The organism is Streptomyces sp. NPDC091209, assembly GCF_044757755.1.
In the GTDB taxonomy this organism is placed as follows: Bacteria; Actinomycetota; Actinomycetes; order Streptomycetales; family Streptomycetaceae; genus Streptomyces.
The window spans coordinates 1-57277 of record NZ_JBIVVR010000007.1 but is presented as its reverse complement, the minus strand read 5'-3'; the positions used below and the strand labels follow the sequence as shown (position 1 = coordinate 57277).

The window sequence follows — 57277 nt, the reverse complement described above, 5'->3', positions numbered from 1 at the left end:
ATTTCCATTCCGGTCCGCTCCGATTCCGCCACGCGCCGCGGAAGCTGACGCCGCATAAGAAATACACGCTTCGAGCACAGAACCCCCGCACCGGCTCCGCCGGTACCCGGGGTGGCCCCTACCGCGGGTCGGCCGTGATCGACGCCCCCTCCGGACCCGGCCTCTCCAGGGCGCGCGACAACCGGTCCCGGGCCGTCCTGATCGCGTCGACGAGTTCGGCGGGCTCGATGATCTCGAACTCGAATCCCATCAGCATCACGTGAATGACCATGCCGTCGAGGCTCGCCGCCCCGGTGCGCAGAACGCAGCTGTCCTTCCCCGAGGCCTCCAGGGTCCCGGCCGAGGGCGAGATCCGCGCGGCGGCCTCCTCCAGCGGCACCAGCAGCCGGACGACGGCGTTGGTGGCGTAGGCGCGGGTCGAGACGCCCCGGGAGACGTAGTCGGCCAGATTCTCGGCCGGTGGCGTACGGGGTGCGAAGTGCGGTCCGTGCGGCGGCCGGGGCGTGACGCGGTCGGCCCGGAAGGTCCGCCAGTCGTCGCGGTCGACGTCCCAGGCGACCAGGTACCAGCGGTGCTCGGTGCACACCAGGCGGTACGGCTCGACGGTGCGGCGCGTCGAGGAGCCCGCGTGGTCCCGGTACTCGAAACGCAGCCGCTCGCTGTCGCGGCAGGCGTTGGCCAGCTCGGTGAGAACGGTGGGGTCGACCGCCGAGGACTGCGGACCGCGCAGCATCGGCACGGTGAAGGCGTTCAGGGCACCGACCCGGCGTCGCAGCCGGCTCGGCAGGACCTGCTCCAGCTTGGCGAGGGCGCGTACGGAGGACTCGCCGATGCCCTCGATCCCCTGGCCGGCCGCCGTGCGCAGCCCGACGGCCACCGCGACCGCCTCGTCGTCGTCCAGCAGCAGCGGCGGCAGCTCGGCCCCCGCGCCGAGCTGGTAGCCGCCGCCCGTACCCGGACTGGCGTTGACGGGATAGCCCAGCTCGCGCAGCCGGTCCACATCACGGCGGACCGTGCGCGGGGTGACGCCCAGCCGCCCGGCGAGGTCCGCGCCCGACCATTCGCGGTGGGCCTGCAGCAGTGAGAGCAGGCGCAGCAGTCGTGCGGATGTCTCCAACATGGCGCCGAGTCTGCCAGCCCTTGCGGACAGCGACTGTCCGCAAGGGAGCGGGAGCATTCAGCCCCCGCGGCGTTCGAGGAGCAGCGTTCGAGGAGCGGAGTCGGGGGCGCCGAGCCGGGGGCGCCGAGCCGGGGGCGCCGACCTGGGGTGCCGAGTCGGGGCGCCGGCTCCAGGGACGACGGCGCTCGTCACGGGCGGTAGGGGATCTGCGGCACGTCGAAGCAGTTCGTGTTCATGTCCCCCTGGGAGACCCAGCCCTTGCCGTCGCGCCAGCGGGCCACCGAGAGACACGTCCGGCGCGTCTTCGGCGGCTCGGCCGAACGCTCGTAGGTGACGGGGATCAGCAGCCCGCCCGCGGTGTAGGGCTTCCCCCGGTTCATGAACGCGTCGACGCACGCGCGCGTGACGTCCGCCGGGGCGCAGGACCTCGCCGCGTCCGTGAACCACCGTGCCGCCGCCCACCCCTCCAGCTGCCACTGGGAATGCGTCGCCAGTCCGCTGGTCGCGTCACGGAACTCCCGTACGGCCGCGTCGCCGACGTCCTCGTAGTTGCGGCTCGACCCCGTGGCCCACAGCGCGTTGCGGCAGCGCGGCGCGTCCTTGTAGTCCTCGGGCACGGTGGACGTCCAGTTCTGGACGTTGGTGACCTTGGCGAGGACGTGCGCGCCGATGTCGTCCATGGCCTTGCAGAGCTGGGCGTTGCCGTGGGTGTCGAGGGCGTCGAAGACGAGATCGGCGCCCTGGTCCTTCAGGTCGGCCGCGACGGCGCGGAAGTCGGGCAGCGCGAAGTCGACCTGTTCGCCGACGACCCGGTAGCCCTCGGCCTTGAGCCCCTGGGTGACCAGCCGGGCGTAGGCGGCGGACGCGGACTGGTTGTAGGAGACGACGGCGGCCGTACGGGCGCCCTGAACGCGCTTGAAGTAGCGGTAGACCTCGGTACCGCCGTACAGCGTGCCGTCCCAGCCGGGCGTGCCGTCGCGCGGCGCGAGGCTGCCGTAGATCCCGTAGAGGTGCGGATAGGTGTCGTAGGCGGGACCGATGGGCTGGCCGCCGATGTCGGGCACGCGCGCGTGGGACACCTGGGAGGCGCCCGCGTAGTCGAGTGCGGTGGTGGCGACGAGGGCGACGACCTTGTCCTCGTCGACCAGCCGGTGCACACACGTGTTGTTGCCGACGCCGCTGCCGCCGTCGTCGCACAGCCGCACCTCGACCCGCCGCCCGCCGATGCCGCCCCGGGCGTTGAGCCGGTCGAAGTAGGCCTGCGCGCCGTCACGCGGTCCGGTGAAGGCGGAACCGCCCACGGGGCTGGTGGCGCTGCTGATCACCCCGACGCGGATCGGCGCGGTGGCTTCCCGCGGTGCGGGCGTGGCGCGGTTCTCGAAGTCGCTCTCGGGCAGCCGGCTGCCGCAGGCCGTGCCGAGCAGGAGCAGCAGGCCCGCGACGGCGGCGCCGGGCGCTGTGCGCCGCACCGCTGCTCAGCAGCCCGGGGCAGCGCTCGACGACGCGTTGCCGCTGAGCTGGACCAGCGCGCAGAGCGTGTTGACGGAGACCTTCCAGGTGCCGTTCTGCTCGACGGCCGTCCCGGAGGCGTTCGGCAGGGCGGTGGCGCCCTTCAGGGTCAGGGAGTAGGTCACGTCCGCCCCGGTGGGTGAGGTGAACTCGATCTTCTCGACCGTCGCCTTCACCTGCTGACCGCGCTGGTCGCCGTTGAAGCCCTGCAGCACCTGCGCCATCTGGTCGCCGTTCTCCAGGACCGCCTGCTTCTCCTTCGTGGAGACGGCCGGGTCGAAGAACTTCTCCCAGTTCTGCTTGATCTCCTTCTGCGCCGCCGCCGGATCGGCCGGAGCCGTGGGGCTGGGCTGCGCGCCGGTGGACGTCTCCACCGGGGGTGTCGGCGGAGCCGAGCTCGCGCCGCCGCTGCTGTCGCTGCACGCCGTGAGAGCCGCGGCGAGGACGAGGACCGCCGTCACCGCCGCTCCCCGGACACTGCCCCGCCTGAGGTCGCTCCCGAGAACCATCTGGCTCACCACCGGGTGTCGGTCCGGGCCATGTGCGCCCGGTGCTTTCAGGGTCAGCTTCCAGAGGGCATAGTGCAAGCCATTGGCTGACATGGACAGATACACGACGTGTGGGAGTCCGGATGCGGACAGCTCGACTGCGGACCGCGCACCCCGTCCTGTGGGCCGGCTGGGCCGCCCTCGCCGCGGGGGCGGTGCTGTGCGTCATCGGCTGGTACGGCATCTCCGGCGAGCGCTACGCGGAACGTCAGCTTCCTTACCTCGCCTCCTGCACGGTGCCCGGTGCCGCGCTGATCATCGCCGGCGCGGTGCTGCTCACGCACGGCAGGAACGCGCTGGCGGCGTCCCGCGTCGAGGAGCTGTACGGGCTGCTGGTGGCCGCCGCGCCCGACGACGCCGAGGATTCCGGACCGGCGGCGGCCGCGCCCGTGGCCGTCAGCGGCGAGCTCCTCATGGTGCCCGGCGGCACCCTGTACCACCGGGCGGACTGTCCCCTGGTCGCCGGGAAGCCGGAGGCCGTACCCGTCGACTCGCGTGTCCTGGCGAGCGGGGACCTGGGGCCGTGTCCGATCTGCGAACCGGACGCGGACGACGACCCCTCCGCAGGCGAGCTGCCCTCGCCCGCCTCGGGTGGGCCGCCCCTCGCCGAACGCCCGTCCACCCTCGACCTCCCGGACGCTCCCGGCCACCCGGACGCTCCCGACCGCTCGTCAGCCCCCGAGCGTCCGGCCGCCGACCCGGACCACTGATGTCCTCGCTAACGTACGACCTCACCCTGGCCGGTCTCTCGGTCGGCAGTGCCGCCGCGCTCACCGGGATCGGACTGATCGTCACCTACCGCGCCACCGGTGTGCTCAACTTCGCGCACGGCGCGATCGCGATGGTGTGCGCGTACCTGCTGCGCCAGTTCACGGTCGAGTGGGGCTGGCCGCTCGCGCTCGGCGCCTCGGTGACCCTGCTGGTGGTCGCCCCGGCCATCGGCATGGCTCTGGAGCGCTTCGTCTTCCGGCCGCTGGCCCTCCTCGGCGGCGACCCCGCGCAGAACCTGGTCGCGTCCATCGGGGTCTTCGTACTGCTGGTCGGCGGGGCGGCGCTGGTATGGGGCACCGGGGCGCGGGCCGACGCGCCGACGCTGGTGTCGGCGGATCCGTGGGGACAGCTGGGGGTGGCGGTCGCGCTGGCCGTGGGCGTCGGCGCGGTGACGCGCTGGACCCGCTTCGGCACCGAACTGCGGGCCGTCGTCGACGACCGCCCGCTCGCGGTGCTCGGCGGTATCGACGCGGACCGGGTGGCCGCGGCGGGCTGGGCCTTCGGCTCGTTCACGGCGGGCCTGACAGGCGTGCTCCTCGCGCCCTACGTACGGCTCGACCCGTACGGCCTGCCGCTGCTCGTCATGGAGGTGATGGCGGTCGCCGTGGCGGCCCGGATGCGCAGTCTCCCGGTCGCCGTCGTGGTCGCCCTCGGCATCGGGGTCGCCCAGAGCCAGCTCACCCGGCTGCACCCCACCGGCTGGGCGGAACCGCTGCTGCAGGCCGTCGGCGCCAACCTCTTCGTGGTCGCGCTGCTCGTCGCCGCGCTCGTGCTGCCCGGCATCGGCACCCGTGACGCGCTCCCGCGCGCGGCGACGGTCCGCGTGCCGACACCGCCCGCGGCCCGGGCCGTGGCCGTCGTGCTGTTCCTGCTGCCGCTCGGCTTCGCGGGCTCGGACCTGCACACCTCCGTGCAGGTGCCCGCGCTCGGTGTCGTCCTGCTGTCCCTCGTCGTGGTCACCGGCCGCGGCGGCCAGATCTCGCTGGGGCAGGCCGCGTACGCTGGTCTGGGCGCCCTCTTCACGGCGCTGCTGGCCGCGGGCCGCTTCCCGGGTCTGCCAAGGCTGCCCGGTCTTGCCGCGCTGGCGGTGGCCGTGCTCCTGGTGGCCCCGCTCGGCGTGCTGACCGGGTGGCCTGCCATCAAACGGCACGGCCTGGCGCTCGCCGTGGCCACCTTCGCGGTGGGCGTGGGCGTCAGCCGGTTCGTCTTCGCGCAGCCGTACGCGGTGGCCGGTCTGTCCCTGGACCGCCCGGCGGGGTTCGGCGGCGACCGCGCGTACTACGTCCTCGAACTCGTCCTGCTGGCCGTCGCGCTGCTCGCCGCGCACACGCTGCGCCGGGGCCGGACGGGCCGTGCCCTGGCCGCCCTGCGGGACCACGAGGCGGGCGCGTCGGCGGCGGGCGTCCGCGTCCCGGCCCTGAAACTGACCGCGTTCGCCGCGGGGGCCGCGCTGGCCGCGCTGGGCGGCGGCATGCTCGGCATGGGCCTGCGCGCCTTCGACGCGACCGCGTACGACCCCGTGCGCGGTCTGCTCTGGTTCGCGGCGGTCGTGGTGCTCGGGGCCGACAGCGTCCTCGGGGCGCTCGTCGCGGCGGCTCTGCTGGTCGGGCTCGACGCGGGGGCCCGCGGCGGGGTGGCGGCCGCCCTCATCGGTCTGCTCGCCGTCCTCGTCGGCCGCTTCCCCGAGGGCCCGTACCCGGCCCTGCGCGCGGCGGCGTCCCGGCTTCGGCCGCACCGCCGGGCGACCCTGACACCCCTGGGCGCGCGGGTCCGCCGGCATCTGCGCCCGTCGGGCGAGGGGCGGCCCGGGACACGCGGGCCACGGGCCGCCACGCGGGCCGTGGCGGTGGCCGGCGGGGGCCGGAGTGAGCCGGGGGCCGCCGGACGACCGCACCCCGACTCCCCCGCTTCGCCCACGTCGCCCCGCCCGGGCGAGGACGCCCAGCGGCCGGGGAGTCCACCGGACCCAGGGCGCCCGGTGGACGGCGCGCACCCGGCACGGCGGTCACCCCCCGGCCGGCGTCCGCGACCGAGACGCCCGTCCCGAACGGCCCTTCGGTCCCGCCCGTCCCGCCCGGGACCGGCGTCCGCGGCGCCGGACGCCGGTCCTCCTCCCGCGGTACCGGCCGGGCCTCCGGACCGCCCCGCGCGTGCCGAGCTCCCCGCTCCCCCCGTGGCGGCCGGGTCTCCACGCCGACCCGGCACGACGAGGCCGGCGGCGGACGGCGCCCCGTGCCCCGCCCCGGCTCCGCCGCCCTCTCTGACCGCCCGTCGGCTGCACGTCGCCTACGGCGGGTTCACCGCTCTCGACGGGGTCTTCCTCGACATCCCGCCGGGCCGGGTCACCGCGGTCGTGGGGCCCAACGGGGCCGGGAAGAGCACCCTCTTCCACTGTCTCGCCGGGACGCTGCGTCCCTCGGGCGGGCAGGTGCTGTTCGGAGGGCGGGACATCACCCGTCTGGCGGCACACGCGCGGACACGGCTGGGAATCGCGCGGACCTTCCAGCAGTTGGCGGTCTTCCCGTCGCTGACCGTGGCCGAGAACGTGCGGGTCGGCGCCGAGCAGGGGCGGATCGCCGATCCGGGGGCGGTGGAGCGGGCCCTGCGGCTGCTCGGGCTCGACGGGCCGGTGCGGTCGCTGCCCGCGGCGGGCCTGCCGACCGGGACGCTCCGGCGCGTCGAACTGGCCCGGGCGCTCGCCGGGAGCCCCCGGGTGCTGCTGCTCGACGAACCCGCGGCCGGCCTCGACACCGGCGAGGTGACCGCGCTGGCCCGGGTGCTGCGGGCGCTGGCCGCGGACGGCATGGCCCTCCTGGTCGTCGAGCACGATCTCGATCTGGTCGCCGACCTGGCCCACACCGTCCACGTCATGGCGGCCGGACGGATCGTCACCTCGGGGCCCGCCGACCGGGTCCTGGACACGAGGACGGGCGGATGAGCATCGCCCTGCGCGGCGCGCGCGTGCGCTACGGCCCCCTGGAGGCCCTGCACGGCGTGACCCTGGTAGCCCCGGGCCCCGGCCTCACCGTCCTGCTGGGCCGCAACGGCTCCGGCCGTACGACCGCGCTGCGCGCCCTCGCCGGGACCGTGCCGCTGTCCGCCGGTGCCGTCGTCTGGGACGGCGCCGACGTGACGCGCCTGCCCGCGTTCGAGCGGGCCCGGCGCGGGCTGTGCCTCGTCCCGGAACGCCGGGCCGTGTTCGCCTCCCTGACCGTCCGCGAGAACCTGGAGCTCGCCGCCGCCGACCTCGCGGCCGCCCTGGACGCCTACCCGCAGCTCGCGCCGCTCCTGCCCCGCCGCGCGGGCACCCTCTCCGGCGGCGAACAGCGCATGCTCGCCCTGTCCCGCGCCCTGTCGCCCCGCGCGCGCGTGGTGCTCGTCGACGAGCCCGCGCAGGGCATGTCGCCGGCGGTCGCGGCCCGGACGTACGCGTTGCTCGGCGCTCTCGACGCGTGCGTGGTGGTCGCCGAGCAGCGACTGCCGCCGGGACTGCGCGAGCGGGCGGGCCGGACGACGTACGTGCATGAACTGCGCCGTGGCGCGATCGTGTTCAGCGGAGAGGCGGCCGAAGCGGCGGCGCGGAACGGCGGGCCGCAGGGCTCAGGGGCGGGCCGAACAGGGCGGGGGCCGCGGTCCGGGCGGCGCCCGCGGCCTTCGGGATGACGAGCCGGATGCCCTTGGCCAGCCGGTCCGGAGTGCTGCCGATCTTCTTCTTGTTGACGTTGTAGAGCGTCTGCCAGCCGCCTTTGACCCCGTACTTGCGGGCGATGGACGCGAGCGTCTCGCCGGCCTTCACGACATGGAACGGGCCCTGCAGTCCGTACGCCCTGGAACAGTCGGGCCAGGCGCCCCATCCCTGGACGGACAGCACCTTCTCGGCGACCTTGATCTGTTCGGCGCGCGTGGCGAGATCGGCGCGGGGAGCGTAGCCGAGCCCCCCGAACGCGACCCAGGTGGACTGGAAGAACTGAAGCCCCCCGTAGAAGCCGTTCCCGGTGTTCGCGTGCCAGTGCCCACCGCTCTCGCAGTCGGCGAGGCAGGTCCAGGGCCACTCGTCGTCCGCGCAGTCGTAGCCGACCCGGGCCGCCCCGGGGCCGGGAAGCGGGGGCGGCGGTACGGCTCGCGCGTTCTGGGGCACGAGAGCGACAAGCACGGCGGCGACCACGGCCGCGTACCGCGCACGTCCGCTCGATCGCCCGGACGCGGTCCATGTGGTCGGCGGGGTCCGCCTGGTCGGCATGAAGGACATCGGGCCACGCTAAGCAGGCCGTCCCGCTCACCCGCCCAGCCGCGCCCGGCAGGCCCGGGGCCCCACCCGGTCGGACGACCGGGCGGGGCCCCGGGCCCGGGACGAGGGGGGAGCGTTGCTCAGATGTCGAGCCGCTGCCCGGGCACGATCAGGTCGGGATCACCGCCGATGACGGTCTTGTTGGCGGCGTAGATCTTCCGCCAGGTGGTCCCGTGCCGCGCGGCGATGGCACTCAGGGTGTCGCCTTCGCGGACGGTGTAGTCGCCGCGGGACGAGCCGCGGTTGGTGTGGCCCGACGGACGGGCCGGCGCCTTCGCCGGTGCCCGCTTCGGCGGGGCGGACTTGGACGTGGGCGCGGACTTCGGCTCCGAGTTGGTGGTCGCCGATCCCGCGGCCGACCCGGTCCCCGAGGAGCCGGGCGCGCTTCCGTAGGCCCCGGCACGCGCCGAGCAGGTGGGCCAGGCACCCCATCCCTGTGCGCTCTGGACCCTGCTCGCGACGGCTATCTGCCCGCTCCTGGAAGCCTGGTCGGCGGTCGGCGCGTACGCCGTGCCGCCGTAGGCGCGCCAGGTTCCGGCGGAGAACTGGAGCCCCCCGTAGTAGCCGTTGCCGGTGTTGATGTGCCAGTTGCCGCCGCTCTCGCACTGGGCGATGCGGTCCCACACTCCACTGTCGGCCGCGGCGGCGTCACCGGTCGCGGCGAGCAGTCCGAGCGGGGCGAGCAGTGCCGCCCCGGCGAGGACCGCCGTCGTACGTGTCCTGTTCGCCGTACGAACCTTGTGACTGTTCTCGTGAGTGCTGTCGGCACATGCGGACATGTAGTTCCCTCTCGAAACACCCGGGGTCCCCCAGGACGGGACGCGATGGCCTGCGTGTAGGACGCGACCGTCGCGCTCCGACCCGTCCGCCGACGGCCGTGCTGTGATCCGGTGCGGATCGGCCGGCGGACGTACCCGAGCGGTGCTCGTTGCACACAGCGCAGGAACCTATGGACCTGGGCGCCCCGATATCAACCAACTCTTTGTCATTCGAGGCCAGTTAGCCGTTACCGCAGGTATCATCGATTTTCGGCCACCCACTTCATTGGGTGATTTCCTGATTTGTCGACCTGCGCCTCGTGCGAGCTGTGACTCACTTCACCTCATCAACTTCCCTACGACTCCTGAAAGTTGACTCGGAGTAACCAATTCCGGGGGTGTCTTCACCCTGGGCGTCGGATGGTTCGATTCCGTTCGCTCCCGAGCGTGACTCCGGCCACAGATCACCCGTTGACATCTTCATGAGCCGGGAACCCCCGACTCATGGGCCGGGAGCCACCCGGCACCGCCACGCACCGCATCCCGAGGAGCCACCGTGCCGCGCATGCTCGACGTCAGCGACGACGTACGCGCCGAGATCGGCGACGAAGAAGCCGACCGGCTGCTCGCCGGAGAGAACGCCCCCGGCAGTTACGACTGCACGTCGTGCCGCACCCCGGGCGACTCGGAACAGGAGCGCACCAGCACCGTCCTGTTCATCGGCGACGAGACCGCCGTCCTCGCCTTCGCCCACGCCACCTGCCTGCCCTCACAGGTCGTGCAGGTCACCGAGGAACAACTCCAGGGCGCCGTCCGCTCGATCCACCCCGACGGCGCGCCCGCCGACATCGGACCCGAGCAGGCCGTTCTCGGTGTCACCAGCGGACTCGTGCTGATCAACGGCGAGTTGCACCCGGCGCTCGTCGTCGAGCCCACCGGGCCGATCGTGCGGCCCGGCTCGACCGACATCGGCGACGACTTCCTGCCCCTGCTGATCGAGCAGGGCTTCATGCCCGCGACCGAGCTGAACTCGGTGCCGCCGGTCCTGCACGGCTGGTCCGTACTGCTCGCCATGGGCCAGCTCCACGCCGTGCTCCAGCCCGGCACCGGCGGCGGCTCGCCCGTCGCCTGGTGGCAGGCCCACCATGCGCTCCAGGTCACCGAGAGCTGGCGCGCCGCCGCCAACAAGCACCAGCAGGTGCTCCTGTTCGCGGCGCCGGTCGGCTCGATCGGCCGCCAGCCCCGGGAGGACCTGCTGCGCGACGCGCTCGACAAGGCGGCGGCCAACGGCAAACTGGTCGCGGCCGCGATGCCGCTCGCCGGCACGTGACGGCACCGCACGGCACGGCGGGGTCCGCCGGGAACCGCCCGCACGGCGCCGTGCGAAGGCTCGGCGGGGTCCGCCGGGAAGCCGGGGGCGCGGTCATCGCCCCCGGCGTTCGCCGGTGAACCGAGGACACGCCGCCGCTCCGGCATCCGCCGGGGTCCACCGGTGTCCATCGGGGAACTGAAAGCGGGGCGACGCACCGGCGTTCGACGGGACACACCGGGAACCCAGGGCATGGACGCCACTCCGGGATTCGGCGGGGGCCGGGAGCCGAAGGCGGGCGCCGTGCGGGCGTTCGGCGGGCGTTCGGCGGGCAGGAGCGAGGGTGTGCGGCCGGTGCCGGCCGTGGAGGGCTCCTTGTGCGGTTCCCCGCGCGGGGAACCGCACCCTCGCGCCCCCGCGTGCGCCGCTCACTCCGGACGGCCCGCGAAATGACCGTGCCGGCCGCATCTGTTGGGCGGCGAGGTCGTTGGCACGTACGTGCACACCTACGACGTCCCCGGCCACCGGCCCTTCCAGCCGGTCCCTCCCTCGGGCTCCCCCCTCCGTTCGAGCAGAGAGGTGCCGGCGTCGCGACCGGTGCAGGACCCTCATCAGGGCGGTTCATCGGCCACGCCGATCTACGACGCGCTCTACGCGGAGTGGATCAGATCCTTCAGGACCCTGCCGGGCGACCGGCACGGCGAGGAAGATCTGGTTTTCCGGGCTTTCGGGAGTCTCGGGCGCGGATCGAACTCGTTCAGCTCGTCGGGCGCGTACAGCTCGTACAGCGCGGGCGCGCACACCGCGCGGCAGATCACCGCGCAGCACGGACCCACCTCGACGGCGACGGCCGTCTGGCAGCCGGGCGCACGCCAGCACGGCACCGCGATGCACCACATCCCGGCCGCACTGCCGCCCGCACCGCGCAGGGGTCTTTGAAGCGGCAAGGCCCTTGAGCGGTGATGCGTGAGGGGCGGCTCCCCCAGGGAGCCGCCCCTCACGCATCACCCGTGGGCGCTACTTCTTCTTGTTGGCGCCGCGCTTCTCGCGCACCCGCACCGAGATGTGGATCGGCGTGCCGGTGAAGCCGAACTCCTCGCGCAGCCGGCGCTCGATGAAGCGCCGGTAGCCGTGCTCGATGAAGCCGGAGGCGAACAGCACGAACCGCGGCGGCTTGGTGCCCGCCTGCGTACCGAACAGGATGCGGGGCTGCTTGCCGCCGCGGACCGGGTGCGGGTGGGCGGCGACCAGCTCGCCGAGGAAGGCGTTCAGGCGGCCGGTCGGGACGCGGGTCTCCCAGCCGTCCAGGGCCGTCTCGATCGCCGGGACGAGCTTCTCCATGTGGCGGCCGGTACGGGCCGAGACGTTCACCCGGGGCGCCCAGGCCACCTGGGCGAGCTCGGTCTCGATCTCCCGCTCCAGGTAGTAGCGGCGCTCCTCGTCGAGCGTGTCCCACTTGTTGAAGGCGAGGACGATGGCGCGGCCCGCGTCGACGGCCATGGTGACGATGCGCTGGTCCTGCACGGAGATGGTCTCCGACGCGTCGATCAGGATGACCGCGACCTCGGCCTTCTCGACGGCGGCGGCGGTGCGCAGCGAGGCGTAGTAGTCCGCGCCCTGCTGCAGGTGGACGCGCTTGCGGATGCCCGCCGTGTCGACGAACTTCCAGGTGATGCCGCCGAGTTCGATGAGCTCGTCGACCGGGTCACGGGTGGTGCCCGCGACCTCGTTGACGACCACGCGGTCCTCGTTTGCCACCTTGTTCAGCAGGGAGGACTTGCCGACGTTCGGGCGGCCGATGAGGGCGATGCGGCGGGGGCCGCCCACCGCGGTGCCGAAGGTCTGCGCCGGGGCCTCGGGCAGCGCCTCCAGGACGGCGTCGAGCATGTCGCCGGTGCCGCGGCCGTGCAGCGCGGAGACCGGGTGCGGCTCGCCGAGACCGAGGGCCCAGAGGTACGAGGCGTCGGACTCGCCGCTCATGCCGTCGACCTTGTTGGCGCACAGGACGACGGGCTTGCCGGCCTTGCGGAGAAGGCGTACGACCGCCTCGTCGGTGTCGGTCGCGCCGACCTTGGCGTCGACGACGAAGACGACGGCGTCGGCGGCCTCGATCGCGTACTCGGCCTGGGCGGCGACGGACGCGTCGATGCCGAGGACGTCCTGCTCCCAGCCGCCGGTGTCGACGAGCTTGAAGCGGCGGCCCGCCCACTCGGCCTCGTAGGTGACACGGTCGCGGGTGACGCCGGGCTTGTCCTCGACGACGGCCTCGCGGCGGCCGATGATGCGGTTCACCAGGGTCGACTTGCCGACGTTCGGGCGGCCGACGACGGCGAGGACGGGCAGCGGGCCGTGGCCCGCCTCACCGATCGCGCCCTCGACGTCCTCCAGGTCGAAGCCCTCTTCCGCGGCGAGCTCCATGAACTCCGCGTACTCGGCATCGCCAAGCGCCCCGTGCTCGTGTTCCGCCGAGCCGTCGGGCTGGATGTGGTCGTTCATGAAGTCCGTACCTCGTCGTTCATTCGTGGTGATCGGTGGATCACCCGTAAACCGGGTGATCCACTACTAAGTGTCGCCTAACGCCCGAGGGGGCGCCCGGCGTTTTCCGGGCGTCCGGTCAGACGCCTGGCGTGGTCCAGGTGTGCGCTGAGCTGTTTCTGGATGCGGCCGGTGGCCTCGTCCAGCGCCTGGCGCGTGCGTCGGCCGCTGCCGTCGCCCGCTTCGAAAGGGTCGCCGAAGACGACGTCGACCCTGCTGCGCAGCGGGGGCAGCGCCTTGGTCAGCCGGCTGGTCCGCTCGGAGCTTCCCAGCACCGCCACCGGGACGATCGGGGCGCCGCTGCGCACCGCGAAGTACGCGAGCCCGGCCCGCAGCGAGGCGAAGTCGCCCTCGCCCCGGGTGCCCTCCGGGAAGATCCCGAGGACGCCGCCGGACGCCAGGACGCCGAGGGCGTCGGTGATGGCCGTGCGGTCCGCGATCTCGCGGTCCACCTTGAGCTGGCCGATGCCCAGCAGGAACGGGTCGAGCGGGCCGATGAACGCTTCCTTCTTGATCAGGAAGTGCGTGGGCCTGGGCGCGACGCCCATGACCATCGGCCCGTCGATGTTGTGCGAGTGGTTCACGGCCAGGATCGCCGGGCCGGTCGCGGGGACCTTCCAGGCGCCGAGCACGCGCGGCTTCCACAGCCCGTACATCAGGCCGACGCCGATCCGGCGCCCGACGTCGGCGCGTCTCGCGGAGGGTGCGGTCACTTGGCGGCCCGCTTCTCCTCGACGAGGGTGACGACGCACTCGATGACCTGCTGGAGCGTGAGGTCGGAGGTGTCCACCTCGACCGCGTCGTCCGCCTTGGCGAGGGGGGAGGTCTTACGGCTGGAGTCGGCCGCGTCCCGCTTGATCAGCGCCTCGCGGGTCGCGTCGATGTCCGCGCCCTTGAGCTCGGCGCTGCGGCGGGAGGCACGCGCCTCCGGGGAGGCGGTGAGGAAGATCTTCAGGTCGGCATCGGGCAGCACGGTGGTGCCGATGTCCCGGCCCTCGACGACTATGCCGGCCGGCGCGGACCCGGCGAGGGTGCGCTGCAGCTCGGTGATCCGGGCACGCACCTCGGGCACGGCGCTGACCGCGCTCACCTTGGAGGTGACCTCCTGCGTGCGGATCGGGCCCGCGACGTCGGTCCCGTCGACCGTGATGGTCGGCTCGGCCGGGTCCGTACCGGAGATGATCTCCGGCTTCTCGGCCACGGCGGCGATCGCGGAGGAGTCCGTGATGTCGACGCCGTTGCTGACCATCCACCATGTGATGGCGCGGTACTGCGCCCCCGTGTCCAGGTAGCTCAGACCGAGCTTCGCGGCCACGGCCTTCGAGGTGCTCGACTTGCCCGTGCCGGAGGGGCCGTCGATGGCGACAATCACAGCCGGAGCGGTACGGGCGGCGCCGTTGTCCACGGTGGGAACACCTTCCTGGTGCGGGGCGGAGGTCTCTGCGGGACGCGATCGCGCCCCGCACAAGGTTACTGGCTCCACGGACCCCGTATTACTGGCCCGCCCCGGGGCCGCTCACGGAGCCCCGCCGGGGCACGCCCGGCGCCGCGCCGATCGCCGCCGCCGCGCCGGCACCACCGGAGGCCAGGGCGCCTCCCGCCCTTCGCACGGCCGCGCCTCCTCCGGCCCTCGGCACCGTCGACGGCCGTCCCCGAGCCGACCCCGCGACCCGCCGCGAGGCGGACCAGGGCCAGGGCCTCGACCGCCGGGCAGGCGGTCCAAGCCGGACCTCGGCTGCCGGGCAGGCGGCCCTCGGCTGCCGCGAGGCGGTCCCGGGCCGGCCCCGGCCCTGGGGCGTGCTCGGCGCGAGGCTCACGGCGGTGAGTCCGGCGGAGACTACGGTCCGCACGCCCTGCGCCGTCGCGCCTACTGGCGCAGCGCCCAGCCCCGCTCCCGCAGGGCCGCGCCGAGCACCGGCACCGCCTTCGGTTCCACCATGAGCTGGACCAGACCGGCCTGCTGACCGGTCGCGTGTTCGATGCGTACGTCCTCGATGTTGACCCCGGCCATCCCCGCGTCGGCGAAGATGCGGGCGAGCTGACCGGGCTGGTCGTCGATGAGGACGGCCACGACCTCGTAGGCGCGCGGCGCGGAGCCGTGCTTGCCGGGGACGCGGACCTGGCCCGCGTTCCCGCGGCGCAGGACGTCCTCGATGCCGGTGGCGCCCTCGCGGCGCTTGGCCTCGTCGGAGGACTGCAGGGCGCGCAGCGCCTGGACCGTCTCGTCGAGGTCGGCGGAGACGTCCGAGAGGAGGTCGGCGACCGGGCCCGGGTTCGCGGAGAGGATGTCGATCCACATCCGCGGGTCGGAGGCCGCGATCCGGGTCACATCGCGGATGCCCTGCCCGCAGAGCCGTACCGCCGTCTCCTCCGCGTGCTCCAGGCGCGCGGCGACCATGCTGGACACCAGGTGCGGCATGTGCGAGACGAGCGCCACCGCGCGGTCGTGGGCGTCCGCGTCCATGACGACGGGCACCGCACGGCAGTGCGACACCAGTTCCAGGGCGAGGTTCAGGACCTCGGTGTCCGTGTCCCGGGTCGGCGTGAGCACCCAGGGCCGCCCCTCGAAGAGGTCGCCGCTCGCGGCCAGCGGGCCGGACTTCTCACGGCCCGACATGGGGTGCGAGCCGATGTACGGGGTGAGGTCGAGGCCGAGCGCCTCCAGCTCGCGGCGGGGACCTCCCTTGACGCTGGCGACGTCCAGGTAGCCACGGGCGAGACCGCGCCGCATGGCGTCCGCGAGGGTCGCGGCGACGTGCGCGGGCGGTGCGGCGACGATCGCGAGGTCGACCGGTCCCCCGGGGGCCTCGTCCGTGCCGGCGCCCAGCGCGGCGGCCGTACGGGCCTGCTCCGGGTCGTGGTCGGCGAGGTGGACGACGACACCGCGCGCGGCGAGCGCGAGGGCCGCGGACGTGCCGATCAGCCCGGTTCCGATGACGAGCGCGGTCCTCACTGGGCGATGTCCTTGCGGAGCGCGCCCGCGGCGCCGAGGTAGACGTGCACGACGTCGGCGCGCGGCCGGTCGGACTCTATGTGGGCGAGAACACGGACGACCCGGGGCATCGCACCCTCGATGTCCAGTTCCTGCGCGCAGATCAACGGGACGTCGACGATGCCGAGCTTGCGCGCCGCCGCCGCCGGGAAGTCGCTGTGCAGATCGGGCGTCGCCGTGAACCAGATGCTGATCAGGTTGTCCGTGGTGAGCGCGTTGCGCTCCAGGATGGCGGTGAGCAGCTCGCTGACCTGCTCGTCCATGTGGACGGCCTCGTCCCGTTCCAGTTGGACGGCGCCCCGGACCGCTCGTACCGCCACGGTGATGCTCCTCGCTGATCTGTGTACACGTCGTGTCACACCAGCGTAGTCAGGCCCCCGCGCGCGGGTGCGCGGCGCCCGCCTGACGAGACGGGGCCACGCACCGGATCCGGCCGACGGCCCGTGCCGCCGCCCCGGATCCACGGCCGCCGGATGCCGACGGACCGCTGCTTGAGCCGGATCCAGGTGGGCCAGGATGTCGGCTCCTCCGGGGAGGCACCTGACCCGCCGTGGTCCCGCCTTTCGTGCGTGCGGCCGGGCGGAGGTGACCGCCCGGCCTCGGACTCCGCCGATGTCACCCGAATCGCCCTATTCCGCTACTTGTGGCGGGAACGCGCCCGTGCGCCTCTGGACGCGGGCGCGCGAGTCCGCTCTCATGGCAGGAGACTCGCCTCGGGGGAGGCCCGAATGAAGCGTCCAGGACCCCTTCTCACCCTTCTCGCGGGGCTTGTGCTCGGCGTGTTCATGTTGTCGCTCAACGCGATGACGGGGACGAAGGGCGCTTCGAACCCGTACCGGCAGGCGTCGCCGGGCGTCTCGGTGTCGGCCGGCACGTCACCGGCCTCATCCTCGCCGTCACCCGGCACCTCACCGAGCGGTTCGCCCAGCCCCTCGCCGTCCCGCGTTTCCGTGCCCAACGCCGACTACGCGGGCCGCACCGACGACAACTCCTCGGCGGTCGCGATCTCCCTGCGGGGCGGCAAGGCGATCGCGTACTTCTGCGACGGGCACGACAAGGAGTCCTGGCTGAAGGGTGACGTCGAGGACGACGGCACCATGAAGCTCACGGGCGGCAACGGCGACGAGCTGAACGGAGCCCTCCACGGCAAGCGGATCCGCGGCACCGCCTACGTCGGCGGGCAGCGCTACGGCTTCACGGCCGACCGGGCGATCAAGCCCTCCGGCCTGTACCGGGCGACGGCCACCGTGCGCGGCGCGAAGGTCGACGGCGGCTGGATCGTGCTGCCGGGCGGCAAGCAGGTCGGTGTCGTCGAGCGCGACGGCACACCTTCGGCGGCACCGGCGATCGACCCGGAGACCGGCGCCGTGACGATCGACGGACAGAAGATCATCGCGCGTCCTGTCACCCCCTGACCGCCTCTTCCACAGGGAGCCGTTCATGCCCGTGGACCCGAACGCCGCCACCCGGGGCTTCCCCTCTTCGCCGCCTGGCCACGGCAGCCCGAGCCCGGCCCGCTATCTCGTGCCGGCCTTGGTCGCCGCGGCGGTCGCGGTCGGCCTCGGCGTCTACGGCAAGGTCCACGACCCGACGGGAACGGCCTTCAATCTGGCCGGTTTCAGCAGCACGGGCGCCGTGAAGTCCTGGCTGGCGACGACGGCGTTCTTCTTCGCGCTCGTCCAGCTCGTCTCGGCGCTCATGATGTACGGGAAGCTGCCGGGCCCGAGCTGGGCACCGGCGCTGCACCGGTGGTCGGGACGGATCGCGTTCCTGGTGGCGGTGCCGGTCGCGGTGCACTGTCTGTACGCGTTGGGCTATCAGACGTACAGCACGCGCGTCATGTGGCACTCGCTCCTCGGGTGCTTCTTCTTCGGTGCCTTCAGTGCCAAGATGCTGCTGCTCCGCTGGGAGCGCCTGCCCGGCTGGCTGCTGCCCATCATCGGCGGCCTCGTCTTCGCCGTGCTCACGGCCATCTGGCTGACGTCCGCCTTCTGGTTCTTCCGTACGTTCGGAGTGACGACATGACCGACCGCTCGACACGGCGCACGGTGATCCTCGCCACGGGGGCGTCCGCGCTGCTGGCCGGGTGCAGCCAGTACGGAAACGGAAGCGGCGACAGCTCCTCGGACTCGTCCCCGAAGGCGTCCAGCGGCCAGCAGCTCGCCACGACGAGCGACATCCCGGTCGGCGGGGGCACGATCTTCACGGACCAGAAGGTCGTGGTCACCCAGCCGACGAAGGGCGACTTCAAGGCCTTCTCGGCGATCTGCACGCACCTGGGCTGCACGGTGAACAAGGTCGCGAACGGCACCATCGACTGCCCGTGCCACGGAAGCAAGTTCAGCGTCGAGGACGGGGCGGTGAAGGCCGGTCCCGCGCCGCGTCCGCTGCCCGCGGAGAAGATCACCGTGGAAGGAAACTCGATCCGCCTGACGTGAGAGTGCCCGTACGCTCCGGACATGCGTTCCGAGCGTCCCGCACCCCAGACGTCCCCGGCGGCCGAGCCACCCCCGGCGTCCCCGGCACCGGAGGTGTCCCCCGCGTCACCCGCGCCGGCGGCTCCGGCGTCCGGGATCCCGGCCTCCGCGGTCGCGCTGGTGCGGGACCACACGGTCTACTCCTGTGTGATGGGGTCACGTGCCTTCGGACTGGCCACGGACGGCAGTGACACGGACCGCAGGGGCGTCTTCCTCGCCCCGACCGCGCTCTTCTGGCGCTTCGAGAAGCCGCCGACGCATGTCGAGGGCCCGGCGGAGGAGCAGTTCAGCTGGGAGCTGGAGCGGTTCTGCGCGCTCGCGCTGCGCGCCAACCCGAACATCCTGGAGTGTCTGCACTCCCCGCTCGTCGAGCACGTGGACGACACCGGGCGCGAACTCCTCGCCCTGCGGCGGGCGTTCCTCTCCCGCCAGGCGCACGAGACGTTCGCCCGCTACGCGCTGGGCCAGCACAAGAAGCTGGAGGCCGACGTCCGCAAGTACGGCGCCCCGCGCTGGAAGCACGCCATGCATCTGCTGCGCCTGCTGATGAGCTCGCGCGACCTGCTGCGCACCGGGACCTTGACGATCGACGTCAAGGAGCAGCGCGAGCCGCTGCTCGCGGTGAAGCGGGGCGAGGTGTCCTGGAGCGAGTTCGAGCGCTGGATGTCCCGGCTGGCGGCGGAGGCCGACGAGGCGGCCGTCCGCAGCCCCCTCCCGCCCGAGCCGGATCACGCGCGCGTGGAGGACTTCCTGATCCGGGTCCGCCGCGCCTCAGCGCTGCGGGACACCGCCGGGGGCCGGTAGCCCTTCCCTGGCACCCTCCGGACGCCGGGAACCCTCCGGATCCCGGAGACCCGCCTGACCTCGGATGCCGTCCTGACCCCGGACACCGTGCCGGCTCCGGATAGCGTCCCGATCTCCCCCGATGCCGTCGAGGCGGACCCTGACGACGAAGTCGTGCAGGGCGTCGTACGCGGAGGGGGTGTCCGGCAGGGCCGAGGCGTCCTGTGCCTCGTCGAGGAGCGTGTGCAGCCGCTCCACGTCCTGCGCCACGCGTGCGTGGGGAACGTCCGCGGCCCCGTGCTCCCGCTCCGCCTTCGTGGCGATCAGGTCCGGCAGATACGCGGGGGACTCGATCTGCCCGGCGAGCGTGGGCAGATCGGCATCCACCTCGCCGCTGCGCATGAGGTGGATGCCGGTGAGCAGCACACGGAACGTGTAGAGCAGCGGCTTGAGTTCGCCGCCCTTCTCGAAGAGCCGCCACTGCGTGGTCGCGAAACCCCGGTAGTGGTGGGCGTGATGGCGGGTGAGCACTCCGGGGACGAGCGAGATCAGTTCACGGTGTTCGTCGCCGGTGCGCACGACCAGCGGCGAGAGCAGCTGCTCCAGCACATAGCCGTTGCGCCGCAGCATCAGCCGTACGAACTTGCGCAGGTCGTGGGTGACCAGGTCCATCTCGACACCGCTCTCCCACCACATGCGCGACCGGGTCTCCTCCGGTTCACGCAGTCCGACCAGGTCGGCCGCCGGCAGCAGATGCACGCCGCGCAGATCGACGTCGGAGTCACGCGAGGGGAAGCCGTACAGGTGCGCCCCCGAGACGGTGGCGAAGAGCACGGCGTCCGGCTCTTCGCCCACCACGCTCGCGAGGTCGGCGCCGGTACCGAGGACGTCTGTCATCCCTCAAGCATCCCAGAGCGCCCCCAGCGACATGAGGTCGCTCTGGTACTCGATGCGGTCGGCCCAGGCCGTCGGCCAGGCCTCCGAGCCGTGGTAGGCGCCCGCGAACGCCCCGGTCAGGCAGGCGATGGAGTCGGAGTCGCCCGAGGTGCAGGCGGCCCGGCGCAGCGCGGTGACGGGTTCGTCGACGAACATCAGGAAGCACAGCAGACCGGTGGCGAGCGCCTCCTCGGCGATCCAGCCGGCGCCGGTGGCCAGGCAGGGGTCGTCCTCGGGAGAGGCGGTGCGTACGGCGTTCCGGAGGTTGTCCAGGACGGCGATGCACTCGTCCCAGCCGCGGGAGATGTACTGCTCCGGTCCGGCGTCATGGCAGAAGGTCCACAGGTCGCCGAGCCAGCGGGAGTGGTAGCGGTGCCGGTTCTCGTGCGCGTACGAGCGCAGCAGGCCGATCAGGGCCGCCGGCTCGACGCCCTGGCTGAGCAGCCGGACGGCGTGCGCGGTGAGGTCCGAGGCGGCGAGCGCGGTGGGGTGGCCGTGGGTGAGCGCGGCCTGGAGCTGCGCGGCGCCCGCGCGCTGTTCGTCACTGAGCCCGCCGACGAGTCCGACGGGTGCCACGCGCATGTTGGCGCCGCAGCCCTTGGAGCCGGTCTGGCTCGCCTCCTGCCAGCGGAGTCTGTCGTTCTTGAGCAGGTTGCAGGCGACGAGGCAGGTGCGGCCGGGGGCACGGTTGTTCTCGGGCGACTGGTACCAGTCCACGAACTCCTCGCGCACCGGCCGTTCCATCCGCAGCGGGCCGAGCAGACCGCTGTCCATGGCGGTGCGCAGCCCCTTCGCCAGCGCCAGTGTCATCTGGGTGTCGTCGGTGACGATCGCGGGCCTGGGCAGCGCCATCTGCCGCCAGGGGCCGCACTTTTCGAGGATGGCGGGCACGGTGTTGAACTCCGTGGGGAACCCGAGCGCGTCGCCGAGGGCCAGGCCGATGAGGGAACCGGTGGCGGCGCGCTTCGCTAGGGTCGTGCTGGTCATCGGGGCCGTCCTTACGAGGTGGGACGCAGCAGGGGTGGGTGCAGGACTTTCGCGCCGCCCGCGCGGTAGAGGGCGGCGGGTTTGCCGCGGCCGCCGGTCAGGCGCGCGGCACCGGGGACCTGTTCGACGAATCCGGGTGTGGCGAGGACCTTGCGCCGGAAGTTGGGCCGGTCGAGCGCGGTGCCCCACACCGTCTCGTAGACGTGCTGCAGCTCTCCGAGGGTGAACTCGGGCGGGCAGAAGGACGTGGCGAGACAGGAGTACTCCAGCTTGGCGCCCACGCGTTCATGGGCGTCGGCGAGGATCCGGTCGTGGTCGAAGGCGAGCGGGCCGAGCGCGTTGAAGCGCAGCCACTGGGCCTGCGCCGCGTCACCTCCGCCGTGGGGTTCGGGCGGGTCGGGCAGCAGCGCGGCGAACGCGACGGAGACGACCCGCATACGGGGGTCGCGGTCGGGTTCGCTGTAGGTGCGCAGCTGTTCCAGGTGGAGTCCCGAGATGTCCGACAGACCGGTCTCCTCGGCGAGTTCACGCCGGGCGGCCGCCTCGGCCGACTCGCGGGGCAGCACGAAGCCGCCGGGCAGGGCCCAGCGGCGGGCGTACGGTTCCCGGCCCCGCTCGATCAGCAGCACCTGGAGTGCGCCCGCGCGCACCGTCAGGACGGCCAGATCGACGGTGACGGCGAAGGGCTCGAAGGCGTACTTGTCATAGCCCTCGGGTGCCGCGCCCCCCGGCGCACGGCTTTCCCCTGTCGCCACCCCCCACGCCCCCTCTTTATGGTCAGCCTGACCATGGTCAGTACGACTATAAAGGCGCGGGAGGGTGTCAACAAGGCTCTCGGCCAGGGAACTTGGGGGTTCCCGAGGTCGGTACGGACGTCATGACGACCGTGCGGGCGGGGACGGTGGCGGCGGGTCGTCCGAGTCGTCAGACCCGGGCGCGCGACGCCTCCGGCCGCCCGACCTCGGCAGGGTGCGCGTCCGGTCCCTGCGCCCGAGCGCGCGCCGGAGCGAGGGCGGCCACGAGCGCTCCGACGGCCGCGACTCCCGCCGAGACCCACAGGGCCGGTCCACAGCCGTTGACGAAGCCGTCCGCCGAGCCGTAGCCCCCGTACCGCGTGAACACGGCCGCGGCGACGGCGATCCCGAAGACTCCGCCCAGCTCGCGCAGCGCGTTGTTGACGCCGGCGGCGACACCCGCGTCGGCGGGCGGCACCGCGGAGGTCACGGCGTTCGCGACGGTGGGGAAGACCATGGAGATACCGATACCCGCGACGATCAGCGGCAGCACCAGCCGTCCGTAGGCGACTCCGGGCTGCACCTGCCAGGCCAGCAGTCCGAGGCCGACCGCCTGGAGAACGAGTCCGCCGAACATGAAGGGCCGGTTCCCGAACCGGTCGGCGAGCGCGCCCGCGAGCGGCGCCACGAGCAGGGGCATGCCGGTCCACACCAGGATGCGGACACCGGCCTGCAACGGCGAATTCCCCAGGCCGAGTTGGAACAACTGCGTGATCATGAACAGAGAACCGAGCAGGGACATGAACGCCAGGAAGACGACGCCGTTGGCGGTGGAGAAGGCGCGCCTGCGGAAGTACCCGAGGGGCAGCATCGGGTAGCGCGCGCCCGACCGCTCCCAGCCGAGGAAGGCCGCCATGAAGACGACTCCGACGGCCAGCGCCCCCAGCACCTCGGCGCTCCCCCAGCCCGCCTGCGGTGCCCGCACCGGTGCCCAGGCGAGGCCGGTCAGCCCGACGGCGACCAACAGCAGCCCCACGACATCGAGTTGCGGACGCGGGCCGTGGCTCTCGCGCAGTTTCAGGGCGGCCAGCGGCAGCATCGCGAGCCCTGTCGGCACATTGATCCAGAAGATCCACTGCCAGGACAGGCCCTCGGTGACGGCGCCGCCGAGCACGGGTCCGGCCGCGACCCCGAGGCCGGTCACACCGCCCCAGACCCCGATGGCGACGCCCCGCTTCTCGGCCGGGAACGCCTCGCTGATCAGGGTCAGGGTGAGCGGCAGCAGGACGGCCGCGCCGGCACCCTGGAGCACCCGCGCGGCGATGAGCTGGCCCGGTCCCGGGGCCAGCGCCGCGAGGGCCGAGGCCAGCGTGAAGACGGCGAGTCCGACGACGTACATGCGCCGCCGCCCGAAACGGTCGCCGAGTGCCGCACCGGTCAGGGTGAGGCAGGCGAAGACGAGGTTGTACGCGTTGATCGTCCACTCCAGGTCGGACAGGCTCGCCCCGAAGTCGGCCCGCAGGGCGGGCAGCGCGGTGGCCACGACGACCACGTCGAGAGAACAGAGCAGCGCCCCGAGTCCGGCCAGGACCACCGTCCACACCCGGAGTGCGGGCAGGGCGGACGGCTGCTGGACGGGGGCGCGCGCGGTGGTGTCGGTCATGACGGTTCCTTCCGTGAGGATCACTCAGGGAAGGCGGACCGGCCCCGCGCCGAAAAGGAATCGCGGCTGCGGGCGCCTGCCGAGGAACGCGAGGAGCAGGCCGCCGGGCAGGGTCCGCGGCGGTACGTCGACAGGGTCGGCGAAGCGCACGCCGCGGTCGGCGTCCGCGACCACCAGGTGCGCGAGGGGCAGCAGTTCCACGGCGAGCGCGGAGGGGATCGGCCGCGCCCGCCCGCAGGCCCGCGCGACGTCCCAGCCGTGCACCGCGATCTCCAGGGCGCCGACGGCCACCAGCAGCCCCGCGTCCAGGGACCGGTCCCCCACGGCCGGGGCGGGCGGGGCCGCCGAGACCGCCGCCCAGGCGCCGAGGAGGGCGCCGGCCCGCGCGCGGAAGGCGCACACCGGATCGACGGACCGCCGGGCAGGACACAGCCCGACCCGCCCGTCCGCGACGCCTTCGTAGAGGGCTTCCACCGAGTCGTCGAGGTGGTGGAGCAGATCCCCGAGGTCCCACTCGGCGCACGGCGTCGCCCACCGCAGGCCCTCGCGCGGCACGGCGGCCACACTGCCCAGCGTGTACGCGAGCGACCGCTCCAGGAGCTCTCCGGGATTCACGGGAGGATCCGGGGCAGGCCGAAGACGGCGAACAGCCCCGGGTCCAGGAAGACCGTGAGCCGAGCGACACCGCGCTCCTCGACGGTGAGCACCTGCACGGAGTGCGCCCGGAGCACCCCGTCGGCCCCGCGCTCGTAGGCCGCCACCGCGGGCTGCCCGTTGGCCCGCACGGGCACCATGCGGATCCATCCCGCCTCCCGGCCGGAGAGCACCCGTGCCCGCAGGAACCGCAGGACGTCCTTCCTGCCGCTGAACCACTCCAGGTGCGGCGGCATCTCCAGCTCGATCCCGTCCCGCAGCAGCCCGAGCAGCGCGTCCATGTCGGCGTTCTCGAAGGCCTTCATGTAGCGGTCGAGGAGTTCGCGGTCGTCGGCACCGTCGGGCTCGACCGTCAGGTCCTCCTCCGGCGCGACCTCGTCGAGCCGGGCACGCGCGCGCTGGAGGGTGCTCTTGACCGCCGCGGTCGACGTGTCGAGCAGGGCGGCCACCTCGGAGGCCCGCCAGGCCAGCACGTCCCGCAGGATGAGCACGGCCCGCTGCCGCGGGGGCAGGTTCTGCAGCGCGGCGACCAGGGCGAGCCGCAGGCTGCCGCGCGCCGCGACGACCGTCGCCGGGTCGACGAGCGTGTCCGGCAGCGGCTGGAGCCACGGGATGTCCGTAGCGGGGGCCCGCAGGGGCCCCTCGGGCGCGTCTCCCGGCCCGCCGAGCCCGGTGGGCAGCGGACGGCGGCTGCGCCCCTCCAGGGCCGTCAGACACGTGTTGGTGGCGATCCGGTAGAGCCAGGTGCGCAGGGAGGCCCGGCCCTCGTATCCCTCGTAGGACCGCCAGGCCCGCAGATAGGTCTCCTGGACGAGGTCCTCGGCGTCGTGGGCCGAGCCGAGCATGCGGTAGCAGTGGGCGAGCAGCTCCCGCCGGTACGGATCGGTCAGCCGGACGAACTCGTCGCGGTCCGTCGTCGCGGTCATCGCCGCTCCCTTCGCTCGCACGGGGGCGCACCGGCCCACCGGTGGTCCGTTCACCGGTACAGACCGGCGGGGAGGCGAAAACGAATCGGCCGGCCCCGGAGAAGTTCCGGGACCGGCCGTCGTACGCGTGGAGCGTCAGCGGACCGCGGGAGCCGCGAGGGCTCCCGGGTCGGCGGGGGGCCTCGGTCAGAGACCGACCTCGGCCATGAGCATGCCGACCTCGGTGTTCGACAGACGGCGCAGCCAGCCCGACTTCTGGTCGCCCAGGGTGATCGGGCCGAAGGAGACCCGCACCAGCTTGTCGACCGGGAAGCCGGCCTCGGCGAGCATGCGGCGCACGATGTGCTTGCGGCCCTCGTGCAGGGTCACCTCGACGAGGTAGTTCTTGCCGGTCTGCTCGACGACACGGAAGTGGTCCGCCTTGGCGTACCCGTCCTCCAGCTGGATGCCGTCCTTGAGCCGCTTGCCCAGGTCACGCGGGATCGGGCCCACGACGTGCGCGAGGTAGACCTTCTTCACCCCGTACTTCGGGTGGGTCAGCCGGTGCGCCAGCTCGCCGTGGTTGGTGAGCAGGATGACGCCTTCGGTCTCGGTGTCGAGACGGCCCACGTGGAAGAGCCGCGTCTCGCGGTTCGTGACGTAGTCGCCGAGGCACTGGCGGCCCTCGTTGTCCTCCATCGTGGAGACGACACCGGCCGGCTTGTTCAGCGAGAAGAACTGGTACGACTGCGTCGCGACCGTCAGGCCGTCGACCTTGATCTCGTCCTTCTCCGTGTCGACGCGCAGCCCCTGCTCCAGGACGATCTGGCCGTTGACCTCGACCCTGGCCTGATCGACCAGCTCCTCGCAGGCCCGCCGGGAGCCGTAGCCCGCTCGCGCGAGGATCTTCTGCAGGCGCTCGCCCTCCTCCTCGGCACCCGGGAAGGTCTTGGGCAGCTTGATGTCCGGCTTGCCCGCGTACCGGTCGCGGTTGCGCTCCTCGGTCCGGGTCTCGTACTCACGGGAGCGCGCGGGCTCCGTACGGCCGCCGCGCTGCTGGCCCTGCTTGGGGCCACCCTTGGCACCACCGCGCGCCGAGGCGCCGCGCCCGGACTTCGGGCCCTCGTGCGTGCCGCCGGGGCCTACGTCGTAGCGACGCTCCTCGGGACGGGGCTTGCTGGGACGCTTCGGCTGGTCGTCGCGCCCCGCCGCCGCACTCCTCGGCTGGGAGCCACTGCCACCGGCTCCGCGGGATCCACTGCCACCCGCTCCGCGGGATCCGCTCCCGCCGGTTCCGCGGGATCCGCTCCCGCCGGTTCCGCGGGATCCGCTCCCACCGGTTCCGCGCGAGCCGCCGCTGCCCCGCGGGCCGCCGCCCCCGCCGGTCCCCCGGGAGCCGCCGCTTCCTCGCGAACCACCGCTCCCGCCGGTTCCCCGCGGGTTACCGCTCCCGCTGTTCCTGCCACTGCCGCTGCCACTGCTTCGCATCAAAGTTCCGTCGTCGTCGTGTCGTCTGCATCTGCATCCGGTGCATCCGGATCGAACGACGGGACCCCTTCCAGCGTCTCGGCCTCGATCGCGTCCGCCTCGGGGAGGAAGGGCGCGAGCTCCGGGAGCTCGTCCAGACCGCGCAGGCCCATTCGCTCCAGGAAGTAGTTCGTCGTCGTGTACAGGATCGCACCTGTTTCGGGTTCCGTGCCCGCCTCCTCGACCAGACCGCGCTGGAGGAGGGTCCGCATCACGCCGTCACAGTTGACTCCGCGGACCGCCGAGACCCTCGATCTGCTGACCGGCTGGCGGTACGCGACGACCGCGAGCGTCTCCAGGGCCGCCTGGGTGAGACGGGCCTGCTGACCGTCCAGAACGAAGCGTTCGACGGCGCTCGCGTACGCCGGACGCGAGTAGAAGCGCCAGCCGCCCGCGATCAGTCTGAGCTCGAAACCGCGGCCCTGGACGGTGTACTCGTCGGCCAGTGCGCGCAGCGCGTCCGCGATCTGCCGTCTGGGCCGCTCCAGGATCTTGGCGAGGTGTTCCTCGGTGGCCGGCTCGTCCACCACCATCAGGACGGCCTCCAGGGCGGGCCGGAGATCGAGGTCGGCGACGGTACGCGGCCCCGCGGGGGTGTCGGTGGTCTCCTCGCTCACGCCTTCTCCTCCTTGGTGCCGCGCCCGGTCTCTTCCTTCACCGCTTCCGGGGGCCGGTCGAACTCGTCGGTCACCCGCGGCCGGTCGTCGCCCTCGCCGCCCGTCCAGCGCACCATGAGGTCCCCGAGGGCCTCCTCCTGGTCCAGGGCGACGACCTTCTCCCTGTAGAGCTCCAGCAGGGCCAGGAAACGGGCGACCACGGTGAGGGTGTCGTCGGTGTCCTCGACGAGCGAGCGGAAGCTGGCCTCGCCGAGTTCCCGGAGCCGCGCGACCACGATCTGGGCCTGTTCCTGCACGCTGACGAGCGGCGCGTGGATGTGATCGACATAGACCTGGGGCTTGGGCTTCGGCTGCATCGCCTTCACGGCGAGCCTCGCGAACCCCTCCGCCCCGATGCTGATGACGACCTCGGGCAGCAGCTCGGCGTACTGCGCCTCCAGACCGACGGTCCGGGGATAGCGGCGAGCCTCCTCCTCGAGGCGCGCGTTGAAGATGTCCGCGATCTGTTTGTACGCGCGGTACTGGAGCAGCCGCGCGAACAGCAGGTCCCGGGCCTCCAGGAGCGCGAGGTCGGCCTCGTCCTCGACCTCGGCGGTCGGCAGCAGCCGGGCCGCCTTCAGGTCGAGCAGCGTCGCCGCGACGACGAGGAACTCGGTCGTCTGGTCGAGGTCCCAGTCCGGGCCCATCGCCCGGATGTGCGCCATGAACTCGTCGGTGACCTTGGAGAGCGCCACCTCCGTGACGTCGAGCTTGTGCTTGGAGATCAGCTGCAGCAGCAGGTCGAAGGGCCCCTCGAAATTCGAGAGCCGCACCTTGAAGACACCGTCGCCGGAGTCGGCGGGAACGGCCTTGGACCCCTCCGGGGACACCTCGGACCCCGGAGCCGGTCCGGACGCCGTCCCTGGCGCCGCCGACCGCGCGACGGCCGTGTCGGGCGAGGCCGACGGCGCGGACCTGTCCACGGCCACCTCGACAGGCCCCGCGAACACGGTGGACGGTCCGGCGCCCTCGCCTGGCACCCCGGACGGCTCGACCGCCGTCTCGGATCCCTCGACCGGCTCAGGGCGCTCTGTGAGCACGTCCGGCAGCCCCTCCGGCGTCCCGGGCCCCGCGGACGGCTCAGGGCCCCCTCCGGGCGTCTCGGAGGGCTCGGACGGGGGCTCGGGCCCCATGGGGCCCTCGGCGTCCTCCTGGGGCGTCCCCGGCGGCTCGGTGGGCTTCTCCCGCGGCTCGGTGGTCCGCGGGGGTGCCTCGGCGGTCCCGGTCGCCTCGCCGGCCGCCGCTGATCGCTCGACCGGTCCCGCGGGCGGCTCGGTGCCGCCTTCAGGCGTCCGGGACGGCTCGGTGGGTGTCTCGGGGCCTCCGGGCCTCTCGGGGCGCTCTCGGGGCCCGTCGGGCGTCTCGGTGGGGGCCTTCGGCGGTTCGGCGGACGGGCCCGACGGCTCGGACGGCGTCTCGACCGGTGCCGGAGCGGTCCCCGGACCACGCCCCAGCGCACGCCGACGGCCGCCGGAGGCGGCGGACGGGGGCGGGACGTTCGAGGTCATAGCCGTCGAAGGCTACCGCTACCGCCCACGCAGCCGTCGTACGAGAATGCTCGCGTCCCCGCGGGACTCCAGATCGGCGAGGACCACGGCGACCGCCTCGCGGACGATCCGCCCGCGGTCGACGGCGAGCCCGTGTTCACCGCGCAGCACCAGACGCGCGTGTTCGAGGTCCATCAGCTCCTCGGCGGACACGTACACCGTGATCTTCTCGTCGTGCCGCTCCCGCCCGCTGGGCCGGCGGTTCGCGGCGCGCGCCCGCTTGCGGGACGACTGCACGGACGTCGACGGGGCGGCAGAACCTTCCTGCGCCGGCTGACGCCGCCCCGAGCGGTCCGGGGCGCCGCCCCGGCTGCGGGACTCTCCCGCGTCGGACGACTCGGCGCCGGAGGCGACATGTTCGTCGCCCTCGCCGTCACCGCCCTGGACGGGCACCGACTGGGGCGCGTCCTCCCCGGCCGCCGCGTCGCTCTCGCCGGCCGGAGCCGGCACCCGGGCCTCGCCGTTGGTCCGGCGATTGGGGGTGGATGACTGGAGCGCCATGCCCCCGGTGGTACGGAACAGTTCGTCGGCCCCCGGCAGACTCACTCGGCGTGACACCGGGCGAGCACCTCCCTGGCGAGCTGGCGATAGGCGGCGGCACCCACGGAGTTGGAGGCGTACGTGGTGATCGGCTCACCGGCGACCGTGGTCTCCGGGAAGCGGACGGTCCGGCCGATCACGGTGTGGTAGACGTGATCGTCGAAGGCCTCGACGACGCGCGCGAGCACCTCACGGCTGTGCACCGTGCGGGAGTCGTACATCGTGGCGAGGATGCCGTCGAGCTCCAGCTCGGGGTTGAGCCGCTCCTGGACCTTCTCGATGGTCTCGGTGAGCAGCGCCACACCGCGCAGCGCGAAGAACTCGCACTCCAGCGGCACGATCACCTTGTGGGCCGCGGTCAGCGCGTTCACGGTGAGCAGGCCGAGGGAGGGCTGACAGTCGATCACGATGTAGTCGTAGTCGGCCAGCAGCGGCTTCAGGGCGCGCTGGAGCGTGGACTCGCGGGCGACCTCGCTCACCAGTTGCACTTCGGCGGCGGACAGGTCGATGTTGCTGGGCAGCAGGTCCATGTTCGGGACCGCCGTCTTCAGGAGCACCTCGTCGGCCGCCATGCCCCGCTCCATGAGCAGGTTGTAGACGGTGAGGTCGAGCTCCATCGGGTTGACGCCGAGACCCACGGACAGCGCGCCCTGCGGGTCGAAGTCGACGAGCAGCACCCGGCGTCCGTACTCCGCGAGCGCGGCCCCCAGGTTGATGGTCGACGTGGTCTTGCCCACGCCGCCCTTCTGGTTGCACATCGCGATGATCGTCGCGGGGCCGTGACTGGTCAGCGGACCCGGGATCGGGAAGTACGGCAGCGGGCGCCCCGTCGGGCCGATGCGCTCACGGCGCTGACGGGCCGCGTCGGGCGCGAGCGTGGCCGCGTACTCCGGATCGGGCTCGTACTCGGCGTCGGGGTCGTAGAAGTGCCCCTCGGGCAGTTCGTCGTAGTCGGCGAAGTGGGTGTGGTTCTCGCCACTTCCGTTGCCGGCCATGGCGTTCACGTGATGGCCATCCATGCTCGGGTGTGCTGTCTGAGTCATCCGGGGACTCTGATGGGCTGCGAAGGTCCGGACAGCGACGGAGCCGACAGCCTCGAGCCCCGTGGGGCTCTGGCCCCGCGCCGGCATTCCTGGTTGACCACCCCCGGGAGTAAATGTCGACTCATTCACAAGTCGTCTTACCTCCTTGGTGACCAGGAAACTTCTCGATAGGTCAGCGTGGCACCATGCCGACGGTTGGCGACTCTATGGCGTGTCACCGGTCCGCAGCAACACAATCCGCCGGACCCGACCCGATGTGTCGGCAACCGAACACCCCTCTGTCAAGGGCGTAAGGCCGTCGCACGGCAGGTTTCACCGGTGTGCGAATCGGTTGAAGAGTTACGTTCCTGGCGAGTTGAACGAGTGTCGCAAAGTGACCCGACACACACCCGGCCGGACCTTGTCGGGCAAGGTCCGGCCGGGTGCGCGGTGTTGACGACCCGTGTTGACGTATCGCCTTTTGTCGGCCAGGAGTCGGCCGCAATGTCGACTCCTGGAGCCGCCGGGAGACTCAGCCGAGCAGGCTCTCCAGCGAGACGTGCTCCAGCCCGTGCGACTCGGCGACCTCGCGGTAAACAACCTTGCCGTCATGGGTGTTGAGACCCTTGGCCAGCGCGTTGTCGCGGCGCAGGGCCTCGACCCAGCCGCGGTTGGCGAGCTCGACGATGTACGGCAGCGTGGCATTGGTCAGCGCGTACGTCGAGGTGTTGGGCACCGCGCCGGGCATGTTGGCGACGCAGTAGAAGACCGAGTTGTGGACCGGGAAGGTCGGCTCGGCGTGCGTGGTGGGACGCGAGTCCTCGAAGCAGCCGCCCTGGTCGATCGCGATGTCGACAAGAACACTTCCCGCCTTCATCCGGGAGACGAGCTCGTTGGTGACCAGCTTCGGAGCCTTGGCGCCGGGGATCAGCACGGCACCGATGACGAGGTCGGCCTCGAGGCAGGCCTTCTCCAGCTCGAAGGCGTTGGAGACGACGGTCTGGATCTTCGTGCCGAAGATCTTGTCCGCTTCCTTGAGCTTGTTGATGTCGCGGTCGAGCAGGGTCACGTGGAAGCCCATGCCGATGGCGATCTGCGCGGCGTTCCAGCCGGAGACTCCGCCGCCGATGACGACGGCCTTGGCCGCCAGCACGCCCGGGACACCGCCGGGCAGGACACCGCGGCCGCCGTTGGCGCGCATCAGGTGGTAGGCGCCGACCTGCGGGGCGAGGCGGCCGGCGACCTCGGACATCGGGGCGAGCAGCGGCAGCGCGCGGTTCGGCAGCTCGACGGTCTCGTACGCGATCGCCGTGGTGCCGGACTCCAGGAGGGCGTCCGTGCACTCCTTGGACGCGGCCAGGTGCAGGTAGGTGAAGAGCGTCTGGTCCTTGCGGAGGCGGTGGTACTCCTCCGCGATGGGCTCCTTGACCTTCAGCAGCAGGTCGGCGGTGGCCCAGACCTCGTCGGCCGTGGGCAGGATCTGCGCACCGGCGAAGACGTACTCCTCGTCCGTGATCGAGGAGCCGACACCGGCGTTCTGCTCGACGAAGACCTGGTGGCCGTGGCGCACGAGCTCGTGCACGCCGGCGGGGGTGATGGCCACCCGGAACTCGTTGTTCTTGACCTCGCGGGGGATGCCGACCTTCACGTCGATCACGGTCCTTGACTCAGAGGGCTCTGGGGCTATGCATGCCGAGGCGATGCAAGCCAGGCAATGCATGTCATACCCGACGTACGGGAGCACACCGGGAGACACCACGGAAGAACGCGGCGGAGCCAGTCTAATGAAGGGATTCCCTCTGTCTAGCCTTTCAATGCGTCAATCTTCAGCGGATGCACTGCGGATTTCGTAGGCGTTAGCGTCGTGTTCCATGCCGGATGTGCTCTCCGGCAGCTCATCTCCCAGCATGCGCTCGGCCGCGGCGCGGTGCAGCCGGGCGGCCGCCGGGTCGCCGAGCCGGTCCAGGGTGTCGGCCAGCCTGAGCTGCAGCGCGGCCTGCAGGCGTACGTCGTCCGCGCGGCGCGCCCACTCGACGGCCTCCTGGCAGGTGCGCAGTGACTCCTCGGGCCGTCCCGCGTACTCCTGGACACGTGCCATCTCGCTCAACGCCCTTGCCTGGGACGCGACATCACCGTTCTTGCGGTGCCCGGCGACCGCGGCGCGCCAGTTGACCTGCGCCTCGCCGTAGCGGCCCGCGTAGGTGTGCGCGGTGGCGATACGCCCGTACAGCCGGGCGGCGTCCACCCGCTCGTCCCGCGCGAGCCGCTGGGCGAGCGCCCTGCCGTACCAGTCGGCGGCCCGGTCGAAGTCGCCGAGCTCCTGGTGGGCACCGCCTACGGATTCCATCGCGCGGCCGGTCGCGTACGGGTCGTTCGCCTCGCGTCCGGCGTCGAGCGCGGCCCGGTAGCGGGCGAGGGCATCGGCCCTGCGGCCGGTCTGCGCGTCCAGGTCGGCCAGATTGAGCAGGGCCGCCGCCTTCTCCCGGGGCAGGTTCCGGCGGTCGGCGACATCCAGGACGAGCCGGTGGATGCCGTACAGCTCGGACGCCGCGGCCCGGGTGCCGAAATGGACGACCATCGCCCGCACCAGGGCGGCCATCAGCCGTCGGGCGAGGGTGTCCAGTTCCCCGTCGGCGACCGCCAGCCGGGCCGAGGCGAGCAGCGCGGGCTGCCGGACGCGCAGCCAGTCCTCGGCCGCCCGGGGGCTGGAGAAGCGCAGGGCACGCGGCATTCCGGCGAGCTTCTCGCGGGCGGGCGAGCTGTCGGTCTCGGTGATGGCGCGGCAGGACACCAGGAGCCGTACGGTCCGTTCCAGCATCCGGGCGCGGGCGAGCTGCACCTCGGCGGGCCGGTCATGGGTGTCGACGAGTGCCCGGAGCAATGGCTGGAAGCAGCCGGGGACCTCGTACCGCGGCAGCGGCGAGGGAACCGCCCGCAACAGGCCGAGGGCGACGAATTCGTCCAGCGTGGTGTGCGCCGCCTGGACCGAGCAGCCGGCCAGCGCGGAGGCGGTGTGCGGGTCGACCAGGCCCGCGGGAGCCAGCGAGAGCAGTCGCAGTATCCGCGCCGAGGTGCTCGGCAGGGAGGCGTACGAGAGCCGGAAGACGCGGGCCATCGGGGTGCCGTCCTCGCCCTCGGTGCGCAGGTGCTTGGCGAGGTCGGCGACGGCGGAGGCGGGGCGCGCGGCGAGCCAGCCGCCGGCCAGCACCAGCGCGGTGGGCTGGCCCGCGCACAGTTCGACCAGCCCTTCGGCGGCGAGCGGGTCGACGGTGATGCGCACCGAGCCGGTGAAGTGGTCGAGGAGTTCGAGGGCGGACTTGGTGTCCAGGCCGCCGAGGGTGCAGGGGCGGACGTCCGCGATTCCGGTCAGCGGCCCGCCGGACACGGCGATGACGAGGCAGTCCGGGGAGTCGGGCAGCAGCGCGTCGACCTGTTCGGCGTCGGCCGCGTCGTCGAGCAGGAGCACCGCCCGGCGGATCGCGAGGGCCTCGCGCAACCGCTCGCCGAGGTCGTCGGCATCGGCTCCGGGAGGCGCGGACAGTCCGAGGGCGGTGAGCAGGTCCCGCGCGGTGGCCTCGGTGGGCACCGGTGTGCCGTCCGGTTCGGTGAGCTTGGCGCGCAGGATGCCGTCGGGGTAACTCTCGGCGACCTGCGCGGCGAGCTGAGCGGCGAGCGCGCTGCGGCCCGATCCGGGCTTGCCCGCGATGAGCAGTACGCGCGCCCGTGGGGCCTTGCGGCCGGCGATGGTGTCGAGGCCCGCACGCTCGATGTCGGCCCGGAGTTCCTTCAACTCTCTTGTACGGCCCAGGAACTGACTCTTCGTAGGAGCGGACCCGGCAGCCGGGCGCTGCCCCTTGGCCGACACCTTGGTGCCGCCGCCGTCCACCGCCTGATCCGCCACGGGCCACGCTCCCGTTCCACTGCACGCGCAAGCCCGCCGGGACTCCGGTTCGGGCTTTTCCAGAGCCTAGTTCACGCTCTGCGACGATCCGGGCGGAGCGCGGCGGAGACGTCGCCCGATCGGATCAGGCGATCGTAGGACCGGTATCCCCGGACGGGCGTATACGACCGCTCCGAGGCGGAGCGGGGGAACGGCGAAGGCGCCCCGGGAACGGATCGCGACCGCCGAAGGAACGCTTCGGAGACGGGTCAGGCCTCGAAGGGGCGTGCGGGCCACGGTGCCCCGGCCGCACGCAGCGCGTCGAGTCCGTCGCCCTGCCGGGCGGCCACCAGCGAGAGGACGCCCACGACCAGGCAGTTGTTGTGCAGGTCACCGGCGAGCACACCGTGGACGAGTTCACCGAGGGGGACGCGGGCCAGCTCCATGTCGGCCTCCTCGTCCTCGACCTCGAACCGCTCGCCCTCCGCCTCGGAGAGATCGCGGGCCAGGAAGATCCGGATGGCCTCGTCGCAGCCGCCGGGCGTGGTGTAGACGTCGGTCAGCACGCGCCAGCTCTCCGCCTTGACGTGCGCCTCCTCGTACAGCTCGCGCTGGGCGGCGTGCAGCGGGTTCTCGCCGGGGATGTCGAGCAGGCCCGCCGGGATCTCCCACAGCTTCTGGCGCACCGGGTGGCGGTACTGGCGCAGGACCAGGACACGGTCCTCGTCGTCCAGGGCGAGCACGGCCACGGAGCCCGGGTGGACCTGGTAGTCGCGGCGGGCGACCGATCCGTCGGGCATGACCACGTCGTCGGTGCGCACCGAGGTCTTGTTGCCCTTGAAGGGGGTCTCGGTCGCCCGGACCTCCCACTCCTCGGGGGTGTCCTTGATCGTCATGGCCTGTCCTCCCACGCGCAAAAAGAGTCCGGTCCGGTGACGGAACCGGGGCGCGCGCCCGGCGGGAGAACCCGCGGACCCGCACCCCGGTCACCGTACAACCTGGTGCCGCTCGGTCTTACTTGCCCGTCTTGCGTGCCACCGCGGCCTTGACCAGGCCCGCGAAGAGCGGGTGCGGCCGGGTCGGGCGGGAGCGCAGCTCGGGGTGCGCCTGGGTCGCGACCAGGTACGGGTGGACATCGCGCGGGTACTCGACGTACTCGACGAGCTTGCCGTCCGGGGAGGTGCCGGAGAACTGCAGACCGGCCTTCTTCTCCAGTTCGGCGCGGTAGGCGTTGTTCACCTCGTAGCGGTGCCGGTGGCGCTCCTCGACGTACTCCTTGCCGTCGTACACCTCGCGCACGATCGAACCCTCGGCGAGCTTGGCCGGATACATGCCCAGGCGCATGGTGCCGCCCATGTCGCCCTCGCCCGCCACGATGTCGAGCTGCTCGGCCATCGTGGAGATGACCGGGTGGCCGGTGCCGGAGTCGAACTCGGTGGAGTTGGCGTCGGGGATGTCGGCCAGGTTCCGCGCGGCCTCGATCACGATGCACTGCAGGCCCAGGCACAGGCCGAGCAGCGGGATCTTGTTCTCGCGGGCGTACTGGATCGCGCCGACCTTGCCGGACACGCCGCGGTCGCCGAAGCCACCGGGGATGCAGATCGCGTCGACGTCGCCGAGCTGCTTGGCCGCGCCCGCCGGGGTCTTGCAGTCGTCCGAGGTGACCCACTTGATCTTGACGCGGGCCTTGTTCGCGAAACCGCCGGCGCGCAGCGCCTCGGTGACCGAGAGGTAGGCGTCGGGCAGGTCGATGTACTTGCCGACGAGCGCCATGGTGATCTCGTGGACCGGGTTGTGGACGCGGTCGAGCAGGTCGTCCCAGGTCGTCCAGTCCACGTCGCGGAACGGCAGGTCCAGCTTGCGCACGACGTAGGCGTCCAGGCCCTCGGTGTGCAGGACCTTCGGGATGTCGTAGATCGACTTGGCGTCGATCGCGGCGACCACGGCGGCCTCGTCGACGTCGCACATCAGCGAGATCTTGCGCTTGATGGCGGTGGGGACCTCGCGGTCGGCCCGCAGCACGATCGCGTCCGGCTGGATACCGATGTTGCGCAGGGCCGCGACCGAGTGCTGCGTCGGCTTGGTCTTCAGCTCACCGGACGGGCCGATGTACGGGAGGAGCGAGATGTGCACGACGAACACGTTGTCGCGGCCGACCTCGTGACGGACCTGGCGGACCGTCTCCAGGAAGGGCAGCGACTCGATGTCGCCGACCGTGCCGCCGACCTCGGTGATGACGACGTCGACGTCGTCGGCGGCCATACGGCGGATGCGGTGCTTGATCTCGTTGGTGATGTGCGGGATGACCTGCACGGTGTCACCGAGGTACTCGCCGCGCCGCTCCTTGGCGATGACGGTGGAGTACACCTGACCGGTGGTCACGTTGGCCGAGCCGTCCAGGTCCACGTCGAGGAAGCGCTCGTAGTGCCCGATGTCCAGGTCCGTCTCGGCGCCGTCGTTGGTGACGAACACCTCGCCGTGCTGGAACGGGTTCATGGTGCCGGGGTCGACGTTCAGGTACGGGTCGAGCTTCTGCATCGTGACGCGCAGACCCCGCGCCTTGAGCAGCGCGCCCAGGCTGGAGGCGGTCAGTCCCTTGCCGAGAGAGGAAGCGACACCCCCGGTGACGAAGATGTGCTTGGTCGTCGTGGCTGTGCTGTTTCGAAAAGCACTGGGCGGCATGGCCAAGAGGGGGCTCCCGTGGTCGCGGTCTGGGGTGCGTGCCGGCGTGGGGCCCGGAGATTTCCGGGGGTGCCGTCGCTGCGGTTCGGGGGTTTCTTGCCCACCGGTCCACGGGCTACCAGGGTATCAGCGACAGGACGAGGCCGCTTCCGGCCACGCTCCGCGCACAGCTGGGCACACACCTCGCACACCGCTCACTCGATCGGCTCAGCCGGGTTGCCCGGAGCGGCACGCGGATCTTCCACGTGCGTCGTATCCTGCTCGGACACTCGCTGCCGAGCCTTCCGGCACACGGCACCATCCCGCACGTAACCGGAACAAAGAGGGCCTGTCAGTTCGTTTCGAGACGACAATCGCATCGCCCATCGCACCGACAACTGACGTTTCGCAGCGACGCACGACGGACGTCCCCCATCATCGACGTTCCGCAGGTATCGACCATCCCATTGCCTACTGTTCCGCAGTACCTACGTTCCCTTTGACCGCAAGAGCGACCGCCCCGTGACGGGGCGACGTGGCCGTTCGACTGGAGATGCACGTGGCCGGGCGCATCGAGGACTACGCACTCATCGGAGACATGCAGACAGCAGCGCTGGTCTGCCGGGACGGCACAGTCGACTGGCTGTGCCTGCCCCGCTTCGACTCCCACGCCATCTTCGCGGGGCTGCTCGGCACGGAGGAACACGGATTCTGGCGGCTGGGCCCCGCGCACGCGGCCGACGCCCAGCCCCCCACCGCGAGTCGCCGCCGTTACCGCGGCGACTCGCTGATCCTCGAATCCGAGTGGGACACACCGCGCGGCACGGTCCGGGTGACCGATTTCATGCCCCCGCGTGACGGCGCGCCGCAGCTGATCCGGATCGTCGAGGGCATCACGGGCCGGGTGCCGATGCGCTCGGCGCTGCGGATGCGTTTCTCGTACGGCCGTGTGGTGCCCTGGGTGCACCGGCACGAGGGGCGCACGGTCGCGGTGGCCGGACCGGACTCGGTCTGGTTCGACACGGCCTGTGAGACGTACGGCAAGGATCTGACCACGTACGCCGACTTCACGGTGGCGCCGGGCGACCGGGTCGCCTTCACGGTCTCGTGGGAGCCCTCGCACAAGCAGCCGCCCGCGCTGCCCGAGCCGGAGCAGTCCCTGGAGGCGACCGAGGAGTTCTGGCGCGACTGGGTCGACCAGTGCACGTACCACGGCCCCTACCGCGAGGCCGTCGTCCGCTCCCTGATCACGCTGAAGGCCCTGACGTACGCGCCCACGGGCGGCATCGTCGCCGCGCCCACCACCTCCCTCCCGGAGGAGATCGGCGGCGTACGCAACTGGGACTACCGCTACACCTGGCTGCGCGACGCGGCCATCACCCTCTCCTCGCTGCTGCGCACCGGATACCGCGAGGAGGCCCGCGCCTGGCGCGAGTGGCTGCTTCGGGCGGTCGCGGGCGACCCCGAGAACCTGCAGATCATGTACGGCATCGCGGGGGAACGGGAGTTGGGCGAGGCAGAGCTCGACTGGCTTCCCGGGTACGAGGGTTCGTCACCCGTCCGGGTCGGCAACGGCGCCGCGCACCAGCTCCAGCTCGACGTCTACGGCGAGGTCACCGAGGCCCTGCACCTGGCCCATATGACGGGCCTGTCCCGCAACGACTACGCCTCGCTGCTCCAGTTGAAGCTGATCCGCTACCTGGAGACCCACTGGGACCAGCCGGACGAGGGAATCTGGGAAGTCCGGGGTCCGCGGCGGCACTTCGTCCACTCCAAGGTGATGGCCTGGGTCGCCGTCGACCGCACCATCAAGCTCATCGAGTCCGGGGACGCGGACGGCCCGCTGGAGAAGTGGCGCGAAATGCGTGACGACATCCACCGGGACGTGTGCGAGAAGGGCTACGACAAGGACCGGAACACGTTCACCCAGTCGTACGGCTCGAAGGAACTCGACGCCTCGCTGCTGCTCATCCCGCAGATGGGCTTCCTGCCTCCGGACGACAAGCGGGTGATCGGCACCATCGAGGCGATCCAGCGCGAGCTGTCCACCTCGGACGGCTTCATCCTGCGCTATCCGACCTCCGGCGAGAACGCGGGCGTGGACGGTCTGGAGGGCGACGAGGGCGCCTTCCTCGCCTGCTCGTTCTGGATGGCCGACGACCTCGCGATGATCGGCCGGGTCGACGAGGCCCGCAAGCTCTTCGAGCGCCTGCTGGCCCTGCGCAACGACCTCGGGCTGCTGGCCGAGGAGTGGGACCCGCGCCTGCAGCGCCAGGTCGGGAACTTCCCGCAGGCCTTCAGCCACGTTCCGCTGATCGACACGGCCCTGCGGCTGACCGCGAGCGGCGCGTACGGAGGCTGAGCCCCCTCCGGTTCGGGCGCGCCAGGACGCGACACCCCGGCGCGCCCGAACCGCCGTACCCGCCTAGCCTGGAAGAAGTCCTGTCCCCTCATGGAAGGGGGCGGCTCCCATGGCTCCCCTTTCGAAAGCGGGCGCGACACTGGCCGCGCTCCGCACCGATCTCTCCGGTGACGTGGTCACCCGGACGATCCGGGGTAGGACGAGGCCCGGTCGATCTTCAACGCGATGATCGACCGGCGGCCCGCCGTGATCGCGCTGTGCGAGGGCGAGACCGACGTGACACACGCTGTGCGCTTCGCGCGTGAGCTGGATCTGCCGGTCGCCGTGCGCGGCGGCGGCCACAGCGTCGCCGGCATGTCGCTCAACGACGGCGGTCTGGTCATCGATCTCAGCCGGACGCACGCGGTCACCGTCCACCCCGGATCCGAGACGGTACGGGTCGAGGGCGGGGCCGTCATGAGCCATCTCGACCGGGCCACCCAGCCGTACGGCCTGGCGACCACCGGCGGCCGCGCCTCGACGACCGGCGTCGGCGGGTTCGTCCTCGGCGGCGGCAGCGGCTGGCTGGACCGGTCGGTCGGACTCGCCGTGGACAATCTGCTCGGGGTCGAACTGGTGACCGCGGACGGTTCGCCGGTGCGCGCCACCGACCAGGAGAACCCGGAGCTGTTCTGGGCCCTGCACGGCGGCGCCGAGAACCTCCGGCGACCGGCCGCGGTGAAGGCCGCGTACGACCCGGACAACGTCTTCCGCTTCAACCACAACATCACCCCGGTACCGGCGGCCGCCTGACCGCGCCGCTCCCCGACGCTCCGGCGTCGTCGCTCGTCAGGGGCCGGAGATGCCCCGGGAACCCGTCCGCGGGTAGCGTCCGCTGCATGGACAGCCGTTACGACACCCAAGGCGCCGGAATCACCGTGCAGCGGGCCCTTGAGCTGCCCGGACTGCGCAGCGGGCTGCCGGAGATCATCGCGGGGGCCGACCGGCTGCAGCGGACCGTGCGCTGGGTGCACGCAGGCGAGGTCCCGAACATCGCCTCCCTGCTCAAGGGCGGCGAGCTGCTGCTGACCACCGGATACGGTCTCGGCACCCGCCCGGCCGACCAGCGCGCGTTCGTCCGCACCCTCGCCGAGCGCGGGATCGCGGCGCTCGTGGTGGAGCTCGGCCCGCGCTTCACCCGGCTGCCCGCCGCGCTCGTGGAGACGGCACGGTCCACCGGTCTGCCGCTGGTCCAGCTGCACCGCGAGGTGCCCTTCGTGACGGTCACGGAGGAGATCCACACCGAGATCGTCAACGGTCACTACGCACTGCTCCAGCAGGCCGAGGAGGTGCACCGGCGCTGCACCGAAGCCCTGCTCGGCGGCGGCGGAGTGCCTCAAGTCCTGCGCATTCTGGCCGACTTCAGCGGCAACCCGGTCTTCCTGGAGACCGCGGACGGACAGCTCCTGTACGCCGCCGGGGCCGGCTCCACGGGCGCCGACCCGCTCCAGGTCTGGGAGGGGCTGCGCGGCCAGCACAAGGAGGAGCCGCCCGCGGGGACCACCCTGGTGGACGTGCCCGGCGGCGGCCCCGGCACCGGTTCCGTACGCGCCCGCCTGGTTCTGCTGCCGGTCGGCGCGCCGGTCGCCCCGGTGCACCGGATCGCCGCCGAGCGGGCCGCCGGCATCCTGGCCGTCGTGCTGATGCAGGCCCGCCAGGAGGAGGAACTGGCGGCGCGGGGGCGCGGCGACTTCCTGACCGACCTCGCCGAGGGCCGCATCGAGGCCGAGGACGCGCCCGCGCAGGCCCGGGTGCTCGGCTTCAAGCCCGGCGGCAGCCCGCTCCTGCCGGTCGTGATGCGACTCGCCGACGGACTCGCCCCCGGCGGCGGCTGGGCGGTCCTGGCCCGTGCGGTCGCCGAGGAGCTGGCCTCGGTGGGTGTCCCGGTCCTGCTGGGCGTACGTCCCGTCGAGGGCCGGGTCCCGCTGCTGCTCGGCCTGCGCTCGGAGTCGGAGCGGGCGGCCGTCGCGGACCGTGTCGCGGCGGCGCTGCGGGCCGGGGTGGAGCGCGCGGGCATGCAGCGGCCCGGGGCGCAGCCGCCGGTGGTGGTGGTCGGGGTCGCGGGCGGCTGGGCGGCCGCCTCGGCGGGCCTGCGGCACGCGGCGGAGACGGCGACGGCCGCACAGGGGCTGTCGGACCGTCCCTGGTACGACGCGCGCCGCCTGGACATCGACCTGCTGCTGTGGCGGCTGCGCGAACACCCCGACCTGGCCGCCTTCGTGGAGCGCGCGATCGGTCCGCTCCGCGACCACGACGTCCGCTCCAAGCCGCCCCTGCTCCCCACCCTGCAGACGTACTTGGCGCACGCGGGCCGCAAGGCGGAGACCGCCCGCGAGCTGCATCTCAACCGGCAGACCCTCTACAACCGCCTCGCCAGGATCGGCGAGTTGCTGGGCACGGACCTGGACGACCCGCAGACGGTACTGGCGTTGAGTCTGGCCCTGCGGGCACGCAGACACGTTCCCTGACCGGTGCCGGTCCCCTGGCCGACGTCAGGTCCCCGGCCCGCGTCAGTCCTCCTGACCGGCGTCAGCCCAGCGGCCGGGGCTGCGTGAACTCGTCGTAGACGCTCAGCACTTGGGCGACCGTCTCGTCCTCGGTCGGCCAAGTCGCCGCCTGCCGGGCGCCCTTCTCCCGCAGGACCTCCTGGCGCGCGGGATCGGCGAGCAGCCGCACGACGGCGTCGCCGAACGCCTTCGCGTTGCCGTACGGGACGAGTTCGGCCGCGTCGCCGACCATCTCGGGAATGCCCCCTACCGCTGTGGCGACCAGCGGCACGCGCGCGTGCAGGGCCTCCTGCGCCAGCACCGAGCGCGACTCCCATCTGCTCGGCAGCACCGCGAGGTCGGCGGCGGCGAGCAGTTCCGTGATGTCGTCGCGCCGCCCGATGAGCCGGACGGGCAGCTCCTCGTCCTCGATCCGGCGCTGGAGAACGGCGCGCAACGGCCCCTCCCCCGCGATCACCAGCAGCGGCACGGGATCGAGGCGGCACCAAGCGCGCGAGGCGTCCAGCAGCGTGTGGTAACCGCGGTGCCGGTCGAGTGAGCCGACGGCCATGAGCAACGGACGGCCGGTCGAGCCGAGTTCGGCCCGCGCCTTCTGCCGGCACCGGTCGGGTTCGGCGGGCTCCACGGGCGGGCGCGGAGCCGGAAGAGCGACGGCGGCGAGCCGCGCGTCCCGCGCTCCCCTGCTGCGCGCCCGGTCCACCAGGTCGGACGAGGTCCCGAGCACCACGGCGGCGGCTCTGGCGACCCGCCGCTCCAGGAGCCGCAGGACGTGGGCCCGAGCGCCGTCGGCCTCCGAGCGGGTGTGCCAGGTGACGACAAGGGGAACGCGCCGTCCGCTGAGGGCCAGCGCCGCCCGCAGCGCCGCGTGCAGCCCGTGCGCGTGCACGAGATCGGCGTCCGCGCAGGCGGCCCGCAGCGCGGACACGGAGGCCGGGTCGCTGCTGCGGGGCACGGGAACGTGGTGCGCGCCGACCCCGGTGAAGCCGTACACGCGGTCCGCCTCGGCGGGAGCGCAGACGGTGACCCTTACCCCCCGGGCGACCAGGCCGGCGGCCAGCGACCGCACATGCGCGCTGCTGCCCGCGCTGCCTCCGCCGAGCACCTGCACGGTGCGCAGCGGCGACTGGCCGTGCGGTGAGTGGCTGCTCACGTGGCTCACGTGGCCGGGGCTCCTGGTTCGGCGTCGGACGGTCACGAGGATACGTACAGAAGGGTCGCGCAAAGGGGGGTAACCGCACGTCGTGCACCGCGTACTACGCCAAGGATGCCAGGCCGCCCGGGCGTTCCGGCACCGCCATCACGACGAGGGCACGTCAGACGGGGCAACCCCGCGACGACGATCACCCGCACGAGTGATGAGTAGCCCATTCCGGGGAGGCCCGAGCCGCGGAGGACCCCACCCGGCGCCCACGACCACCCACGTCTCGCGCGTCACTCCGACGTCATGGCGACGATCCTCACCTCGTGAGCCACCCCCGCCTCGCGAATGCCGTAACTCACCGCAGAACACGTCGGTACCGAGGAAGCACTCCCGCATCGCGAGCCACCCCGAGCTCGGCAATGCCCTCACAGACCACGCGTTCCTCCGCTGTCGTGGGTGGGGATGCCCTCCGCGTCGCGAGCCACCCCGGTGCCGGGAAGTCCCTCCGCACATCGCACGCACCCCGGCTCGGGGGTGCACCCGCACAGCGCGCGGCGCGTCCGGCGTCACGCGGCGCGCCCCGGAGGCATCACTCCCCGGTGCGCCCCAACGTCTCCGCCGCCCGGCTGACCTTCTCCCCGAGGGCCGTCGCGGCCACCAGGGCCGCCGCATGGGCGGCGAGACCCGCCCGGCCGTTGCCCAGGGCGATGGCGGTACCCAGGGTCGCGCCCAGCGCGTGGGCACCCGTGTCACCGATCATGGCGCGCTCGCCGAGGTCGTCGGCCAGTACGGCGGCGACGGCACCCGTCGCCACCGCGGACAGCCGCCCCGCGTCCCCACCGCACAGCAGCCCGGGCACGCCCAGCGCGAGGACGGCGCCGGCGGCCCGCCCCGGACGCACATCGACGAGGTTGACGAAATGGGCCGTACCGGCGATCACGACTCCCGCGAGCAGTTTGTCGACGGGCCGCTCCTTGAGCACCGCCCCGGCCACCAGACCGGCCGCCGCGATCCCGAACAACTTGACCGCCCCGCTGGTCACTCGGCCGTCGCGCAGCGCCCCCAGATGCGCCCGGAACCCCCGCCGCGGGTCACCCGCGCCGACGACGTCGTCGTACGCGCCGCACGCACCGGCGACGGCGACCGCTCCCGCGGCGGCGGGGTGGACCCGTGCCGCCGCGAAGGCCGAGCCCACGGCGGTCGCGGGGCCCGCGTAGAGCTCGACGGTCCGCCCGGCGTAGTTGTCGCTGGTCCAGCGGGCGGGGCCACCGGGCGGGTTGGAACGCAGGGCGGCTACGCACACACGCGTGACCGCGGCAGCGGTACCGAATCCCACAATCCGTCCCATGTGCTCCATCCGCGTGATCATGTGATCACCCTAAAGGGGCGTGCGAAACGGTCCGGACGTTCGCCGCGTTCCACGCGCGCGTGAAGGAGCGGCTCGGCGCGGACGCCGTACCGCCGGCGTACGCGGCCGGTGAGGGCCACACCAAGACCTCTGCGGCCTGGCTGCTCGACAAGTCGGGCTTCACCAAGGCCGGGAACACGGTCCGGACACCGGGAGCACGGAACGACGGCCGGGCGAACGCGACACGACCGCGCTGAGCGGCGCTGAGCCGCGGCGCGGCAACGCGGCGCGGCAACCCGGCGCGGCAACCCGGCGCGGCAACCCGGCGCGGTCGAGGAACGACCGCGGAACGACCGCGGAACGACCGCGCCGAAACCGCTCGGCGGGTGGCCCGGCCCGCGGGGCGGGCCACCCGGCTAGCCGTCGGCGCGGGCCGTCGCGAGCAGTTCCTCCGCGTGGGCCCGAGCCGTCTCGGAGTCCTCCTGGCCGGCGAGCATCCGGGACAGTTCGCGAATCCGCTCCTCGCCCTCCAGCACCTTCACGCCGGACCGGGTCACCGACCCGTCGTTCGTCTTCTCGACCAGCAGTTGCCGGTCGGCGAAGGCGGCGACCTGCGGCAGGTGCGTCACGACGACGACCTGCGCGGTCCGGGCGAGCCGCGCCAGCCGGCGCCCGATCTCGACCGCGGCCTTGCCGCCGACCCCCGCGTCGACCTCGTCGAAGAGATACGTCGGCACCGGGTCAGTCCCCGCGAACACGACCTCCACGGCGAGCATCACGCGCGAGAGCTCACCGCCGGACGCCCCCTTGGCGATGGGCCGCGGCGGCGCCCCGGGGTGCGGGGCGAGCAGCAGTTCCACCTCGTCGACACCGACCGGGCCGTAGGCCACCGGACGTCCCCCGACCTCCACCCCCTCCGGGTCGTCGGTCTGCCGGAGTTCGAAGGACACGCGCGCGTGGGGCATGGCGAGCGAGGCCAGCTCGGCGGTCACGGCGGCGGCGAACCGCTCGGCCGCCTCCGTACGGGCGTCCGTCAGCGCCTGGGCCAGTCCGCCCAGTTCGCCGCGCAGCGCGTCCCGCTCGGCGGTCAGCTCGTCGAGCCGGTCGTCGTCGCCGTCGAGTTCGGTGAGCCGCTCGGCGCTCCGCTCGGCCCAGGCGAGCACGGCGTCGATGTCCTCGCCGTACTTCCGGGTGAGCTGGGTGAGGGCGGCCCGGCGTTCCTCGACCGCGGACAGCCGCAGCGGGTCGGCGTCGAGATCGTCGGCGTAGCCCGCGAGTTCGCCCGCCACGTCACCGAGGAGGATGGCGATCTCGCCGATCCGCCCGGACAGTGTGGCGAGGGCCGAGTCGTGCGACCGTACGGCCTCCAGGGTCCGGTGGGCGCCCGCGACGAGCGTGGCCGCGTCGATGCCCTCCGGGTCCTCGGGGTTGCCGGCCAGCGCCGCGTGGGCGGCCGTGGCGGCCGACGCCAGCGCCTCCGCGTGACCGAGCCGCTCCGCCTCCGCCGCCAGCTCCACGTCCTCGCCCGCGCGCGGCTCCACGGCCGCGACCTCGTCGAGTCCGAAGCGCAGCAGGTCGGCTTCCTGGACCCGTTCCCGCGCGCGCGTGGTGATCTCGTCCAGCTCGGCCGAGATGGCCCGCAGCCGACGGTATGCGCCCGCGTACTTGGCGAGCGGCACGGCGACCGCGTCCCCCGCGTACCGGTCGAGGGCCTGCCGCTGCCGGGACAGCTTGAGCAGTCCCTGCTGGTCGGTCTGGCCGTGCACCGCGACGAGTTCGTCGGCGAGTTCGGCGAGCACGCCCACCGGCACCGAGCGCCCGCCCAGGTGCGCGCGTGAGCGCCCCTCGGCGGAAACGGTACGGCTGATCAGCAGCACACCGTCTTCGAGCTCGGCGCCCGCTTCCTCGGCCCGTACGACGGCCGTCCCGCCCGCGGGTACGCTGATCCGCCCCTCCACGACGGCGCTCTTGGCGCCGATCCTCACGAGGGCCGGGTCCGCGCGCCCGCCCAGCAGCAGCCCGAGGCTGGTGACCACCATCGTCTTGCCCGCACCGGTCTCACCGGTCACGGCGGTGAAGCCTGGTGACAGCTCGACGACCGCGTCGTCGATGACTCCGAGCGACCGTATCCGCATCTCCTCCAACACGTCCCCGACCATACGAGGTTTTCCCAGCCCTGTGCGACGCCGCCCCCCGCAAAGAGAACCGAGCGTTACCTTCCGGGGGTGATCTCGTTCGCCGTCGGCCCGTGCGGAGGCGGCCCGGCACCCGGGGCGGAACCCGGGTGCCGCGCGCGTCTACTGGTGCGGCGCCCCGCGCCACCCGGAGACCGGCAGCGCGAACTTGGCCACGAGCCGGTCGGTGAAGGACGCGTGGTGCAGCCGGGCCAGCCGCACCGGCACGGCCCCGCGCCGCACCTCGACGCGCGCACCGGGCGGCAGCTCCACCGTGCGCCGCCCGTCGCACCACAGCACGCCCGGCGGGACGTGCGGCAGGACCTCCACGGCGAGCACCGAGTCCGGTGAGGTGACCAGCGGTTTGGCGAACAGGGCGTGGGCGCTGATCGGCACCATCAGCAGCGCCTCGACCTCGGGCCAGACCACGGGCCCGCCCGCGGAGAAGGCGTACGCCGTCGACCCGGTCGGAGTCGCGCAGACGATCCCGTCGCAGCCGAACCCGGTGACGGGGCGCCCGTCGATCTCCAGCACCACTTCGAGGAGCTTCTCGGCGGACACCTTCTGCACGGCCGCCTCGTTCAGCGCCCAGTCGGTGTGCACGATGTCGCCGTTGCGGTGCACGACCACATCGACGGTCATGCGTTCCTCGACCTCGTACGCCTTGGTGACGACGCGGTCGACGACCTTGTCCAGGTCGTCGCGCTCGGCCTCGGCGAGAAAACCGACCCGCCCGAGGTTGACGCCGAGCATCGGCACGCCGGAGGCACGGGCGAACTCGGCGCCGCGCAGCAGCGTTCCGTCACCGCCCAGGACGATGAGCAGCTCGCAGCCGTCGAGACACTGCGGAGTCGCCTCCTGGACCAGCTCCACCTCGTCCGGCAGCGGCAGATCTGCCGCCTCGGCCGCCAGCACCCGTACGCCGATCCCGGAGCGCAGCAGCCCCTGGACGACCAGTTCGGCACTGCGGATGGCTGCCGGCCGCCCGGTGTGGGCCAGCAGGAAAACAGTACGAGCTCGGGTCTGTGTCAACGCGGCCCCTCCGCCACTGCACGGTCAACGTCGGCCGGGTCGAGTTCGGGTGCCCCGGCACGCAGCCACAGAAAGTACTCGACGTTGCCCGACGGTCCGGGCAACGGGCTCGCGGTCACGCCCTTCACTCCGAGCCCCAGTTCGTGGGCCCGCCCCGCCACACCGCGCACCGTCTCGGCGCGCAGCTCCGGGCTGCGCACGACACCGCCGCTGCCCAGCCGGTCCTTCCCCACCTCGAACTGCGGCTTGACCATCATCACCAGGTCGGCATCCGGCGCCGTGCACCGCGCGAGGGCGGGCAGCACCAGTCCGAGCGGGATGAAGGACAGATCCCCGACAACAAGGTCCACGGGCTCCCCATCGATCGCCTCCAACGTCAACTCGCGTACGTTCGTACGGTCCTTGACGGTGACGCGTTCATCGCTTTGGAGAGACCAGGCGAGTTGTCCGTAACCGACGTCCACGGCGACGACATGGGCGGCGCCCGCGCGCAGCAGGACGTCGGTGAAGCCTCCGGTGGACGCGCCGGCGTCCAGCGCCCGCCGCCCCTCGACCTTCAGGCCCTCGGGCCCGAAGGCGGCGAGCGCTCCGGCGAGCTTGTGTCCGCCGCGCGAGACGTAGTCGGGGTCGTTCTCGTCCGTGCTGACCACGATCGCCGCGGCCGTCTCGACCTGCGTGGCGGGCTTGGTCGCGAGGGTCTTGCCCACGCTGACCCGGCCCGCGGCGATCAGCTGTCCGGCGTGCTCGCGTGATCGGGCGAGCTTCCTGCGGACCAGCTCGGCGTCGAGGCGGCGGCGTGCCACTCCTGCCACGTTCGGTTCAGCTCCTGCGGTCGTACGGCATGGACGGGTGTGCCCTCAAGGGTCTCATCGGGGGCCGGCGGTCGGGTGACCGGCGGGAGCCGGAGCTCCCGGGCGGACGTCGAGCGCGGTGAGCGCGTCGCGCAGCCCCCGGTGCACATCCTCGTACACCTCGACGTGTCCGTCCGTGGCGAGGTGGTCGGCGTCGGCCAGCCGGCCGAGCTGTGCGTCGACGTCGGCGTTGCCCGAGGGGACGCGCGGGACGTTCAGCGGGGCTGGTGCGGCGGGGTCGTACGCGGGCTCCGGCTCCGCTTCGGCGGACGGTCCCGGCTCCCCCGCGGTCACGGCCTCGGGGAGCTCGGCCCCGGGAACTGAGTCGTTCATGCCCCGACGCTACCGCGAAGGGCTGCGGTACGGTCGATCACGATGGCGACGATTGAGGAGTGCCGCACCGCACTCGACAAGCTTTCGGACAACATGGCGAGCGCCGAAGGGGACGTACGCACCGCTGCGGCCCTGGACCGCTCGCTGAGCTGCCGAATCACCGACCTGGACATCACCTTCGTCGGCCGCCTCAAGGGCGGCCGGATCGAGGTGCTCGACACACTCCAGGGCCCGCCCCCCGAGCGGGCCCAGATCCGTCTGACCATGAACGGCGACGATCTGGTGTCGATGGTGAACGGCGAGCTGAACTTCGCGAGGGCCTGGGGCTCGGGCCGGGTGAAGCTGGAGGCGGGCCTGCGCGACCTGTTCCGGCTCAGGACGCTTCTGTAGCCGCCGCGGCGGCGCGGGGCCTCGCCCGGCGTGCCGCGGGCACCACGAGCGGGGTCCCGGTCTCCGGGTCGTCGATGACCTGGCAGCGCAGCCCGAAGACCTCCTCGACCAGGTCGGCCGTGACGATGTCGTTCGGCGCGCCCTCCGCGACGACCTCGCCGCCGCGCAGGGCGATCAGGTGGGTGGCGTACCGGGCCGCGTGGTTGAGATCGTGCAGTACGGCGACCAGGGTGCGGCCCTGTGTCTCGTGGAGCTCGGCGCACAGGTCGAGGACGTCGATCTGGTGCTGGATGTCGAGGTAGGTCGTCGGCTCGTCCAGGAGGAGCAGCGGGGTCTGCTGCGCCAGCGCCATCGCGATCCACACGCGCTGGCGCTGGCCGCCGGACAATTCGTCGACATAGCGATCGGCGAGCTCGGCGACCCCGGTCGAGGCCATCGACTCCTGGACCACCCGCTCGTCCTCCGCCGACCACTGGCGGAGCAGGCCCTGGTGCGGATAGCGGCCCCGGCCGACGAGGTCACCGACCGTGATCCCGTCCGGCGCGATCGACGACTGCGGCAGCAGCCCGAGGGTGCGGGCCACCTTCTTCGCGGGCATCGACCGGATGGCCTGTCCGTCGAGCAGCACCCTCCCCGCCGAGGGCTTCAGCATGCGCGAAAGGGCGCGCAGCAGCGTGGACTTGCCGCAGGCGTTCGGGCCGACGATCACCGTGAAGGAGTGGTCGGGGATCTCCACGGACAGGTTCTCCGCGATGACGCGCTGGTCGTAGCCGAGGGTGACGTTGTCGGCGGACAGGCGGTTCACAGTGCTCCTTCGGGTGTTCTCGTGCGCCTGGTCGTTCGCACGCGCGGCGTTCTTCGGCCGGCCGGCCATCGGGTTCGCCGGGCTGCTCATATCCGGCCCGCCTTGCGTTCGGTGACCAGCAGCCACAGCAGATAGACGCCGCCGAGGACGCCGGTCACGACGCCGACGGGCAGCTGGTCGGCACCGAAGGCCCGCTGCGAGGCCCAGTCCGCGACGATGAGCAGGGTCGCCCCCATGCACATCGACGGCACCAGGTTCGGTCCGGGCGACCGGGTGAGCCGCCGGGCGAGCTGCGGCGCGGTGAGCGCCACGAAACCGACCGGCCCCGCGGCGGCCGTGGCACCCGCGGTGAGCAGGACGGCGGCCAGCATCAGCAGCAGCCGCGTCCGCTCGACACTCACTCCGAGGGCGTACGACACGTCGTCGCCCATCTCCATCATCCGCAGCCCGCGCGCGTTGCCGAGGACGAGGGGGACGAGGACGGCGCACATGATGAGCAGCGGCCAGACCTGCGCCCAGTCACGGCCGTTGAGGGAACCGGTCATCCAGACGACGGCGCGGGCCGCGTCGACGATGTCGGCCTTGGTGAGGAGGTAGCCGTTGACCGCCGTGACGATCGAGGAGACGCCGATACCGACCAGGACCAGCCGATAGCCGTGCACGCCCCGCTTCCACGCGAGCAGATAGATGGCGAGCCCGGTCACGAGTCCGCCGACGAGCGCCCCGAGGGCGACCTCGGTCGCGCTGCCCGAGTACAGCACGATCATGATGAGCGCGCCGGCCGTGGAACCCTGTCCGAGCCCGAGTACGTCGGGGCTGCCCAGCGGGTTGCGGGAGATGGACTGGAAGAGCGCTCCGCCGAGCCCGAGCGAGGCCCCCACCAGCAGGCCGACGAGGACGCGCGGCAGCCGCAGGTCGTCGACGATGAACTCCTGGCTCGCGCTGCCGTCGCCGGCCAAGGTCTTGAGCACATCGCCGGCCGGGATCGGGAAGTCGCCGGTGCCGATGAGCACCACGCTCGCGGTGGCCGCGGCCACCAGCAGCAGTACGACCACCGTGAACGTGCGGATGTCGAGGCGGAAGGACAGGCCGTCGCCGGTGCGGACGGCGCGGACGCGGCGCGCGGGAGACCCCGGAACGCGTTGGGCCCGGGCGGTTCGGATACGTGGGGTCGTCACAGCTGCGCCGTCCTCCGTCGCCGTACGAGAAAGATGAAGACCGGACCGCCCAGGACGGCGGTGACGATGCCGACCTGAAGCTCCGCCGGCCGGGCGACCATCCGGCCCAGAACGTCGGCGCCGAGCAGCAGCACGGGCGACAGGACGGTGGCGTACGGCAGGATCCAGCGCAGGTCGGGCCCGGTGAAGGAGCGGACGACGTGCGGGACCATCAGTCCGACGAACACGATCGGTCCGCAGGCGGCGGTCGCGGCGCCGCACAGCACGGTCGCGGCGGCCATGGAGAGCGCCCGGGTGCGGTTCAGGTCGGCGCCGAGCGCGCGGGCGGTGTCGTCGCCCATGGCCACCGCGTTCAGCGGCCGGGCGAGGGCCAGCGCGAGGAGCGTGCCGACGGCGAGGAAGGGGGCCACCTGCTCGATCGTCGAGTCGGTCGCGGAGGCGAGCGAACCGACCGTCCAGAAGCGCATCTTGCCGAGCGCCGCGTCATCCATGATCATCACGGCCTGCAGATAGCCGTACAGCGCGGCGCTGATGGAGGTTCCGGCGAGCGCGAGCCGCACCGGGGTCGCGCCCCGGCTGCCGCCCAGGAACCAGACCAGGGCTCCGACGGCGGCCGCCCCGACGAAGGCGAACCAGACATAGCCGCTCAGCGAGGTGACACCGAAGTAGGTGATCGCGGTGACGACCGCGGCGGACGCGCCCGCGTTGATGCCGAGCAGACCGGGGTCGGCCAGCGGATTACGGGTGAGCGCCTGGAGGACGGCGCCGGACAGCCCGAGCGCGGCGCCGACCAGCAGCCCGAGCACGGTCCGGGAGATCCGGTCGCCGACCACGACGTCGGAGTACGTCCCCGAGTCGTGGAACAGGCCGTGCCACACCTGGTCCAGCGGCAGCGCTTTCGCCCCGATCGCGATACTCGCCAGCGCGACCAGCAGCAGGACACCCACGCAGACGAGGAGCCCAAGTGTCCGTATCGCCCGGCGGGTCGGGGGCGCGGGGGCGGTTTCCGCGCACTGTTCAGGAGGACTGTCGACCAACACGAAGTTAGGTTAGCCTACCCTCGCATCGTTCATCGATCCGCCCGCCGCACCCCGCCCCCGGGCGCCTAGAGTCCGAGCCGCGCCAGCGCCTTCCCTCCGTCCAGCTCGCAACTGCCCTCTCCCGCGGCCGTCCACGCCGCCGCGCACAGGGCCCTCAGGCCGTCGAGGGCCTCTCCCTCGCCCGCCAGCTCGAACTCCTCACTGCCCGCCGTCGCCGTCCAGCCTCCGCAGCGGAACCCGGCGCCCGCTTCGACGACCTCGGGCTGCCCGGTGAGCATTCCGCGCAGATCGGCGTCGACGTACGTCGGCCGGTGCTGCGGCGGCGCGGCGAGGAGCTGCGCGCCGTCCGTCACACCGGTGAGGACGAGCAGCGAGTCCACCTCTCCGTTGAACGCGCCCTCGATGTCCGTGTCCAGCCGGTCACCGACCACCAGCGCCCGCTCGGCCCCGGTCCGCAGAATCGTCTCGCGGTGCATCGGGGGCAACGGCTTGCCCGCCACCTGCGGCTCGGCACCCGTGGCGATCCTGACGACCTCCACCGCCGCGCCGTTCCCCGGCGCGATCCCGCGCGCGCCCGGAATCGTCAGATCCGTGTTGGAGGCGAACCAGGGCACCCCACGCGCGATGGCGTAACACGCCTCCGCGAAGCGCGACCAGGTCAGATCGGGACCGCCGTACCCCTGTACAACCGCGACGGGCTCGTCCTCCGCCGAGTCGACCGGCTCCAGCCCGCGCTCACGGAGCGCGACCCGCAGCCCCTCGCCGCCGATGACCAGCACGCGCGCGCCCGCGGGCACCTGCTCGCTGATGAGCCGGGCCACGGCCTGCGCCGAGGTGATGACATCCGAGGCCACCGTCGGTATGCCCAGCTCCGTGAGGTGCTCGGCGACCGCGTCCGGAGTGCGCAGCGCGTTGTTGGTGACGTACGCGAGGTGCATTCCGCCCGCGCGCGCCGTCCCGAGGGACTCGACGGCGTACGCGATGGCGTGACCGCCCGCGTACACCACGCCGTCCAGATCCAGCAGCGCCGTGTCATAGGCCTCGCTCAGGGCCTGGCCACTGCCTTCGGGCCGCGTCCTGACGGTCTGGCTCATTGCGCATCGCTCCTCGTTCGATCCCTTTGCCCCGATCATCGCGCATGCCACTGACACACTTACGATGCCCCAATGAACTATGCAGGTCCCGAGGAGGAAACACCGGCAGGGAGCGGCCTCGAACTCACCCCGTTCCGAGGCCTGCGCTACGACCCCGACCGGGTCGGCAGCCTGGCCGCCGTGACATCCCCGCCGTACGACGTGATCGTCCGGCCCGACGGACTGCTCGAACTCGAGTCGGCCGACCCGTACAACATCGTCCGGCTGATCCTCCCGCAGGACGGCACCCCCGCCGCCCGCAACAGGCAGGCCGCCGACACGCTGCGCGACTGGCTGTCGGAGGGCGTTCTGGCAGCCGATCCCGTGCCGGGCCTGTACGTGTACGAGCAGCGCGACGGCGACCTGCTGCAACGGGGCGTGATCGGCAGCCTGCGCCTGTCCGAGCCGGCCGACGGCGTCGTCCTCCCGCACGAGGACGTGATGCCGCACATCATCGCGGACCGCGCGGCCCTGATGCGCGCCACCTCCGCCAACCTCGAACCCCTGCTGCTGACGTATCGCGGCAACGGATCCGGCTACGGCACGGCCGCCGTCATCGAACGCACCGCCACCCGGCCGCCGCTGCTGTCCACCACCACGGAGGACGGCATCAGCCACCGTCTGTGGGCGGTCACGGATCCGGCGGGGCTCTCCGAGATCCGGACAGATCTCGGCCGGCACCAGGCCCTGATCGCCGACGGCCATCATCGCTGGGCGACGTATCTGCGTCTACGCGCGGAGCATCCCTCGCCGAGCCCCTGGGACTACGGTCTGGTCCTCCTGGTGGACACCGCGCGCTACCCGCTGCGCGTCCGGCCCATCCACCGCCTGCTGCACCGCCTGCCGGTCGCCGAGGCGCTGGCCGCCCTCGGGGACTCCTTCCGTGTACGCCACCTCGACGTGCCCCTCGGCGAGGCCCTGGAGGCACTCTCCGCGGCGGCCGCCGAGGGGAACGCCTTCCTGCTCGCCGGCGACGGCGCCTTCCACCTGGTCGACCGCCCGTCGCCGGACCTCCTCGCCCGTACGATCCCGGCCGACCGCCCGGAGGCCTGGCGCACGCTGGACGCGACGGTCCTGCACGCCGTACTCCTCGACCATGTGTGGGGCATCCCGGAGGACTCCCCCGCGCACATCGCGTACATCCACGACACGATTGCCACGGTCGAGAAGGCGGAACAGGACGGAGGCACGGCCGTCCTGATGCACCCGGTCCACGAGGAGGTCGTACGCGATCTCGCCCGCCAGGGGGTCACGATGCCGCGCAAGTCGACGTCGTTCGGCCCGAAGCCGGCGTCGGGACTGGTCCTGCGGGCGCTGGCTCCCTGACGGTCGCGGCCCCGGAAACGCCACGTGGGCGGCGGTACACCTTCCGGTGTCCCGCCGCCCACGTGTTTGCGCCGCGGTACCGGCGTCAGCTCTGAGGACGGTGAGGAGCGTCGTCCTCGCGGTCGTCCTCGTCGCTGTCGAGGTCGTCGTCCTCATCCTCGTCTTCGAGGTCGTCGACGTCGTCCGTGATCCCGTCCGTGGTCACGGACTCGATCTCGTCGTCCTCGTCGTCCTCGTCGTCGTCCTGGTGCTCGTCCTCGGCGCGGATCTCCGTCCCGGCCTCGGACGCGGTCACCCGGCCGTTCTCGGCCTCCTCGTCCTCCTCGACGAGCGCGTCCACGAACTCGACGCCGTCCAGCTCCGCGAGCCGGTCGGAGGCGTCCGTGCTGCTGTCCTTGTCGGACTCGACCGTCTTGGCGAACCACTCGCGCGCTTCGCTCTCCCGCCCGGCGGCGAGAAGCGCGTCGGCGTAGGCGTACCGCAGTCGCGCGGTCCAGGGCTGAACGGAGTTCGAGGCGAGCTCCGGGCTCTGAAGGGTGACGATGGCGGCTTCGAGCTGATCCATGTCACGCCGGGCGCCGGCCGCCACGAGCCGCATCTCGACCTGGCTCGCCTTGTCCAGCTTCTGCACCTCGGGCGCCCCGGCCATCTCCAGCGCCTTCTCAGGCCGGCCGAGACCCCGCTCGCAGTCCGCCATCACGGGCCACAGCTCCACGCTGCCGGTCATCCGGCGCGCCGCGCGGAACTCGGCGAGCGCCTCGCTGTACTTCTGGTTCGCGTACGCCGCGAACCCGGCCGCCTCGCGCACGGCGGCGACACGCGACGCCAGCCGCAGGGCGATCCTCGAGTACTCGTAAGCGCCCTCGGGGTCCTCGTCGATGAGCCGGGCCACCATCACCAGGTTGCGGGAGACGTCCTCGGCGAGGCCCTTGGGCAGGCTCTGGAGCTCCTGCCGTACGTCCTTGTCGATCTCCTCGCCCGTGACGTCGTCCGGGATCGGCAGCCGCTTGATCGGCTCACGGTCCCGCTCCCGCTCGTCGCGGAAACGACCGCCACCGCGCCGGTCGTCGCCCCCGCGGTCGTCACGGCCACGGAAGCCACCGGGACGACCGCCCCGGTCGTCGCCGCGCGGTCCACCACGGCCACGGTCGTCGCGTCCCCGGTCGTCACGGCCACGGAAGCCACCGCCGCGGCTGTCGTCGCGGCGGTCATCACGCCGGTCGTCACGACGGAACCCGCCACGGTCGTCGTCACGACGCGGGCTGCTGGGCCGGTCGTCACGACGGGGGGTGCTGGGCCGGTCGTCACGACGGAAGGGCGGACGGTCGCTGTCCCTGCGCTCGTCGCGACGGAAGTCGCCACCGGCGCGGTTGTCGTCACGACGGAATCCGCCGCGGTCGTCATCACGGCGCGGGCTGCTGGGGCGCTCGTCACGTCGGTCGTCGCGACGGAAACCGCCACGGTCATCGCTGCGACGCTCGTCGCGACGGAAGTCGCCGCCGCCGCGGTTGTCGTCACGACGGAAGCCACCGCGGTCGTCATCACGGCGCGGGGTGCTCGGACGGTCGTCACGCCTGTCGTCACGGCGGAAGTCGCCGCCGCCACGGTTGTCGTCGCGACGGAACCCACCGCGGTCGTCGTCACGACGCGGGGTGCTCGGACGGTCGTCACGACGGAAGGGCGGACGGTCCGCGTCGCGACGGGGGCCACGGTCGTCGCGACGGTCGTCACGGCGGAACTCACCGCGGCTGTCGTCGCGGCGGAAGCCGCCGCCACCACTGCCACCACGGTCGTCACGGCGGAAGCCGCCACCACCGCCGGTGCCCGTACCGCCACGGTTGTCGTCGCGGCGGAAGCCGCCACCACTACCGCCACCGCGGCTGTCATCGCGACGGAAACCACCGCCACCACTGCCACCACGGTCGTCGCGACGGAAGCCGCCACCACTACCGCCACCGCGGCTGTCGTCACGACGGAAGCCTCCGCCACCACTGCCACCACGGTCGTCACGGCGGAAGCCGCCACCACCGCCGGTGCCCGTACCGCCACGGTTGTCGTCGCGACGGAAACCGCCACCACTACCGCCACCACGGTTGTCATCGCGACGGAAACCACCGCCACCACTGCCTCCACTGCCACCACGGTCGTCGCGACGGAAGCCGCCACCACTACCGCCACCGCGGCTGTCGTCACGACGGAAGCCTCCGCGATCGTCATCGCGACGCGGGCTGCCGGCCCGATCGTCGCGGTTGAAGGCAGGGCGGTCGCCGTCGCGGCGCGGGCCGCTCGGACGGTCGTCACGACGGAACGGCGGCCGGCCGCCCCGATCGCCCTCGCGACGGTCGTCGCGGCCACGGAAGCCGCCACCACCACTGCCGGCGCCGGTGCCGGTGCCGGTGCCGGTGCCGCCACGGTTGTCGTCACGACGGAAGCCGCCGCGATCGCCCTCACGGCGATCGTCACGCCGGCCGGAGCTGCCACGGTCGTTGTCACGGCGGTCGTTGTCTCGGCGCGGGCCCCCGCGGTAGTCACCGCGGTCACCACTGTCACGACGGCGCTGGTCGCGCTCCGGTCGCTCGTCGGGAGAGTTGGTGGACATGGGTGACTCCTGTCATCGGTACCGCAAGTCATTCTCGCGCAGCCGAGTACTCGGCGCGCTTCGGAAAAAACAAAAGGACCCCTGGTTCCAGCGAGTCGCTGGGACCAGGGGTCCTCCAAAGATTGTTCGGCGGCGTCCTACTCTCCCACAGGGTCCCCCCTGCAGTACCATCGGCGCTGTGAGGCTTAGCTTCCGGGTTCGGAATGTAACCGGGCGT

General features: G+C 72.5%; 49 protein-coding genes, 1 rRNA gene and 4 pseudogenes. 16 read left to right on the top strand and 38 right to left on the bottom strand.

Features of this window, described 5'->3' with window-relative positions; all coding sequences use genetic code 11:
- Positions 1-118 precede the first annotated feature (118 nt).
- From ACIQRL_RS21225 to ACIQRL_RS21215, 3 genes are all read right to left on the bottom strand, one after another.
- Positions 119-1120 (bottom strand): helix-turn-helix transcriptional regulator, encoded by a 1002-nt coding sequence (locus ACIQRL_RS21225; protein WP_401333520.1) that lies wholly within the window; start codon positions 1118-1120, stop codon positions 119-121.
- A 188-nt stretch (positions 1121-1308) separates the two neighbouring features.
- Positions 1309-2589, bottom strand: a complete 1281-nt coding sequence (locus ACIQRL_RS21220) for an ABC transporter substrate-binding protein (RefSeq protein WP_401333517.1) — start codon at positions 2587-2589, stop codon at positions 1309-1311.
- 6 nt (positions 2590-2595) lie between these two features.
- Positions 2596-3138, bottom strand: a complete 543-nt coding sequence (locus tag ACIQRL_RS21215; RefSeq protein ID WP_401333515.1) for a hypothetical protein — start codon at positions 3136-3138, stop codon at positions 2596-2598.
- Positions 3139-3260: 122 nt separating this feature from the next.
- On the opposite strand from ACIQRL_RS21215, the pseudogene ACIQRL_RS21210 reads away from it, so the two are divergent.
- From ACIQRL_RS21210 to ACIQRL_RS21200, 3 genes and pseudogenes are all read left to right on the top strand, one after another.
- A pseudogene (locus ACIQRL_RS21210) lies at positions 3261-3734 on the top strand (hypothetical protein); the annotation flags it as partial.
- A 152-nt stretch (positions 3735-3886) separates the two neighbouring features.
- Positions 3887-6886 (top strand): ATP-binding cassette domain-containing protein, encoded by a 3000-nt coding sequence (locus ACIQRL_RS21205; protein WP_401333512.1) that lies wholly within the window; start codon positions 3887-3889, stop codon positions 6884-6886.
- The gene (locus ACIQRL_RS21200; protein WP_401333510.1) at positions 6883-7611 is read left to right on the top strand and encodes an ATP-binding cassette domain-containing protein; all 729 of its coding nucleotides are present in this window, start codon (positions 6883-6885) and stop codon (positions 7609-7611) included. The genes ACIQRL_RS21205 and ACIQRL_RS21200 overlap by 4 nt, the downstream gene beginning before the upstream one ends.
- Here the strand turns inward: ACIQRL_RS21200 and ACIQRL_RS21195 are convergent.
- Positions 7499-8197 carry a transglycosylase family protein gene (locus ACIQRL_RS21195; RefSeq protein ID WP_401333507.1) on the bottom strand — a complete coding sequence of 233 codons (699 nt, stop codon included), beginning with the start codon at positions 8195-8197 and terminating at the stop codon, positions 7499-7501. The two genes, ACIQRL_RS21200 and ACIQRL_RS21195, sit on opposite strands and share 113 nt — an antisense overlap.
- A gap of 119 nt (positions 8198-8316) precedes the next feature.
- Positions 8317-9015 (bottom strand): transglycosylase family protein, encoded by a 699-nt coding sequence (locus ACIQRL_RS21190; protein ID WP_401333504.1) that lies wholly within the window; start codon positions 9013-9015, stop codon positions 8317-8319.
- Between the two features lie 535 nt (positions 9016-9550).
- Here ACIQRL_RS21190 and ACIQRL_RS21185 point away from each other — a divergent pair.
- A complete protein-coding gene (locus ACIQRL_RS21185) occupies positions 9551-10324 on the top strand; it encodes a hypothetical protein (protein ID WP_401333501.1) in 774 nt (257 codons plus the stop codon).
- A gap of 576 nt (positions 10325-10900) precedes the next feature.
- Positions 10901-11242: a hypothetical protein gene (locus ACIQRL_RS21180; RefSeq protein WP_401333498.1), complete on the top strand. Its 342-nt coding sequence runs from the start codon at positions 10901-10903 to the stop codon at positions 11240-11242.
- A gap of 78 nt (positions 11243-11320) precedes the next feature.
- Here the strand turns inward: ACIQRL_RS21180 and der are convergent, their stop codons facing one another.
- From der to aroH, 5 genes are all read right to left on the bottom strand, one after another.
- Positions 11321-12799 carry a ribosome biogenesis GTPase Der gene (der, locus tag ACIQRL_RS21175; protein WP_401333496.1) on the bottom strand — a complete coding sequence of 493 codons (1479 nt, stop codon included), beginning with the start codon at positions 12797-12799 and terminating at the stop codon, positions 11321-11323.
- 77 nt (positions 12800-12876) lie between these two features.
- Positions 12877-13590 carry a lysophospholipid acyltransferase family protein gene (locus tag ACIQRL_RS21170; RefSeq protein ID WP_401333494.1) on the bottom strand — a complete coding sequence of 238 codons (714 nt, stop codon included), beginning with the start codon at positions 13588-13590 and terminating at the stop codon, positions 12877-12879.
- Positions 13548-14243, bottom strand: coding sequence for a (d)CMP kinase (cmk, locus tag ACIQRL_RS21165; RefSeq protein ID WP_401333491.1), 696 nt, complete (start codon positions 14241-14243; stop codon positions 13548-13550). The genes ACIQRL_RS21170 and cmk overlap by 43 nt, the downstream gene beginning before the upstream one ends.
- 462 nt (positions 14244-14705) lie before the next feature.
- Positions 14706-15791 carry a prephenate dehydrogenase gene (locus ACIQRL_RS21160; protein WP_401333488.1) on the bottom strand — a complete coding sequence of 362 codons (1086 nt, stop codon included), beginning with the start codon at positions 15789-15791 and terminating at the stop codon, positions 14706-14708.
- Positions 15788-16150: a chorismate mutase gene (gene aroH / locus ACIQRL_RS21155; protein ID WP_401333485.1), complete on the bottom strand. Its 363-nt coding sequence runs from the start codon at positions 16148-16150 to the stop codon at positions 15788-15790. The genes ACIQRL_RS21160 and aroH overlap by 4 nt, the downstream gene beginning before the upstream one ends.
- Before the next feature lie 408 nt (positions 16151-16558).
- On the opposite strand from aroH, the gene ACIQRL_RS21150 reads away from it, so the two are divergent.
- The 4 genes from ACIQRL_RS21150 to ACIQRL_RS21135 are packed head-to-tail and all read left to right on the top strand — an operon-like array spanning position 16559 to position 19111.
- Positions 16559-17245, top strand: coding sequence for a hypothetical protein (locus ACIQRL_RS21150; RefSeq protein ID WP_401333482.1), 687 nt, complete (start codon positions 16559-16561; stop codon positions 17243-17245).
- 25 nt (positions 17246-17270) lie between these two features.
- A complete protein-coding gene (locus ACIQRL_RS21145; RefSeq protein WP_401333479.1) occupies positions 17271-17855 on the top strand; it encodes a DUF6529 family protein in 585 nt (194 codons plus the stop codon).
- Entirely contained in the window at positions 17852-18268 is a 417-nt protein-coding gene (locus tag ACIQRL_RS21140) for a Rieske (2Fe-2S) protein (RefSeq protein WP_401333476.1), read from the top strand. The genes ACIQRL_RS21145 and ACIQRL_RS21140 overlap by 4 nt, the downstream gene beginning before the upstream one ends.
- Before the next feature lie 21 nt (positions 18269-18289).
- Positions 18290-19111, top strand: coding sequence for a DNA polymerase beta superfamily protein (locus ACIQRL_RS21135; RefSeq protein ID WP_401333473.1), 822 nt, complete (start codon positions 18290-18292; stop codon positions 19109-19111).
- 123 nt (positions 19112-19234) lie between these two features.
- Here the strand turns inward: ACIQRL_RS21135 and ACIQRL_RS21130 are convergent.
- The 15 genes and pseudogenes from ACIQRL_RS21130 to ACIQRL_RS21060 all read right to left on the bottom strand — a co-directional run.
- Positions 19235-19987: pseudogene (locus tag ACIQRL_RS21130) on the bottom strand (DNA polymerase beta superfamily protein); the annotation flags it as partial.
- Positions 19988-19990: 3 nt separating this feature from the next.
- Positions 19991-21013, bottom strand: a complete 1023-nt coding sequence (locus ACIQRL_RS21125; RefSeq protein WP_401333470.1) for an ADP-ribosylglycohydrolase family protein — start codon at positions 21011-21013, stop codon at positions 19991-19993.
- 11 nt (positions 21014-21024) lie between these two features.
- On the bottom strand, positions 21025-21768 hold the full coding sequence (locus tag ACIQRL_RS21120) for an NUDIX domain-containing protein (protein WP_401333467.1): 744 nt from the start codon (positions 21766-21768) through the stop codon (positions 21025-21027).
- Between the two features lie 169 nt (positions 21769-21937).
- On the bottom strand, positions 21938-23410 hold the full coding sequence (locus tag ACIQRL_RS21115) for a DHA2 family efflux MFS transporter permease subunit (RefSeq protein WP_401333464.1): 1473 nt from the start codon (positions 23408-23410) through the stop codon (positions 21938-21940).
- 24 nt (positions 23411-23434) lie between these two features.
- On the bottom strand, positions 23435-24025 hold the full coding sequence (locus ACIQRL_RS21110) for a TIGR03086 family metal-binding protein (protein ID WP_401333462.1): 591 nt from the start codon (positions 24023-24025) through the stop codon (positions 23435-23437).
- A complete protein-coding gene (locus ACIQRL_RS21105) occupies positions 24022-24990 on the bottom strand; it encodes a sigma-70 family RNA polymerase sigma factor (protein ID WP_401333460.1) in 969 nt (322 codons plus the stop codon). Before ACIQRL_RS21105 ends, ACIQRL_RS21110 begins: the two co-directional genes overlap by 4 nt.
- Positions 24991-25176: 186 nt before the next feature.
- The gene (locus ACIQRL_RS21100) at positions 25177-26457 is read right to left on the bottom strand and encodes a pseudouridine synthase (RefSeq protein ID WP_401333457.1); all 1281 of its coding nucleotides are present in this window, start codon (positions 26455-26457) and stop codon (positions 25177-25179) included.
- Positions 26457-27113, bottom strand: coding sequence for an SMC-Scp complex subunit ScpB (gene scpB, locus ACIQRL_RS21095; RefSeq protein WP_356758158.1), 657 nt, complete (start codon positions 27111-27113; stop codon positions 26457-26459). Before scpB ends, ACIQRL_RS21100 begins: the two co-directional genes overlap by 1 nt.
- The gene (locus ACIQRL_RS21090; RefSeq protein WP_401333454.1) at positions 27110-28660 is read right to left on the bottom strand and encodes a segregation/condensation protein A; all 1551 of its coding nucleotides are present in this window, start codon (positions 28658-28660) and stop codon (positions 27110-27112) included. Before ACIQRL_RS21090 ends, scpB begins: the two co-directional genes overlap by 4 nt.
- Before the next feature lie 18 nt (positions 28661-28678).
- A complete protein-coding gene (locus ACIQRL_RS21085; protein WP_401333451.1) occupies positions 28679-29257 on the bottom strand; it encodes a hypothetical protein in 579 nt (192 codons plus the stop codon).
- Entirely contained in the window at positions 29242-30369 is a 1128-nt protein-coding gene (locus tag ACIQRL_RS21080) for a ParA family protein (protein WP_365876908.1), read from the bottom strand. Before ACIQRL_RS21080 ends, ACIQRL_RS21085 begins: the two co-directional genes overlap by 16 nt.
- Before the next feature lie 424 nt (positions 30370-30793).
- Positions 30794-31918 carry an alanine dehydrogenase gene (ald, locus tag ACIQRL_RS21075; RefSeq protein WP_401333448.1) on the bottom strand — a complete coding sequence of 375 codons (1125 nt, stop codon included), beginning with the start codon at positions 31916-31918 and terminating at the stop codon, positions 30794-30796.
- Positions 31919-32080: 162 nt separating this feature from the next.
- Complete coding sequence (locus ACIQRL_RS21070) at positions 32081-34162, bottom strand: tetratricopeptide repeat protein (RefSeq protein WP_401333446.1); 2082 nt, start codon at positions 34160-34162, stop codon at positions 32081-32083.
- A 248-nt stretch (positions 34163-34410) separates the two neighbouring features.
- The gene (locus ACIQRL_RS21065) at positions 34411-35037 is read right to left on the bottom strand and encodes an NUDIX domain-containing protein (RefSeq protein WP_401333443.1); all 627 of its coding nucleotides are present in this window, start codon (positions 35035-35037) and stop codon (positions 34411-34413) included.
- Positions 35038-35155: 118 nt separating this feature from the next.
- Entirely contained in the window at positions 35156-36823 is a 1668-nt protein-coding gene (locus ACIQRL_RS21060) for a CTP synthase (protein ID WP_365876952.1), read from the bottom strand.
- Positions 36824-37355: 532 nt separating this feature from the next.
- Here ACIQRL_RS21060 and ACIQRL_RS21055 point away from each other — a divergent pair.
- From ACIQRL_RS21055 to ACIQRL_RS21040, 4 genes and pseudogenes are all read left to right on the top strand, one after another.
- On the top strand, positions 37356-39164 hold the full coding sequence (locus ACIQRL_RS21055; RefSeq protein WP_401334433.1) for a glycoside hydrolase family 15 protein: 1809 nt from the start codon (positions 37356-37358) through the stop codon (positions 39162-39164).
- 109 nt (positions 39165-39273) lie between these two features.
- Positions 39274-39863, top strand: a pseudogene (locus ACIQRL_RS21050) (FAD-binding oxidoreductase); the annotation flags it as partial.
- A gap of 18 nt (positions 39864-39881) precedes the next feature.
- Positions 39882-39956 carry a BBE domain-containing protein gene (locus ACIQRL_RS21045; RefSeq protein WP_401334430.1) on the top strand — a complete coding sequence of 25 codons (75 nt, stop codon included), beginning with the start codon at positions 39882-39884 and terminating at the stop codon, positions 39954-39956.
- Positions 39957-40042: 86 nt separating this feature from the next.
- Positions 40043-41671: a PucR family transcriptional regulator gene (locus tag ACIQRL_RS21040; RefSeq protein WP_401333440.1), complete on the top strand. Its 1629-nt coding sequence runs from the start codon at positions 40043-40045 to the stop codon at positions 41669-41671.
- Positions 41672-41732: 61 nt separating this feature from the next.
- Here ACIQRL_RS21040 and ACIQRL_RS21035 read toward each other — a convergent pair whose 3' ends face one another.
- Both ACIQRL_RS21035 and ACIQRL_RS21030 read right to left on the bottom strand, forming a co-directional pair.
- Positions 41733-42869, bottom strand: a complete 1137-nt coding sequence (locus ACIQRL_RS21035; RefSeq protein ID WP_401333438.1) for a glycosyltransferase family 4 protein — start codon at positions 42867-42869, stop codon at positions 41733-41735.
- Positions 42870-43440: 571 nt separating this feature from the next.
- On the bottom strand, positions 43441-44220 hold the full coding sequence (locus ACIQRL_RS21030; RefSeq protein ID WP_401333435.1) for a hypothetical protein: 780 nt from the start codon (positions 44218-44220) through the stop codon (positions 43441-43443).
- 38 nt (positions 44221-44258) lie between these two features.
- Here ACIQRL_RS21030 and ACIQRL_RS21025 point away from each other — a divergent pair.
- A pseudogene (locus ACIQRL_RS21025) lies at positions 44259-44387 on the top strand (UDP-N-acetylenolpyruvoylglucosamine reductase); the annotation flags it as partial.
- Positions 44388-44615: 228 nt separating this feature from the next.
- Here ACIQRL_RS21025 and recN read toward each other — a convergent pair.
- The 4 genes from recN to ACIQRL_RS21005 form a co-directional block, all read right to left on the bottom strand.
- Entirely contained in the window at positions 44616-46358 is a 1743-nt protein-coding gene (gene recN, locus ACIQRL_RS21020; protein WP_401333432.1) for a DNA repair protein RecN, read from the bottom strand.
- A 138-nt stretch (positions 46359-46496) separates the two neighbouring features.
- On the bottom strand, positions 46497-47405 hold the full coding sequence (locus tag ACIQRL_RS21015) for an NAD kinase (RefSeq protein ID WP_261709914.1): 909 nt from the start codon (positions 47403-47405) through the stop codon (positions 46497-46499).
- On the bottom strand, positions 47402-48217 hold the full coding sequence (locus tag ACIQRL_RS21010; protein ID WP_401333429.1) for a TlyA family RNA methyltransferase: 816 nt from the start codon (positions 48215-48217) through the stop codon (positions 47402-47404). The genes ACIQRL_RS21015 and ACIQRL_RS21010 overlap by 4 nt, the downstream gene beginning before the upstream one ends.
- Positions 48218-48271: 54 nt before the next feature.
- Positions 48272-48589 carry a hypothetical protein gene (locus tag ACIQRL_RS21005; protein ID WP_401333427.1) on the bottom strand — a complete coding sequence of 106 codons (318 nt, stop codon included), beginning with the start codon at positions 48587-48589 and terminating at the stop codon, positions 48272-48274.
- A gap of 42 nt (positions 48590-48631) precedes the next feature.
- Between ACIQRL_RS21005 and ACIQRL_RS21000 the strand changes: the two genes are divergently transcribed.
- Positions 48632-48979 carry an SCP2 sterol-binding domain-containing protein gene (locus ACIQRL_RS21000; protein WP_401333424.1) on the top strand — a complete coding sequence of 116 codons (348 nt, stop codon included), beginning with the start codon at positions 48632-48634 and terminating at the stop codon, positions 48977-48979.
- Here the strand turns inward: ACIQRL_RS21000 and ACIQRL_RS20995 are convergent.
- The 4 genes from ACIQRL_RS20995 to ACIQRL_RS20980 all read right to left on the bottom strand — a co-directional run bounded on the left by ACIQRL_RS20995 (position 48963) and on the right by ACIQRL_RS20980 (position 53096).
- The gene (locus ACIQRL_RS20995; RefSeq protein WP_401334428.1) at positions 48963-49853 is read right to left on the bottom strand and encodes an ABC transporter ATP-binding protein; all 891 of its coding nucleotides are present in this window, start codon (positions 49851-49853) and stop codon (positions 48963-48965) included. The two genes, ACIQRL_RS21000 and ACIQRL_RS20995, sit on opposite strands and share 17 nt — an antisense overlap.
- A 17-nt stretch (positions 49854-49870) precedes the next feature.
- Positions 49871-50947 (bottom strand): FecCD family ABC transporter permease, encoded by a 1077-nt coding sequence (locus tag ACIQRL_RS20990; protein WP_401334425.1) that lies wholly within the window; start codon positions 50945-50947, stop codon positions 49871-49873.
- Positions 50948-50958: 11 nt separating this feature from the next.
- Positions 50959-52002, bottom strand: a complete 1044-nt coding sequence (locus tag ACIQRL_RS20985) for a FecCD family ABC transporter permease (RefSeq protein ID WP_401333421.1) — start codon at positions 52000-52002, stop codon at positions 50959-50961.
- Positions 52003-52067: 65 nt separating this feature from the next.
- On the bottom strand, positions 52068-53096 hold the full coding sequence (locus tag ACIQRL_RS20980) for an HAD hydrolase-like protein (protein WP_401333418.1): 1029 nt from the start codon (positions 53094-53096) through the stop codon (positions 52068-52070).
- Positions 53097-53168: 72 nt separating this feature from the next.
- Here ACIQRL_RS20980 and ACIQRL_RS20975 point away from each other — a divergent pair, with 72 nt between their 5' ends.
- Complete coding sequence (locus ACIQRL_RS20975; RefSeq protein ID WP_401333416.1) at positions 53169-54461, top strand: DUF1015 domain-containing protein; 1293 nt, start codon at positions 53169-53171, stop codon at positions 54459-54461.
- An 85-nt stretch (positions 54462-54546) separates the two neighbouring features.
- Here the strand turns inward: ACIQRL_RS20975 and ACIQRL_RS20970 are convergent, their stop codons facing one another.
- The 3 genes from ACIQRL_RS20970 to rrf form a co-directional block, all read right to left on the bottom strand.
- Positions 54547-55473, bottom strand: a complete 927-nt coding sequence (locus tag ACIQRL_RS20970) for a hypothetical protein (protein WP_401334422.1) — start codon at positions 55471-55473, stop codon at positions 54547-54549.
- Positions 55356-57011 (bottom strand): hypothetical protein, encoded by a 1656-nt coding sequence (locus tag ACIQRL_RS20965; RefSeq protein ID WP_401334505.1) that lies wholly within the window; start codon positions 57009-57011, stop codon positions 55356-55358. Before ACIQRL_RS20965 ends, ACIQRL_RS20970 begins: the two co-directional genes overlap by 118 nt.
- Before the next feature lie 173 nt (positions 57012-57184).
- Positions 57185-57277: ribosomal RNA gene (rrf, locus tag ACIQRL_RS20960) — 5S ribosomal RNA — on the bottom strand; the annotation flags it as partial.

Coding starts and splice junctions, on each gene's coding strand:
- ACIQRL_RS21225 (WP_401333520.1), bottom strand. CDS start 1,120: ATGTTGGAGACATCCGCACGACTGCTGCGCCTGCTCTCACTGCTGCAG.
- ACIQRL_RS21215 (WP_401333515.1), bottom strand. CDS start 3,138: ATGGTTCTCGGGAGCGACCTCAGGCGGGGCAGTGTCCGGGGAGCGGCG.
- ACIQRL_RS21205 (WP_401333512.1), top strand. CDS start 3,887: ATGTCCTCGCTAACGTACGACCTCACCCTGGCCGGTCTCTCGGTCGGC.
- ACIQRL_RS21200 (WP_401333510.1), top strand. CDS start 6,883: ATGAGCATCGCCCTGCGCGGCGCGCGCGTGCGCTACGGCCCCCTGGAG.
- ACIQRL_RS21195 (WP_401333507.1), bottom strand. CDS start 8,197: ATGTCCTTCATGCCGACCAGGCGGACCCCGCCGACCACATGGACCGCG.
- ACIQRL_RS21190 (WP_401333504.1), bottom strand. CDS start 9,015: ATGTCCGCATGTGCCGACAGCACTCACGAGAACAGTCACAAGGTTCGT.
- der (WP_401333496.1), bottom strand. CDS start 12,799: ATGAACGACCACATCCAGCCCGACGGCTCGGCGGAACACGAGCACGGG.
- ACIQRL_RS21150 (WP_401333482.1), top strand. CDS start 16,559: ATGAAGCGTCCAGGACCCCTTCTCACCCTTCTCGCGGGGCTTGTGCTC.
- ACIQRL_RS21145 (WP_401333479.1), top strand. CDS start 17,271: ATGCCCGTGGACCCGAACGCCGCCACCCGGGGCTTCCCCTCTTCGCCG.
- ACIQRL_RS21140 (WP_401333476.1), top strand. CDS start 17,852: ATGACCGACCGCTCGACACGGCGCACGGTGATCCTCGCCACGGGGGCG.
- ACIQRL_RS21135 (WP_401333473.1), top strand. CDS start 18,290: ATGCGTTCCGAGCGTCCCGCACCCCAGACGTCCCCGGCGGCCGAGCCA.
- ACIQRL_RS21125 (WP_401333470.1), bottom strand. CDS start 21,013: ATGACCAGCACGACCCTAGCGAAGCGCGCCGCCACCGGTTCCCTCATC.
- ACIQRL_RS21115 (WP_401333464.1), bottom strand. CDS start 23,410: ATGACCGACACCACCGCGCGCGCCCCCGTCCAGCAGCCGTCCGCCCTG.
- ACIQRL_RS21105 (WP_401333460.1), bottom strand. CDS start 24,990: ATGACCGCGACGACGGACCGCGACGAGTTCGTCCGGCTGACCGATCCG.
- ACIQRL_RS21100 (WP_401333457.1), bottom strand. CDS start 26,457: ATGCGAAGCAGTGGCAGCGGCAGTGGCAGGAACAGCGGGAGCGGTAAC.
- ACIQRL_RS21090 (WP_401333454.1), bottom strand. CDS start 28,660: ATGACCTCGAACGTCCCGCCCCCGTCCGCCGCCTCCGGCGGCCGTCGG.
- ACIQRL_RS21080 (WP_365876908.1), bottom strand. CDS start 30,369: ATGCCGGCGCGGGGCCAGAGCCCCACGGGGCTCGAGGCTGTCGGCTCC.
- ACIQRL_RS21065 (WP_401333443.1), bottom strand. CDS start 35,037: ATGACGATCAAGGACACCCCCGAGGAGTGGGAGGTCCGGGCGACCGAG.
- ACIQRL_RS21060 (WP_365876952.1), bottom strand. CDS start 36,823: ATGCCGCCCAGTGCTTTTCGAAACAGCACAGCCACGACGACCAAGCAC.
- ACIQRL_RS21055 (WP_401334433.1), top strand. CDS start 37,356: ATGCACGTGGCCGGGCGCATCGAGGACTACGCACTCATCGGAGACATG.
- ACIQRL_RS21040 (WP_401333440.1), top strand. CDS start 40,043: ATGGACAGCCGTTACGACACCCAAGGCGCCGGAATCACCGTGCAGCGG.
- ACIQRL_RS21030 (WP_401333435.1), bottom strand. CDS start 44,220: ATGATCACGCGGATGGAGCACATGGGACGGATTGTGGGATTCGGTACC.
- recN (WP_401333432.1), bottom strand. CDS start 46,358: ATGGTCGGGGACGTGTTGGAGGAGATGCGGATACGGTCGCTCGGAGTC.
- ACIQRL_RS21005 (WP_401333427.1), bottom strand. CDS start 48,589: ATGAACGACTCAGTTCCCGGGGCCGAGCTCCCCGAGGCCGTGACCGCG.
- ACIQRL_RS21000 (WP_401333424.1), top strand. CDS start 48,632: ATGGCGACGATTGAGGAGTGCCGCACCGCACTCGACAAGCTTTCGGAC.
- ACIQRL_RS20995 (WP_401334428.1), bottom strand. CDS start 49,853: ATGGCCGGCCGGCCGAAGAACGCCGCGCGTGCGAACGACCAGGCGCAC.
- ACIQRL_RS20980 (WP_401333418.1), bottom strand. CDS start 53,096: ATGAGCCAGACCGTCAGGACGCGGCCCGAAGGCAGTGGCCAGGCCCTG.
- ACIQRL_RS20975 (WP_401333416.1), top strand. CDS start 53,169: ATGAACTATGCAGGTCCCGAGGAGGAAACACCGGCAGGGAGCGGCCTC.